The organism is Streptomyces sp. NPDC001093 (assembly GCF_040298985.1).
In the GTDB taxonomy this organism is placed as follows: Bacteria; Actinomycetota; Actinomycetes; order Streptomycetales; family Streptomycetaceae; genus Streptomyces.
The window spans coordinates 1-40428 of the sequence record NZ_JBEPBF010000092.1 but is presented as its reverse complement, the minus strand read 5'-3'; the positions used below and the strand labels follow the sequence as shown (position 1 = coordinate 40428).

34 protein-coding genes and 4 pseudogenes are annotated in these 40428 nt (G+C 68.9%); 21 read left to right on the top strand and 17 right to left on the bottom strand.

Annotation, left to right across the window (positions count from 1 at the left end; genetic code table 11):
* Nucleotides 1-795 (top strand): helicase associated domain-containing protein (locus ABT288_RS34125; RefSeq protein ID WP_351616211.1); only part of this gene is annotated, 795 nt, incomplete at its 5' end.
* 32 nt (nucleotides 796-827) lie between these two features.
* Here ABT288_RS34125 and ABT288_RS34120 read toward each other — a convergent pair.
* The 7 genes from ABT288_RS34120 to ABT288_RS34085 form a co-directional block, all read right to left on the bottom strand.
* Nucleotides 828-1388 carry a hypothetical protein gene (locus ABT288_RS34120; protein ID WP_351616208.1) on the bottom strand — a complete coding sequence of 187 codons (561 nt, stop codon included), beginning with the start codon at nucleotides 1386-1388 and terminating at the stop codon, nucleotides 828-830.
* Nucleotides 1385-3682, bottom strand: coding sequence for a tyrosine-type recombinase/integrase (locus ABT288_RS34115; RefSeq protein ID WP_351616206.1), 2298 nt, complete (start codon nucleotides 3680-3682; stop codon nucleotides 1385-1387). Before ABT288_RS34115 ends, ABT288_RS34120 begins: the two co-directional genes overlap by 4 nt.
* A 194-nt stretch (nucleotides 3683-3876) precedes the next feature.
* Nucleotides 3877-4470: a tyrosine-type recombinase/integrase gene (locus ABT288_RS34110; RefSeq protein WP_351616203.1), complete on the bottom strand. Its 594-nt coding sequence runs from the start codon at nucleotides 4468-4470 to the stop codon at nucleotides 3877-3879.
* Nucleotides 4471-4479: 9 nt separating this feature from the next.
* On the bottom strand, nucleotides 4480-5037 hold the full coding sequence (locus ABT288_RS34105) for a site-specific integrase (protein WP_351616200.1): 558 nt from the start codon (nucleotides 5035-5037) through the stop codon (nucleotides 4480-4482).
* 468 nt (nucleotides 5038-5505) lie between these two features.
* Nucleotides 5506-6900: a serine/threonine-protein kinase gene (locus ABT288_RS34095; protein ID WP_351616197.1), complete on the bottom strand. Its 1395-nt coding sequence runs from the start codon at nucleotides 6898-6900 to the stop codon at nucleotides 5506-5508.
* Nucleotides 6901-6911: 11 nt separating this feature from the next.
* Nucleotides 6912-9032 (bottom strand): AIPR family protein, encoded by a 2121-nt coding sequence (locus ABT288_RS34090; RefSeq protein ID WP_351616194.1) that lies wholly within the window; start codon nucleotides 9030-9032, stop codon nucleotides 6912-6914.
* Nucleotides 8966-9577 (bottom strand): helix-turn-helix domain-containing protein, encoded by a 612-nt coding sequence (locus ABT288_RS34085; protein WP_351616191.1) that lies wholly within the window; start codon nucleotides 9575-9577, stop codon nucleotides 8966-8968. Before ABT288_RS34085 ends, ABT288_RS34090 begins: the two co-directional genes overlap by 67 nt.
* A gap of 114 nt (nucleotides 9578-9691) precedes the next feature.
* On the opposite strand from ABT288_RS34085, the gene ABT288_RS34080 reads away from it, so the two are divergent.
* Nucleotides 9692-9892: a hypothetical protein gene (locus tag ABT288_RS34080; RefSeq protein WP_351616188.1), complete on the top strand. Its 201-nt coding sequence runs from the start codon at nucleotides 9692-9694 to the stop codon at nucleotides 9890-9892.
* Nucleotides 9893-10358: 466 nt separating this feature from the next.
* Here ABT288_RS34080 and ABT288_RS34075 read toward each other — a convergent pair whose 3' ends face one another.
* The gene (locus ABT288_RS34075; RefSeq protein ID WP_351616185.1) at nucleotides 10359-10577 is read right to left on the bottom strand and encodes a hypothetical protein; all 219 of its coding nucleotides are present in this window, start codon (nucleotides 10575-10577) and stop codon (nucleotides 10359-10361) included.
* A gap of 236 nt (nucleotides 10578-10813) precedes the next feature.
* Here ABT288_RS34075 and ABT288_RS34070 point away from each other — a divergent pair, with 236 nt between their 5' ends.
* The 4 genes from ABT288_RS34070 to ABT288_RS34055 all read left to right on the top strand — a co-directional run bounded on the left by ABT288_RS34070 (nucleotide 10814) and on the right by ABT288_RS34055 (nucleotide 15749).
* On the top strand, nucleotides 10814-13795 hold the full coding sequence (locus ABT288_RS34070; protein ID WP_502972894.1) for an SCO1167/SCO6262 family helicase: 2982 nt from the start codon (nucleotides 10814-10816) through the stop codon (nucleotides 13793-13795).
* A complete protein-coding gene (locus tag ABT288_RS34065) occupies nucleotides 13792-15135 on the top strand; it encodes an SWIM zinc finger family protein (RefSeq protein ID WP_351616180.1) in 1344 nt (447 codons plus the stop codon). Before ABT288_RS34070 ends, ABT288_RS34065 begins: the two co-directional genes overlap by 4 nt.
* On the top strand, nucleotides 15132-15263 hold the full coding sequence (locus ABT288_RS34060) for a hypothetical protein (protein ID WP_351616177.1): 132 nt from the start codon (nucleotides 15132-15134) through the stop codon (nucleotides 15261-15263). The genes ABT288_RS34065 and ABT288_RS34060 overlap by 4 nt, the downstream gene beginning before the upstream one ends.
* Before the next feature lie 72 nt (nucleotides 15264-15335).
* Nucleotides 15336-15749, top strand: coding sequence for a DUF6233 domain-containing protein (locus ABT288_RS34055; RefSeq protein ID WP_351616214.1), 414 nt, complete (start codon nucleotides 15336-15338; stop codon nucleotides 15747-15749).
* A 251-nt stretch (nucleotides 15750-16000) separates the two neighbouring features.
* Here the strand turns inward: ABT288_RS34055 and ABT288_RS34050 are convergent, their stop codons facing one another.
* A complete protein-coding gene (locus ABT288_RS34050; protein WP_351616175.1) occupies nucleotides 16001-17353 on the bottom strand; it encodes an endonuclease domain-containing protein in 1353 nt (450 codons plus the stop codon).
* A 520-nt stretch (nucleotides 17354-17873) separates the two neighbouring features.
* On the opposite strand from ABT288_RS34050, the gene ABT288_RS34045 reads away from it, so the two are divergent.
* Both ABT288_RS34045 and ABT288_RS34040 read left to right on the top strand, forming a co-directional pair.
* The gene (locus ABT288_RS34045; RefSeq protein WP_351616172.1) at nucleotides 17874-18233 is read left to right on the top strand and encodes a hypothetical protein; all 360 of its coding nucleotides are present in this window, start codon (nucleotides 17874-17876) and stop codon (nucleotides 18231-18233) included.
* Between the two features lie 109 nt (nucleotides 18234-18342).
* Nucleotides 18343-19248 (top strand): helix-turn-helix transcriptional regulator, encoded by a 906-nt coding sequence (locus ABT288_RS34040; protein ID WP_351616170.1) that lies wholly within the window; start codon nucleotides 18343-18345, stop codon nucleotides 19246-19248.
* A 555-nt stretch (nucleotides 19249-19803) separates the two neighbouring features.
* On the opposite strand, the gene ABT288_RS34035 is transcribed toward ABT288_RS34040, so the two are convergent.
* On the bottom strand, nucleotides 19804-20334 hold the full coding sequence (locus ABT288_RS34035) for a hypothetical protein (RefSeq protein WP_351616169.1): 531 nt from the start codon (nucleotides 20332-20334) through the stop codon (nucleotides 19804-19806).
* 438 nt (nucleotides 20335-20772) lie between these two features.
* Here ABT288_RS34035 and ABT288_RS34025 point away from each other — a divergent pair.
* A pseudogene (locus tag ABT288_RS34025) lies at nucleotides 20773-21268 on the top strand (replication-relaxation family protein); the annotation flags it as partial.
* 241 nt (nucleotides 21269-21509) lie between these two features.
* Here ABT288_RS34025 and ABT288_RS34020 read toward each other — a convergent pair.
* Entirely contained in the window at nucleotides 21510-22859 is a 1350-nt protein-coding gene (locus tag ABT288_RS34020) for an NsdA family TPR-like regulatory protein (RefSeq protein ID WP_351616163.1), read from the bottom strand.
* Between the two features lie 210 nt (nucleotides 22860-23069).
* Between ABT288_RS34020 and ABT288_RS34015 the strand changes: the two genes are divergently transcribed.
* The 5 genes from ABT288_RS34015 to ABT288_RS33995 all read left to right on the top strand — a co-directional run bounded on the left by ABT288_RS34015 (nucleotide 23070) and on the right by ABT288_RS33995 (nucleotide 27429).
* Nucleotides 23070-23504 carry an ATP-binding protein gene (locus ABT288_RS34015; RefSeq protein ID WP_351616161.1) on the top strand — a complete coding sequence of 145 codons (435 nt, stop codon included), beginning with the start codon at nucleotides 23070-23072 and terminating at the stop codon, nucleotides 23502-23504.
* A complete protein-coding gene (locus ABT288_RS34010; protein WP_351616158.1) occupies nucleotides 23501-23848 on the top strand; it encodes a DUF6415 family natural product biosynthesis protein in 348 nt (115 codons plus the stop codon). Before ABT288_RS34015 ends, ABT288_RS34010 begins: the two co-directional genes overlap by 4 nt.
* A gap of 16 nt (nucleotides 23849-23864) precedes the next feature.
* Nucleotides 23865-24971, top strand: a complete 1107-nt coding sequence (locus ABT288_RS34005; RefSeq protein ID WP_351616155.1) for a radical SAM protein — start codon at nucleotides 23865-23867, stop codon at nucleotides 24969-24971.
* A 129-nt stretch (nucleotides 24972-25100) separates the two neighbouring features.
* Nucleotides 25101-26147 (top strand): hypothetical protein, encoded by a 1047-nt coding sequence (locus ABT288_RS34000; RefSeq protein WP_351616152.1) that lies wholly within the window; start codon nucleotides 25101-25103, stop codon nucleotides 26145-26147.
* Nucleotides 26148-26481: 334 nt separating this feature from the next.
* A complete protein-coding gene (locus ABT288_RS33995; RefSeq protein WP_351616150.1) occupies nucleotides 26482-27429 on the top strand; it encodes a hypothetical protein in 948 nt (315 codons plus the stop codon).
* A gap of 519 nt (nucleotides 27430-27948) precedes the next feature.
* On the opposite strand, the gene ABT288_RS33990 is transcribed toward ABT288_RS33995, so the two are convergent.
* From ABT288_RS33990 to ABT288_RS33980, 3 genes and pseudogenes are all read right to left on the bottom strand, one after another.
* Nucleotides 27949-29301, bottom strand: a complete 1353-nt coding sequence (locus tag ABT288_RS33990) for an AlbA family DNA-binding domain-containing protein (RefSeq protein WP_351616147.1) — start codon at nucleotides 29299-29301, stop codon at nucleotides 27949-27951.
* A 235-nt stretch (nucleotides 29302-29536) separates the two neighbouring features.
* Nucleotides 29537-30099, bottom strand: a pseudogene (gene tpg, locus ABT288_RS33985) (telomere-protecting terminal protein Tpg); the annotation flags it as partial.
* A 10-nt stretch (nucleotides 30100-30109) separates the two neighbouring features.
* Nucleotides 30110-30705, bottom strand: a pseudogene (locus ABT288_RS33980) (telomere-associated protein Tap); the annotation flags it as partial.
* A gap of 146 nt (nucleotides 30706-30851) precedes the next feature.
* Here ABT288_RS33980 and ABT288_RS33975 point away from each other — a divergent pair.
* Nucleotides 30852-30977 (top strand): hypothetical protein, encoded by a 126-nt coding sequence (locus tag ABT288_RS33975; protein WP_351616145.1) that lies wholly within the window; start codon nucleotides 30852-30854, stop codon nucleotides 30975-30977.
* Between the two features lie 120 nt (nucleotides 30978-31097).
* Here ABT288_RS33975 and ABT288_RS33970 read toward each other — a convergent pair whose 3' ends face one another.
* Complete coding sequence (locus ABT288_RS33970; protein WP_351616142.1) at nucleotides 31098-31934, bottom strand: hypothetical protein; 837 nt, start codon at nucleotides 31932-31934, stop codon at nucleotides 31098-31100.
* 139 nt (nucleotides 31935-32073) lie between these two features.
* Here ABT288_RS33970 and ABT288_RS33965 point away from each other — a divergent pair, with 139 nt between their 5' ends.
* Complete coding sequence (locus ABT288_RS33965) at nucleotides 32074-34239, top strand: P-loop NTPase fold protein (RefSeq protein ID WP_351616139.1); 2166 nt, start codon at nucleotides 32074-32076, stop codon at nucleotides 34237-34239.
* 285 nt (nucleotides 34240-34524) lie between these two features.
* On the opposite strand, the pseudogene ABT288_RS33960 reads toward ABT288_RS33965, so the two are convergent.
* Nucleotides 34525-34677, bottom strand: a pseudogene (locus tag ABT288_RS33960) (helicase); the annotation flags it as partial.
* Nucleotides 34678-34773: 96 nt separating this feature from the next.
* On the opposite strand from ABT288_RS33960, the gene ABT288_RS33955 reads away from it, so the two are divergent.
* The 5 genes from ABT288_RS33955 to ABT288_RS33935 all read left to right on the top strand — a co-directional run bounded on the left by ABT288_RS33955 (nucleotide 34774) and on the right by ABT288_RS33935 (nucleotide 39126).
* Nucleotides 34774-35313, top strand: coding sequence for a hypothetical protein (locus ABT288_RS33955; protein WP_351616136.1), 540 nt, complete (start codon nucleotides 34774-34776; stop codon nucleotides 35311-35313).
* A gap of 66 nt (nucleotides 35314-35379) precedes the next feature.
* Nucleotides 35380-36915 (top strand): ISKra4 family transposase, encoded by a 1536-nt coding sequence (locus ABT288_RS33950; RefSeq protein ID WP_351616133.1) that lies wholly within the window; start codon nucleotides 35380-35382, stop codon nucleotides 36913-36915.
* A 92-nt stretch (nucleotides 36916-37007) separates the two neighbouring features.
* Nucleotides 37008-37259: a DUF7660 family protein gene (locus tag ABT288_RS33945; protein ID WP_351616130.1), complete on the top strand. Its 252-nt coding sequence runs from the start codon at nucleotides 37008-37010 to the stop codon at nucleotides 37257-37259.
* 45 nt (nucleotides 37260-37304) lie between these two features.
* A complete protein-coding gene (locus ABT288_RS33940) occupies nucleotides 37305-37640 on the top strand; it encodes an effector-associated constant component EACC1 (RefSeq protein WP_351616213.1) in 336 nt (111 codons plus the stop codon).
* Entirely contained in the window at nucleotides 37624-39126 is a 1503-nt protein-coding gene (locus ABT288_RS33935; protein ID WP_351616212.1) for a caspase family protein, read from the top strand. The genes ABT288_RS33940 and ABT288_RS33935 overlap by 17 nt, the downstream gene beginning before the upstream one ends.
* A gap of 233 nt (nucleotides 39127-39359) precedes the next feature.
* On the opposite strand, the gene ABT288_RS33930 is transcribed toward ABT288_RS33935, so the two are convergent.
* Nucleotides 39360-40337, bottom strand: a complete 978-nt coding sequence (locus ABT288_RS33930; protein WP_351616127.1) for a sugar kinase — start codon at nucleotides 40335-40337, stop codon at nucleotides 39360-39362.
* Nucleotides 40338-40428 lie beyond the last annotated feature (91 nt).

The following is a 40428-nucleotide window of genomic DNA, read 5'->3' as shown; positions in this document are numbered from 1 at the left end:
TCGCCTTTCCCCGCCGCTATCTACCCGAGGAAAGCATGGACACGATCTACAAAGATCAGATCGACCTCGCTACACCACCACAGGGGACATGACCAGGGCCTCGCAGCGGCGCGCGGATGGGCAGCCGAGGCAGGCCACCTCCTGGCCCCGCTGGACGCCACCTACCAGGGCTACCGGGTAGGCATCTGGCTGAAGAACCAGCGGGCCGCCGCCCGCAAGGCCGCCGAGATCGAGCAGCGCCGTGCCGAGGGACTGCCCGTGGAGTCGGCGGCCGGCGCCTTGTCGGAGGAACGGCGCGAACAGCTCGAGGATATCGACCCGTCGTGGTGCCCGGCCTGGCCCGTGGAATGGCAACGCTGCTTCCATCTGGTCCGGCTGCACCTGGAGACCGGCGGCGAACTGCCCATGTCGCCGGGCGAGGTCGTGCACCAGGGCGAAGACCTCGGACGGTGGGTACGCTCGGTCCGCCTCGGCTGGGACAAGCTCACAGGCGTCCAGCAGTGGATGTGCGAACACATCCTCGGAATCCAGCCCGCCACCGAGGACGAGAAACCACAGCCGCGCCGCAGCCAAGCCGACAAATGGGCCCTCAACCTCGTCGCCGCCAAGCAGTTCTACGAACGCGAAGGACACCTGCGGGTACCGCGCAAGCACATCGAACGGATCGTCGGCGAGGACCAGGAGCAGCACGAGCTCCGTCTCGGGGCATGGATCAACAACCAACGCTCACGAGCGGCGACGCTTTCCCCCGAACGCGTGGAACAGCTCTCCGCCATCGGCATGCGCTGGGCATGATTCAGTTCCCGTGCTGGCGATGCCGTGTTCGCTCACCGAAGGTTATCGTCACGGATCATCCTTCGGAGGCTGGTGCGGGCGGCGGTCAGGTCTTCCTCGAGGGCGGTGATGCGGGCGCGGCATGTGGCGTTCTCTGAGGAGGCCTCCTGTAGCTGGCGGGTGAGGTCCTGATTCAAGGTGGTCAGTTCATCTGCTCTGGTCGCTGCGTCAGGGGCGTGGATGGCATCGAGCTGGTGGCCGAGTTGGTGGCGCAGGGCTGTCTGGAGCCGGTCGCGTTCGTCGCGGAGGTCTTTGATTTCTTTCCGGGCGGTTTCGAGTTCGGTGCGCAGGCTGAGTGCGGAGGGCGGGCTTGCCGTAGCAGATGGTGGGGTGCTGTGGGCCTGGCGTAGTTGGGCTGCCTCGATGTGCTCCCGTACGCCGGGGGCATAGGTGAGCCAGGTGGAGACTCGGGCGGCGCGGGCGACTGCGGCGAAGGTGAGCGGCTTTCCCTGTTTCTCGAGTGTGGCGAGAACCGTGAGGACACGGGCTCGTTTGTCGAGGCTGTGACGGCGTCTGGCTTCGGCGAGGGGAGCGGGGTTGCCGCGGGGATTCATCGGTGGTCTTTCGGCCGGGCGGTGGTGAGGGGCAGGAGCGTGTGGTTGTCGCCTGCTCGTGCCTTTCGCAGCACAGTGCTGGCCTCTTCGATCTGGGCGCGTTCGGAAGCGGGGAGGGATGCCAGGTGTTTGTGCATGCGGTCGATGACGTGCTGGTAGGCAGTGATCTGTGCGGTGAGCGCCGTGGTGACGAACTCGGCTGCGCCCATGGCGAGTGCGGTTTCGCGGTCTGCTCGTAGTTCGTTGATGTGGTGCTCGATGGCAGGCAGGTAGGAGGGGTCGGGGCGGTAGAAGCCGCAGCCGGCGCACTGGAAGCGGATGGGGCACGCCTGGCCGCCGGCTTTCACGTTCGACGGCTCCGTGCAGCCGCCATAGGGAACGGCGACGGAGCGCATCTCGTAGGCAGTGCTCGAGCTGGGGCTGAGGTGACCGTGTTGGTCGAGGACATGTGCGCTGAGTTTGGCCACAGCTTCGCTCTTCCGCTTGAGGGAGACGGTGTAGTAGCGCTGCGTCATGGCGATGGATTTGTGGTCCATCAGTTCGCGCAGCACGTCGACGGGGGTACCGGCGTCCGCGTGGCGCTGGGCGTAGGAGTGGCGGAAGGCGTAGGGGTAGATCAGAGACCGGTCGAAGAGCAGGCGTTGTCCCCTCGAGTCCGTTCCCTCCGCGTGGAGCTGGGGCAGGGCGTCTGCCCAGAGCCTGAGGGCGTCGCTGAGGTAGTTGCTGGAGATGTAGGGGGCATCACTCAGTGGGGTGAGGGACGGAAAGAGGTACCGGTCTCCTTTGGCAGGAAGATGCAGTTGGTCGCGGCAGGCTTGCCAGGCTCGGATGGCGTCGGCAGTGGAGGTTGTGATCGGCAGACGTCGGCGGTGGCGTTTCCTCTTGTGGTTGTCCCAGATCAGGGTGGGCTGGCTGTTGTGGGTTTCCAGGCAGTCACGGGTCAGGGAGACGACCTCGAGCGGGCGGCGCCCGGTGTCGCGCAGGACGATGTACATCGTGCGGTACAGCAGCTGCCGGGCGTCTGGGGCGATGTCGCGGCAGCCGTAGGTGTTTCCTGTGCCCAGGGAGTCAAGGTGGGCATCCAGTTGCCGGATGACGGACTCGGGAATGGCCTTACCGATGAAGTCCTCATTCGGTTCCTCCACGGAGATGACGTGCTCGACGGGCACGCGGGTGAAGGTGCCGGCCAGGTCATCGAGGGTGCCGCAGCGGCGGCCGTAGGCGATGAGCTGGAAGAACATCCCCAACAGGCTGCGCCGGAAGGAGGAGGAGTAGGGGGTTCCGTCTCGTTTGCGTGCGGCACGGAAAGCGTCGACGGCCGAAGTGGCATCGACGAACGTCAGGGCGGCGGGATCGTCGCCGGCGTCGGCGCGCTGGGCGAGAGTCGTGGAGGCGATGGTCGTCGCGTGGAAAGTACGCTTGAAGTCTTCCGTGGTGGGGCGGGCGCTGGTCACCCAATGACGCAGCGCCTGGCGCAACCAGGGCTGACGGACTGTGCGGAGATCGACGCGGCCGGGCAGATGCCGGCGCTTGCCGGAGGCGCTGTGGCGCAGCCCGAGGACGCGCAGATCGATGACGTCCTGGTCGATGAGGGTGATCCCGGAGAACTCGCTGTATCCGGCGCGGGCGGCGGACTGCAGGTTCTCCAATGTACGGACGGCAGCCTGGTGCGGCTTGGTGAGCCGGGCCGCGTTGGTGGCATCCAGAAGGGTCTCGGCAGTGGTGAGATGGTTGATCACGCCGCGGATCCAGTGAGGTTCCAGGGCACGTACCCACTGGTCCATCTGTTGCACGGCGTAAAGCACTTCCCAGCGCAGCAACTCGGGCAACGGGGCGAGGTGGAACTGGTGCGCCAGCAGATAGAGCGGCTGCCCCGGCGCCCACTGGGCAACAGACAGGGGAGCGGTACTGGAGCGGCAGTCTGCCCTCCAGGCGCGCCAGTGATAGTTGCACAGCCCCCGGGAATTCATGGATGCGCCGGCGCAGTCGGTGACCATGCAGACAGGCACGTCAATGAAGGGAGTAGCGCGCTCACGGAGCCAGCGTTCGAACGTGCCTCTTGCCGTGTGGTACCTGCGGGAGTTGTGGTGGGCAGCGCACAGGCCTCCCGACACCTGGGGCCGTACGCAGCGCGCGCCGTTCCGGGTGAGCGTGCACGGCCCGACGACCGTCAATGGCAGGGATCTGGAACGGGCGGGGGTGAAAGTGGCGGCGAACTCTTCCCGCGGCAAGCCGCTCTTTCTGCGCTGGTCCGAGCAGTAGGTACAGAACGTCTCCTGAGCGCGCACGATCATCTCGCAGCGGCGGGTGCGGCACTGGGAGGACGAGGTGCGCGAGTTGCCGAGGTCTCCGGTGAACAGCCACCTGGCGCTGTCCCACTCCCCCGGCCGCCACGCGGGATCGATGTGGGCACGCAGCCACATCTCCCACGACTTCTTCGTGGCCCTCGTCGGTGCGGCAAGTCCGACCGCAGGCGCCGTAGCCGTGCTCACTGGTTCTCCCGCCATGCCTGGGCCCGGTCGACAGCCGCCCGGGTCTCGGACTCATCGACGTGGCGGTAGCGGTCCATGGAGAGCGGCGAAGCGTGACCCAGCAGCTTTTGCACCACGTCCCGGTCCACTCCCTCACGCAGCCAGTGGGTGGCCGCAGCATGGCGCAGCATGTGCGGCCGCGCCGGATGCCCGGCACGGCGGGCCAGACGGTCGAAGACGCTCTTGGCGTTCGGATAGGTCATGGCCCGGCCCAGCGGCGGGCGGAAAAGGTTCACGAACACCATGCCTGTCTCGGCCGCAGCGGCCACCGGCGTCCGTTCGTACTGGTAGTCGGTGTAGAGGGAGACGATGTCGGGGGTGACGGGGAGGTAGCGGGGGTGTCTGGACTTGGCCAGGGCCCGGTTCGGGTTGTCGGTGCGGCGCCGCACATGAAGGTGCGGGCCCTGTACAGGGCAGCCCAGGGAGCGTGAAGAGGCCAGGAAATGCAGATCTTCCTGGCGCAGGCCCAGGGCCTCCCCGATCCGCAGGCCGGTCGCAGCGAGCAGCGCAATGAGGAAACGGTCCCGCGCTCTGGGCGTATCCGCGATCATGTGGCGGATCTACTCCGGGGACAGATCCTCGCATCCGGGTTCGCTGACCTGGAAACGAAAAGCCGACACCTGGACCTGGCGCCACTGGCCGCGCTCGCCGGCCTCGTAACCAGCCGGCAGGTACCGCAGGAACTTCGGCTCCGACAACAGGCCGGCCGTCTGGGCAGGAACCCAGCCGTGGAGTGCGCCGAAGCGCAGGAAGTCCGCCACCGCCGTCATCACCGCGTTCGCCGTACCCTGCGAACGGTAGCGGGGCGCAGCCGTGGTCGGGGAGCGACGGCTGCGGGCCGGCAGCGGCGTGGTGACCAGCCACTGCTGCAACCCGGACAGAGCCATGAAACTCGGACGCGACCACTCGATACCGCGCCCTGCGCAGTAGTTCAGATAAAGGGCGAGACGGCCTGCGTAGACCCGCTCCGTGTTCGGCGAGCGGCCCTTGCTACGCAACCCGGCCAGAAACGCACACGCCTCGGCATGCAGGTCGTAGGTGCGTGCATCGGCCACCACCCACCGCTCCACACCAGTCGACGCAGAGATCGAACGCTCAGCCACATAGCTCTGCTCCACCCACCAAACACAACCAAGCCCCGTCAGCCACCGAGGCGCGGACCGTCAGACGGCCATACGACCAGGTGACATCCCTGTCAAACACGTCACACGTGCCTGTGCGCTATGGATAATCTCCGCGAACGCAACGGCCTCCTCCACCCGCTGGTGGACGTCATGACCGTACGCAGGTTCCACCGGGCGGCGTGCTCCAGGAGCGCCGTCTGGGAGCAGAGCGAGGCGCCAGCCTCGCAGCGCCTCCTCGGACAGCCCGAGCGCGGGTGGAGGGGGCGCGGATCTCCAGGACGCCGATCTCCCTAGCCCGGCGAGGATGCCCCGCCAATTGCCTCGCTCGGCCAGCCGCGGCCCGGATGTCCCGTCCGGATTGTCGGCTATGCTCGCGGTCTCCAGCTCGCGTTCATCCTTGCTCTTGGCCAGGTCCCGCGGCGCGGGCTTCGTCTCCTCTCCTGGGTAGCGGCGCCCACGCGGTCATTCGCCTGGCCGCAGCTGTCGCCGCAGCCGGTTCAACGCTGCGCGTACACGATCGGTCTCCGGCGACTCCGCCCCCACTGTGCGGAGCAGGTCGGGGTAGAGGGCGACCAGCACATGGAAGGCGTCCGACAGCCGGCCGGCCGAGTGCAGCAGCAACCCGTGGCGGCGACGGGTGGTGAGAAGGAACGGATCGGTCGGCGAGAGGGTCCCTCCCGGCGCCTTCAGCACGGCTTCGAACGCTTCCAGTGCCTGCGCCACCTCGCCCAACTTCATCAGGCAGTAGGCGATCTGTCCACGGAGCTTCAGGCCCTCCACGCCGTTCTCCGCCCCCTGGGCGGCGAGCTCGGCCACGCGCTTCTGGTACAGCGCCAGTGCCCGCCCGTACTCCTCATCCTCGAACAGCGCGTCCGCCTCCCGGAGATCGTCAGCGTCCAGGACAGGGATCCCGCCACCCGCGGAGGACGCAATGAACCACGCGCGACCGGGATGTACGAGGGGGCTGAGCCCTTGCGGCCACCCTTCCGCACCCCCCGCGTCCACCGACCGGTGCCTCTGCTGCGGAAGGAACGGGACGAGTCGCTCGAAGACCTCCTGAGCGGACGCGGGCCGGTCCTCCGGGCGTTTGGCAAGCAGGTCCCGTACCAGGCGGTCCAGCTCGCGCCCGGCCTCCGGGCGCCGCTCCCACAACGGAACCGGAGGCTCGTACACATGGTGGTAGAGGAGGCTCGGCACGTTGTCCTGCGTGAACGGCGGCTGGCCAGTGAGGAGTTCGTACAGAACGCAGCCCAGCGCGTAGAGATCGCTGCGCGGTGTGACCTCGCCTGCCAGGGCCTGTTCGGGGGACATGTATCGGGGTGTGCCGACGGGACGGCCTGCCGGGGTCAGGGTGGTGTGGTCGCCGTCGAGCAGCGCGGCGATGCCGAAATCCAGCACCATCGCGAAACCGTCGTCCGTGACCATGATGTTGGCGGGCTTCAGATCGCGGTGGACAAGTGGCACGCTCCCGGTGTGGGCAAGCACCGAGCACAGGTGGACCCCCAGGCAAGCCGCCCACGAGACAGGCAGGCGGCCGAAGGTACCGCAGATGTCCTTGAGCGAGGAGCCGTACAGCCGCTGCATGACGATGTAGAGGCGCTCACCGCCCGCGGGATCGGGGACGATGTCGTAGACCTGCGGGACGCCCGGGTGGGCCAGCCGAGCCATGGTCTGGGCCTCGCGGCGGAAACGGGCGATCCTGGCTCCGGCCTCGGAGCGGGTCAAGCCCTCTCGCGGCTGGATGAGCTTGATGGCGACGTGTCGGCCCAGTTCTGGGTCGCGTCCCGCCCAGACCTGCCCCATCCCGCCCCTGCCGATGAGCTCTCCGAGTTCGTAGCGCCCCACGTGACGGAGCACGCCCGGCGCGCTCACTCGCCGGTGTCCCGGAGAGCCTTGGCGTCCCAGAGCGCTTCGGCGAGGTCCGCGAGGCTGCCTTCGCCCGGGATGATCCAATATCGAGGCCCCTGGACGGCGCTCCATGCCTCACGCCACTCGGCGCTCTGCCAGATGTGCCGGATCAGTCCGTTGACCGAGTACAGGCGTCCGTCGGCGGCCCAGCGCAGCGGATGCCGGGTGTCGTTGCTCCAGGTCGCGAGGTAACGACGGGGGTCCTCGTCGAGCCAGCGGCCGATGGCCCGTTCTTCAACGCGCCCTGGTTGGTACAGCACCTGCGTTCCGTCGGGAATCCGCCGGTGTTCGACGAGAAGACGGGCCGAACTGGGTCTCCGCGACCGTTGCGGAGGGGACGCGACCACGAGCTGCGGGGTCTGCTCCGCGTCCGTGAGGGTTCGTACGGCCGTCTCCGCGAGCAGGCGGCACCGCCCAGTCTCCCGGAAGATCGTCGCCACGAACGAGTTGCTGCCGAAGAGGTCGTCCACCAGCGGAATCAGCGCTGCCAGCACCTGGCGTACGCGGCCGGACACGTCGACCAGCGCGTGCTCCCACTCGGTGTCGGGATCGTCGATCCCCTCGGCTCCGTCGAGCCGGAACACCAGGTGGGCGACGAGCAGGCCTCCGCGCTCCGCGATGGCAGCCGCGCGCCCGGTCAGACCGGGCTTCAGCTCGTGGAGGGCCTCTCGGACGGCACGGAGCAGGAGGACGGAGCGCCAGATCTGCAGGGCGCTCGGCCGGCGGCCGAACAGGCGGGTGTACGTCCCCTCCGGCGTCGCCTCCCACAGATGCTCGGTTGAGGCATTGGCCAAGGCGCTGAGGGACGCGTCGGGGTGGCCGCAGGCGAGCGCCACAGCCGACTCCTCGAGCGAGCAGCCCGCCGCCGGCGTGGGAACCAACTCGCCCCGTCTGAAGACGTACTCCTTGTCAAGGGTGGCCCGAAAGTCTTCCCGGATGCGGCTCTGCACCTCGTCGAGGGCGATGAGGTCGCGGGAACCCATGCCGTGTTGGGTATGGGTAGCGGCGACGACGGACCGGGCGAAGCCCTCGGGTGCGTTCGCCACCGAGATGAATCGCACCGGGACAGCGGCCAGCGACACGTTCTCGGGATGCTTATCGTACGCGTAGTAGACGGAGGCGACGGTCTGGGCGCCGTTCACGACGGCGGCCCCTTTGAGCCGCAGTCGCACCGGGGCGCCTACGACGGGGCGGGAGAAGAATTCGGTCTCGACGGAGTCGCATAGCACCGTGATTCCGTTATGCAGGTACGAGAAGGTCTCGGGGGCAGTCCGCAGTGTCTCCACGAGACCGAGATTGAGTGCTGTCACGCCGAGGTTGCTCCGGAGGTTCCGGTCGAACAGACGGGCCCCGTGTTCCTGGTACCAGAGGGCGACCTCGTCGGCCCCGACCAGCCCACTGAACGTCCGGTGCGGGATGTCCTGCGTGTACCAACTGCTGAGCAGGGTGGCGACGAGTTCGACGTTTCGGGTCAGGGCACCTCGGTGGGCAGCGGCGTGGAAGTCAGGGAGCGCCAGGACGTGGCACTCGACCGCGGCGCCGAAGTCCGCGGCGGCCTGCTCGATCACCTGGCGGGCCTGGTCTTTCGACGCCTGTTCACCCATGACCGCCACGACGAGGTGCACCCGGCACTCCGGCGATTCGAGGATGTCGCGCACCCGATCGGCGTGCTGCCGCACCCGGCGGTTGAACCGGTCGAAGTCGCGGTTGTCCAGCTGCCGCAGACCATGCAGCAGTTTCAGGGCGCCTTCTACACCGAAGCGTGCCTTGCCCTGCTCGCTCCACTTGGCTTGGACGAGCCACAGTTCCGGCGCCGAGGGAGAGCAACCGATGGCGTCGATCCCCTGGTCGTCCCGGCCGTCGGTGACCCACGCCGCGGCCTCTGTCGGTGGGCAGCCGGTGAGCAGCTGGAGCGACATGGCTGCCAACGCACGGTTGGCGAAGATCAGTTCTATCTCGCTGGCGCTCCGCCCCTCCACGTCTCCGAGGTCGATGAGGCCGTCGTACTCCCGCCTCAGAGCGTCCCGGATGCTCCCGACCGCCTGGGCACGCGTCGCCTCCGCGCCCTCTCCCTCGCCCATGAATGCCCCCACATCGTCCGGTCGACCCATCGTACGTTCGCGGGAACCGGCCTCCAGGTCAGCATTCGACTGCGCCCCTCGGCCGCCTCACTCACCGCCTCGGCCAGGACCTCGTCATGGGCGCGACGCACGTAGCCGGGCAGCGCCCGCTGCGCCCGGGCGCCCACACCGGCTGCGGCGGTGGGGGTTCCGGCGGGATGGACTTCCAGGTCGTGAGGATCCCAGTGCTCGATCGGCTTGCCGAGCCCTTCATCCCGCACACACAGAGGACCGGCCGTCTCGCCTGCCGCGGCCCGGCGCAGCTCCAGCAGCTCCTGCTTCTGCTTGGCCGACAGGCCCAGCTCGCCGGCCAGCGCCGCCACCGTCGCGCCGGACGGAAGGTGCCCACCGTCTTTGAAGGCCTCCTGGACGGTCGTGCGCGATCGTCTCGCCCGGGCGGCGAGCTGAACCTTGGTCAGCCCCGCGTCAGCCAGGGCGTCTTCCAGCCGCTTGCGCAGCTCGGTGAGCGCCGCCTCACGCTTCTCGGAATCCTCGCCCACCTGCACCCCCGGCCCTGCGTGTGTTCAACGGTGTTCATCATTGTCCGGCCGGACCACGACGCACACCGTTTCCACGACCTTCGGTCACGTCAACAACCCATCTCTTACGGAGAGATTGCCGTGACCCACATCGCCATCGTCCTGCTCGCCGCCGCCCTGGTCATCGTGCTCGCGCTCCTGGCCGCCGCAGCCGCTGGCACACTCGCCCGCCTCGACGGCGCCACATACCCTGCCGCCCTCATGCGCGCCGCCACTACCTTCGCCGCATTCCTCACTCTCGCCGCCGCTGCCACCGGAGCACTCGCCCAGTTCCTGTCCTGAGCCTGCCGGCCCCACCGCACCATGCTGTAGGCGGCGCCATTCCCGGCTGGCCAACCTCCGCAAGTGCCCCGGCCACCGCACCCTGAATGGGCCTGCTCAGCAAGTGGAGGAGTTCGAGATCGAGTGCAGGCGGTGCTGGGAGACCAACTACATCCAGGGCCGCCCCAAAGGCTTCCGGACCACGACCCACTACCCGCTACCGGGCGAGTGGACATGCTTCCCGACCCGGCCACCGGACACACGGTGGCGTCAACAACAAGATGGACCCCGTCGAAGCCCAACTGCACACCGCGGTCTGCTCGGCAAGGTGACACTCGCCGCAGCGCGGAGGGCACTCGCCACCGACTGGACCACCGCCTTACAGAAGCCCGGCGTGAGCCGACAGCATCTCGCCGCACTCAGCCCGTCTGTCAGCTGTTCGGCACCCAGCTGCCTGCGGCTGACCGACCGTGATGCTCGCAGCCGGTCAGCGGATGGCACCGGTCCAGTCGAAATGCTCCGCATCACCGAGGCGCGGGTCATAAATGGCCCGACTGCCAGCGTCGAGCTGCCCCAGCTCGGTGGCCAGCGCGACACCGGTGCCGGCCTCCTCCCGCGTGAAGCCGGTGATGTCAAGCAACAGGCCGTCCAGCGGACCGTCGCCGGTCGGCCCGCGGGCGGCTGCGCCCAGCGCGGACGACGCCATCGACTGTGCAGGCGCGGCCGTGCAAGGTCGTCGTCCACTGCGCCGGTCGGCGTCACGCTGGGCACCGAGTCGCTCAAGGACTGGGTGCACGCACGCTCATACGTCCTTTGGCCAGGCCGCGGGCGCCCGTCAGGGGCCGATAGCATTTCGCCGTACAGCTTGTGGATGCGCGATGACAAGGCGTGACGGTGTCGCTTCAGCGCATACCCGGACCCCGGCTCGAAGGGCATACGATCATGGCGCGTATCCTCCAGGTCGTCGAACTGGATGGGCCTGCCGGGCAGAGGAAGCCGGGAGCGGTTGCGCCGGCTGCCTCAGCCGCGCTCAGCGCATGCGAAGCGGTCTTCCTGCCCGGAGATCCGGCCAGGGAAGGCCGTGTGGCGTTCTGGCGGGCGGACGGCGGCGAGCTGCCCGACTGCGGTGTGGAGCTGGGGGAGCTCACCGTCGTGCGGCCGCACGGGAACGGGATCCGGCGGCGGAGGGTGAGCGCGGTGCTGCTGCCGGTCGCGCAGGCGGTGCCCGTACTCACCCGCGCTCGCGCCATGGTGCCAAGCGGCAACGCCTCCGTTTCCGCTGCGTGGTGGGGAGCAGGGGTCCTGATCGCGCTTCAACTTGCTGCGCGGGGGCGGCTGCTGCCGGGGCTGAGCCCCACCGGGTTCGACGCCTGGCGGCTCGGTCCGCTGGACGGCGACGACGTGCGCCGGATACGCGATCTCGCGGCGGCGATGCCGCCGGAGGCGCGCGCGGTCCCGCTGCCGGGCTCGTCGCCCGTAGCGCTGCCCGCCGCCGAGCCGCTGCTGCGGGCCTTTGTGGATGCGGTCGCGGACGGCCTGCCGCGCTCCCCGGCAGCGCGCCATCTGATGGCCGGTCCGGCCTTCGCTGTTCGGATGCCGGTGTCTATCCCCGAGCAGCGTGAGTGGGCGGCCGAGGTGGCCGCCGGGATGGACGCGGGTGTGCGCGTCTCCCTGCGTCTGGAGGGAGACAGCGACGCGTGGGACGGCGGAGACTTCGGCGACAGCGGCGGCGCGGGGCCAAAGTTCCGGGCCGTGGTGCAGCTGCACAGCCTCGCCGACCCCACCCTGGTGGCAGATGCGGCCGAGCTGTGGGCCGGGGCTGCAGCCGCTCAGGAGCAGTTCGGCGCCCGTACCCGTGTCGACGCGCTGCTGGCGCTGCGCCGCGGCGCGAAGGCATGGCCGCCGCTGTCGCGCCTGCTCTCCTCGGCCGCGCCCGATGTGCTGCAGCTCGCCGACGACGAGCTGCTGGAACTGCTCGGCGAGGCTGCGGAGCGGCTGGCCGCCGCCGGAATCCAGGTCCACCTGCCAAAGGGCCTGACGAAGGAGCTGACCGCGACCGGCCTGCTGGAGCCGCCCCGGCGCAAAAAGACGCCCTCGGACCTGGAGACCTTCCTCTCCTCCGGTCAGCTCCTTGAATTCCGCTGGCAGTTGGCGCTGGGCGGGCAGTCGCTGACCGAGGAGGAGATGGACCGCCTCATCGAGGCGCACCGCCCGGTGGTGCGGCTGCGCGACCAGTGGGTGGTGGTCGACCAGGCGCTGGTCCGCAAGGTCCGCAAGCAGCGCGGCCGGGAGCTCACCGCGATCGACGCCCTGGGCGCGGCGCTGACCGGCGAGGTGGAGATCGACGGCACGTCCGTACCGGTCACCGCGGGCGGCGCTCTGGAGCAGTTGCGTGCGCGGATCGCGGAGCCGGAGGCGGGCCGAGACGCCGCATCGGCCGCCGCCGGCCAGCCCGCGATGCTCGCAGCCACCCTGCGCGGCTACCAGCTGCGGGGCCTGGCTTGGCTGGATCGGATGATCTCCCTCGGCCTGGGCTGCTGTCTCGCCGATGACATGGGCCTCGGTAAAACGATCACCTTGATCTCCCTCCACCTGCGCCGTCACGAGCGATCGGCCCACGGCCCCACCCTGGTGGTCTGTCCGACGTCCCTGCTCGGCAACTGGGAGCGCGAAGTGCAGCGCTTCGCACCCGGCATCCCCGTACGCCGCTTCCACGGCCCGGGCCGCACCCTGGACGACCTCACACCGAACGCCTTCGTCCTCACCACGTACGGCACACTGCGCCGCGACGCGGCGCTCCTGGCCGATACCGCTGTGCCGTGGGGCCTGCTCGTCGCGGACGAGGCGCAGCACGTCAAGAACCCGTACTCCGACACCGCGCGGGCGCTGCGCACCGTCCCCGCCGGCGGGCGCATCGCGCTGACCGGCACCCCGGTTGAGAACAACCTCTCCGAGCTATGGGCCCTGCTCGACTGGACGACACCCGGTCTGCTCGGCACGCTCACCGCCTTCCGCGACCGCTACGCCCGCGCGGTCGAGGCCGACGGCGACCAGGAGAGTGCTCACCGTCTCGCCCGCCTGGTCCGTCCCTTCCTCCTGCGCCGCCGCAAGTCCGACCCTGGCATTGCCCCCGAGCTACCGCCCAAGACCGAGACCGACCAGCCTGTCTCGCTGACGAAGGAGCAGGCGTCCCTGTACGAGGCGCTGGTGCGCGAGTCGCTGGCGGCGATCGGCGAGGCGGACGGAATGGCCCGGCGCGGCCTGGTGATGAAGCTGCTCACCGGCCTCAAGCAGGTCTGCAACCACCCGGCGCAGTACCTGAAGGAGAAGAACACCAAGCTCGCCGGCCGCTCCGGCAAACTGGAACTGCTCGACGAGCTGCTGGATGCGATCGTGGCCGAGGACGGCTCGGTACTCGTCTTCACCCAGTACGTCGAGATGGGCCGGCTGCTTCAGCAGCATCTCGCAGACCGTGGCATCGCGGCGCAGTTCCTGCACGGCAGGACGCCGGTGAAGCAGCGCGAGGAGATGGTCGACCGCTTCCAGCGCGGCGAACGGCAGGTCTTCCTGCTCTCCCTCAAGGCTGCCGGCACCGGCCTCAACCTGACCCGCGCCGGCCACGTCATCCACTTCGACCGCTGGTGGAACCCGGCGGTCGAAGACCAGGCCACCGACCGCGCGTACCGCATCGGCCAGACCCAGCCGGTGCAGGTGCACCGCCTGATCGCGGAGGGGACGGTCGAGGACCGGATCGCGCAGATGCTCAAGCAGAAGAAGGGGCTCGCGGACGCCGTGCTGAGCCATGGCGAGGCGGCACTCACCGAACTCTCCGACGCCGAACTGGCCGAACTGGTAACGATGCGCCACAACACCACGCCTTGGAGCACAGACCGTCAGCGCACCACGAGGGGAAGCCGCACGTGAGCCCGCGCCCGACGAAGCCCCAGCAGCGGGCCCAGGATCAGCTCGCCCGCACTTTCCCTCCCTTCCCGCCGGCTCCCGGCCGCCGGGGCGGTTTCGCCTCCACCTGGTGGGGCCAGGCATGGGTGTCGGCGCTGGAGGAGTGCTCACTCGATTCCGGCCGCCTCACCCGCGGTCGCACCTACGCGCGGCGCGGATCCGTGGGCGAGATGACCGTGTTCCCGGGCCGGATCAGCGCCCCGGTGCAGGGCAGCAGGCCGCGGCCCTACCGGGTGTCATTGGCGATCCCCGTCCTCAGCGACGCAGCATGGGACCGGCTCCTCGACGCGGTGGCGGCACGCGCCGGGCACATCGCCGCACTGCTGGACCGCGACATGCCCACCGAGCTGGTCAAGGACACACTTGAGGCCGGCGTACGGCTGCTACCGTCCGCCAACGATCTGGAGCCGTCCTGCTCCTGCCCCGACTGGGGCTATCCGTGCAAGCACGGCGCCGCGCTGTGCTACCAGGTCGCACGCCTGCTGGACGAAGACCCCTTCGTGCTGATGTTGATGCGCGGCCGCGGCGAACAGCAGCTGCTGGACGAGCTCGCCCGCCGCAACGCCGCCCGCGCGGCATCGCAGGCGGCAGCCTCGGCCTCGGCTTCAGCGTCGGTTCCGTCCCCGCGAACTCCCGCCCCACCCACAGGTACACCGGCCCGGGAGGCCTTCGCGGCGCGCGCCGACCTGCCACCGCTGCCCGGACCGCCGCCCCTGCCCGAACGCACCGGGTACCCGCCCGTCTTCGAGGCGTCCTCGCCCGCCGAACCAGGCATCGACCCCGAGGCGCTTCAAACCCTGGCCGCCGACGCAGCCGAGCGCGCCCGTCGCCAACTCGCCGCCGCGCTGGCGAACGACACACCACCCGATCCATCTGACCTGACGGAGTGGCAGGACGCTGTGCGCATCGCCGCCGAGCACCCACAGACAGTGGTCTTCGCCCGGATCTCCGAGAGCACCGGTCGCCCGCTGATCGAGCTCGCCCAGGCGGTACGGGCCTGGAGGTACGGCGGCACGGCCGCACTCTCTGTCCTGGAGGACCCCTGGACCCCGGACCCCTCGGTAATCAACCGCGCCCGCGCCTCGCTCGCCGAGGACTGGGCGGACGGACGGCCTCCCCAGCTGCGCGCGTGGCGCAACCGCTTCACCGTCGTCGGCCGCGACCGCCAACTGCGCTACGGCCGCGACGGCCGCTGGTATCCGTACGGCAAAGAGGACGGCGCCTGGTGGCCCATCGGCCAAAGCGACCCTGACCCCGCCACGGCCCTCGCAGCGCTACTCGAGCTCCAAGATCACCGCTCGTGACCATAACGTCACCTCAAGGGGCTCCGATCTTCGTCATACTCCCCGACGCCCAGGAAGTCCGCGGACGGCTGCACGCCCGCCGACAGGTGAAGGACGGCTGGCTCTACCAGGTAGGAATCCTGGTGTGACAGAACGGTACAAACGGCTCCGCCGAACCCGCCGAGCAGCGAGTCTGGGTAAGCCCCGCACACGCACGCCCCATACCCGGCGTCTCCTACGAGCACGTCCCGACCCACCGTCTGTCCCAAACAGACACCCCCTCCCACAAACGCCCGCCCGCATGGACACTCCAGTACCTCCCCCACCGCCCCGGACACCCGGGCGCCACACTCCTCCACGTCATCGGCTGCACCCCCAGCGACCGGACACTCACCCAGGAAGAGGCCCTCGCCGCGCTCCGCCAACCCCGCACAGCAGCCTGCATCGAGTGCGACGCAGCCCGATCCCTCACCCCGCAACAGCAGCCAACCGACCACAACCGCCAGACCCAACAACAGCGCGACGACGAATCTCCGCAGGACACGAACCCCAGCGAAACGCCCCCCCATAACCGCCCAGCCCGAAAGAGCGGCACGACGACGAACAGACAGAGGCACAGCCCCGACGGCAGCTGATCACCGCCGGCGCGGGCCCGCGCCAGCAACCCACCGCTGGTCACCCCCGCCAATACGAACAGTCCGAACAGGCGTTCCTTCTGCCGGGGGTCCAGGCCCTGGGCGCGGCGGGTCCCAAAGATGTCTGAGGTGTGGGGCTGCTTGTGGTGTTGGCGGAGGCACGCGGCGGGTTTCGTGGGCGTCCGGGTGGGCTGCGAACCGGCGCCGGGCGGGTGTGGGTTGCCGTGGGTGTCGGATCTGGTGCTGTTCACTCAGAACAGCGCCAGGCCCTCACCGCTGGTGTCCGCGATGACTGGCCGGAACCGGGCGGGCAGGCCGTCCAGGCGGTCGGGTCCCGCCGCGGCGGCCACGGCAGGGGCGGCCTCGGCCAACCAGGCGCCAAACCGCTCGACGGCTTCGCGGTAGGGGACTTGCGCCAGAACACGGTGCTCGCCGGAAGGGCAGAAGTCGACGGCGACAGTGAGCAAGCAGGAACCGGGCGCATTCTGACTGCCCGCCCAGGACACGCGCAGCACACCACAGGGTTTACGCGCGCGGGAACCGCGGACATCGCGGTGGGTCGGGCGCAGCGATCGGCAGGCCACGTGGGCGGTCCATGCGGCGAGGTGTGGAAGCGGCAGGGTGGTGCGGGCGCGACAGCCGGGGCAGCGGTGCCAGTGGTAGAGCCAGTCGGCGGCGTGGGTGACAAAGAGGCGTGTGTAGTGGTTGGCCACGCGAATGTCGTTGCTGTACAGGTGGTCGGGTCGTTCCTGTGTGTTGCAGGACTGGCAGACGGGAGCGCGGACGTAGCCGTGTTCGTGGCAGTGATCGAGTACCGTGGCGGGAGCGGTACGGCAGATGGCGCACGCCCACCCAGCCACCTTGCGGGAGGTGCCGGGTCTCCTGCTGAGTGCCGAGTACAGGTGGCCTTGCAGTTCCCCGTTGTACGGGCGCAGCGGGCCGGTTGAGCAGTCGTGGCTCGTCGTCTGCCGGCCGTCGGCGGTCCGGGCCTGCCAGCCGTGGCCGGGCGGCTCGGCGACGGCCGTGTTCCCCCGGCAGGTCCGCGCGGCTTGCAGCCATTGCGTTTCGGTGTGCTCGGCCACATCCAGCAGCCTGACCACGGCGCGCGGCAGCCACCATGTCCGCGCCGTCCGGTCGCGAGTTCGCTCCACGAGTAGCCGCCGCCAGTCGATCCCCGCCAGATGGGACGGCCCGCCGCCTTCACGTCGTGCTGCCCGCTCGGACTCGCCCAGATCCTGCAGTTCCCGGGTGATGCGCTGGCGCCAGCGCAGCAGCGTTGTCTCGTTGCACTCCTTCTTCGGCGCGCCACCAAACGGACCGATGCGGACCAGGTCCTGGCAGTCCATCTCCACCGCGTTCAGTTCCGCTGCCGCCCGGCGCACCTCAGTCTCCAAAACACTCCAGTGGCCGCCGCTTGCCTTCACCATCGCCACCACACGGCTGCCGAGCAAGACGTACCCCGCCCGGGCATGAGCAGGAGAACAGGTGAACGCCGCGGAAGCCGTCGGCACAGCGCTGCCGGTCGTCATGCCGGCCCACAGAGCGTCCGCAGCGCGCAAAGGGATCAGGCCGCCGCTGCGCCCCGGAATGACACGCTCACGCATACCGACAGGCTAACGGCCCACACCGACATGCTCACAGGGGCGGCCTTTGTGTGCACAACTTGCTGGCATTGGGCGATCAGGAAGACAAAGTGGACAACGGAGGTGCCGGTCTCAAGACCATCGGCGGTACGGAACAGCCGCCTGCGCACCGTCAGTCCGGGCTGTCGCTGCTCAGCCACACCGCGGCGCAGCCGGTTCACCCCGCCCGTATCCCAAGGTTGAGCAGGTACGGGGAACAGCTTCCGCGCACACTGGTACATCGCCGACGTGATCCGGCACGCCGAGCAGTGCGCTGCGCCCAACCCCGTCGTCGTCTGCCCAGGCAACCGGGGCCGGCGTTCACCGCCGTCAAGACCAGGTGCGGGCGGCGCTGGAGAAGGCGCCTCGCAAGGAACCGAACTGGCCCGCCGCGCCATCCGCGCACTCTGCGACGGCTGCACCGTTCACATCTGATGACCACCATCTGCCGCGCCAGGGAAAGCCGGCGGCGCGGCAGGCGCCCCTTACAGTGGATGAGGAGATGACCACGGAGACGAACCCCACCGCCCTGCTACTCGATCTCGCCGCCCAGGCCCGGAGCGTGAGCGACCCGGACACGCTGCACGGCTTGCTGTCTGCGGGCCACAAGGCCTGGTGCGAGGGCGTCGCCGACGTCCGGGCCGGTGTTGACCGGGAGACGGCGAGCCAGTCCGACGCCGAGCTCGCCGAGCGGTGCACCGCTGCGGGCGCGCCGTGGGAGGAGGGGATGACGCGCGGCGAGGCGGTCTCCGCTCTCGCGTTCGCGACCTGGGACACCGCGCCGGCCGCCATGGCCTACACGGAGCTGGAGGAGCGTGCGGCGCGCTTCGGGGTGTGCCTGCTACGGGAGGAAGTGCTGTAGGCCAATTCGGCGTCAGGCTGGACAACAAACCACCCATTTGGCATTATCGAACATGTCGCGCCTATTCGAGCGCCGGCATCGCCTTGCTGATCCTGCTGAAGGGGACCTGATGTCTTCCGCCGAGCGGCTCGTTGACACCGCGCAGATCGTGGCGGAGTTCGGCACGAGCAAGCCCCGGATCAGCGACTGGAGTAACAATCCGGACAGCGGCTTCCCCGCAGTCGCGCGCACAGAAGGCCGCAAGCGGTTCTGGCACCACGACGAGGTCGCCGCCTTCTTCGCGCAGCGTGCCCCGAAGAAACGCACGCTGCCAGCCGCGGTACTCGAGGCCGACCAGGACGAACTGCTGACCAAACAGGAAGTGGCCCAGCTTCTCGGCTACACCCGCACCTCCACCATCGACGCCTACTTCCGCGACCGGCCCGGCTACTTCCCCGAGCCCGACGAGGACATCGACAGCCCGATGTGGCGCCGAGGCACGATCGTGGCCTGGGTCGCCAGCCGCCCCGGCAAGGGCCGGCGCAGCTCCGCCCCGGCGCCAGCCCGGCCCGAGGTGCCGGCGGACGGCGACCCCGACGAGCTCCTCGGCACGGCCGAGGTCGCTGCCCTGCTCGGCTACGGCAGCCCGGCCTCCTTCTCCAGCGCCCTCTACCAGGGGCGCATCCCCGAACTGCCCGAACCGGACACCCTGCAGAAGGAAGAAGGCAGCCGCGGCCCGGGCCGCAAGAAGTGGCGCCGGGCCACCGTCGTCGCCGTAGCACGCAAGCGCGGTGTACTGCCGCCGGCCGACCAGGACGAAAACGAGGACCTGGTCGGCGCCGCCGAAGCAGCCCGCATCCTCGGATACAGCAACGCCGACAGCTTCATCAGCGCACTCGGGCACGGCCTCCTGCCCGACCTCGAACAGCCCGACGGATACGAGTACCGGCGCGGCAGCGGCGGACGCCCCCGCCAGCAACGCTGGAAACGCTCCCGCCTCGAGGACCTCGCAGCCCGCCGCTCCTCGACCTCCTGACCACGACGCAACCTACCGCGACCCAGTCGGGATACCGTAAGACCGCGACCTCTGGTTGAAGGGATCGACGAACTCCCGGCGGACCAGACGCCGCACGATGGCCGGTATGGAGAGGCCAGCCACCCCTCCCCCGCGAAGCCACACAGCCTCGCGGAACCGGCCATCGCGGCGCATCCCCTGCCACTTCTGCCCCAGCCACGGTCGCCCGGTCGAAAGTCGCTCGCCGGTTGCGGGTCAGCTTGAAGCCGGACTACCAGTGGCACAAGCCTGGCGGGAGGGCAGGACAGCGGCGCTAACCTCCGCGGACTCGTCGCCCACCTACACCATCGTCGAACACCACCTGCAGGGCCGAGACCGTACCCGCGCCGACCTGCCCGGCAGCTACCGGCTGCCCCCTTCATACCCGAGTGGCAGCAGGACGCCGGACCTGGTCGCGTAGGAACGAGGAAGCCCCGCCCGTGCGCCTCGGGGGTATGCGCGCGGGCGGAGCTGCATGTGGGCGGTCAAAGTCGCTGTGACCAGCTACCCCGCGACAGCGTCGCTGAGCCGTCCGGGTCAATTCTCACCTTCGCCCGTAGACCGGGAGAGCGCCACTGCGGTTGAGCCGGTTGCGGATGCGGTCCATCTCCGACCACAGTCGCTGAGGGCCAAACTCGTGCACCACTGGCGAGTCCAGGAACCCGCCGCGACCGTCGCCCGCGCCCACGAGCCGTCCGGGTGCAGCAGCCACACCGTCCGGCTCTCGCCGTCCTGGTCCTGGCGGTAGATGAGGCCGGGCCCCTGAAGCTCCAGCATCGACATCGCGTCCCAGGCGTCCTCGGGGTACAGCAGCGGGTACCGGCTGGTGAAAGTGTGTTCGCCCTCGCCGTCCGCCGCGCCCTTCCACATGTCCTCGTCCTGGCGCTCGTAGTCGTCGCCGTGCCGGGTGCGCATGAACCCCGCCCGGTCGCACTCGATTTGACCCACCGCGCCGTCCGCCTGCTTGTCGGCGGTGAGGGTCAGCCCGGTCCCAGCGATGGTTGTGACCAGCCGGCCGCCCGGGCGCAGTGCCTGAAGCCACGACACCGGGATGGGGCGTACGGACACGGTGGAGACGATCCGGTCGTACCGGCCGGGAAGGGGCCCGGTGATGCGCGGAGAAGGTCACGAGCATCGACATCGACGAGCACCTTGTGACGTCGGCGGCTTCGGTGTTCGCCGGGTTGCAGTCGCTGGAGTCGTCCGGCGGGCAGGCCGTAGCGCTGCCCGGTGGGATGCTGCCGACGGTGTCCTTCCCACTTCTGCCCGCCGAATACCGCCGCCAGGCCCTCGGACTTGGCGTTGCCCACCGGCAGGAACCGGCCCAGCACGCACGGGGTGACCGTGCCGTCCGTCATCACCGCCGCGCGCCCCTTCGCGCACCGCCCGCACAGATCCTTCGTGCTCGGCAGGTGCCGCTCGCCGCGGCCGACGCTGCGCACACGGTCCCTGGTCACCGTGCGCACGCCGAGGGCTAGCAGCTCCTCGCAGGCCTGGCTGACGCGCTGTCCCTGGGACTGGACCCCTGAGGTGTCCCACTCCATCGGCGAGGGCGAGCGGATCGTGGCCGACGCAGTCATGTACTACACCGTCGTCGAGAGCGAGCACCGCCGAAAGCTGCGCGCCTTCGAGGAAGTCGACCGCAGCACCATGAGCAGCGAGCGGCTGGCCGCGAAACTGATCGAGTACGCCCGCCTGTTCCAACACGAGGCCCACCCCGTCGGCCGCCGAAAGCCGCACGCCCCCTCGGGCCTGCCTGGCTCCGCTGGTATCCGGTCTTCCCGCGTGTCCTCTTCGTGCTCACCGGTGCCTCCCGGACCAGGCTGGAGAATCGGATGAGCGATATGCAAGCGATGGTTGCCCACCACCCGCTCGTAACAGGCCTCGCCCTCGAAGTCCGGCTGGAGCCGCCGTGCTGGCAGACCTGGAGCAACGCGGTCCCGCTCAGGCCGTGTGGATGCCTCTCACCAGGGGCGTGCCTCGCCCGTGGACAGATCTGTGACTCGCCGATGCGAGCGACAGCTGTTGATCAGCCGCCGCCCCAGGACACCGGTCCTGGGGCGGCAGGCGTTTTTCCGAAGCGTGGGGGCCGCTTGCTTAGCGTCCTGCAATGCGCGCGCCGTCGGGCTGTCGTACGTGCGGGTGCAGCAGGGAGGATGCGGCACGCCCCGCCTGCCGCCGGGGCCGTATCGTGGGAGGTGCCTCCGGGGTTTGCCGACAGCTCCCCGGAGGTGCCCACATTTTCAGGCCTTGGCCGCAGCCACCTGCCGGACTCGCCCAGCAAGCTCCTTCACCGCGCGCGTCTTCGCGTACGGCGCCAGGTCCGTGCGCATCGTGACGAAGTGGTCGTCGCCGCGGACGGATGAGACGTGCTCGTACTCATCCAGGAACCGGGTCCACGACTCGCATGCGGCCTCCACGTGCCCGTACCGCAGTTGGCGCTGCGCGAGGACCGCGTAGGCGTGGACGCGGCCCTGGCGCTCCTGCGCGGGCTGCACGCGGATCGACTGCTTCATCGCCTCGATGCTGCCCGGCAGGTCGCCTTCTTCCATCAGCACGTGTGAGACGTGGAAAAGGTAGGCGGTCTGGTCGTAACCGCCGATCGCATCGCGTCGGTTGTCGGCTTTCGCCAGCGCCGTCTCGGCCTGGCGCAGCCGTGCGTGGGCCTGACGCCGGTCGCCGACCATGGAGGCCGCGTGTGCCTGCTGTCCCCGCAGGAATGCCACCAGGCGGGGGCCGGCCGACGGTGCCGCCTCAGCCGCCGAGTCCGCCAACTGAAGTGCCATCCGGCCGTGCCGCAGGTTCGACGCCTGGAGGGACATGCCGCGCAGCGTGCGGCAGTAGGTGACGTGGTCCCCGGCCTCGTCGGCGAGCTTCAGCGCCGTCGCGTAGTACGTCTGCCCCAGGCCGTGTGCCCTCTCGTACATGGCCATCCAACCCGTCAGGTAGGTCAGGTCGGACGCGGCGGCGAGCATGTCCTGCTTCACCGGCTCGGAGGCCTGCGCCCGCAGCCACGGGCCGACGGTGTTGACGAGGAACGCCGCCGCCATGGGACGCGCGTGGCCGGCGCCGAACTCGTCCAGGATGTCGGCGATCCGCTCCGTCATCGAGCGCACCGAAGCGACCTGGGAGGCACCGATCCGGGTTGTGGCCTTGCCCGGGGTGACCGGGTCGTCGGCGGCCCGGGCGCTGCTGCTGAACGCGGGCACCGTCAGCGCGGCAGAGAACAAAGTCGCGGCCAGGACACCGCGACGGGATGGATCCATATCTGCCCTTCCGAGGTCGATCAGCTCCTCCACAGTGTCCGCTGGTTCGGAGCCGCCTGCGCGGCAGGCGGGCTGAAGCCCGGCTTCCGCGTGAGTGACCGGTCGCCCTAACCGGGCGGACAATGCCTCAAGGATCAAAGGCCTGACCTCGGGTTTCGGCGGCGTACCAGCGATCCAGTGCGCGACGGCCGTCCGGTCGTACGTCAGCTGCAGTCCGGCCTGCGGGCCGAGCCGGTTGACTTGCTGCGCCAACTGCGTGCGCGTCCAACGTGCCTGCTCAAGCAGCCTGTCCAAGGCTGGATTGGGCGTGCGCTTCCTCGTGGCCATGTCTCAACTCCCGACAGCTCCATGGCGTTCACGGTGTTCACGGTCGCACCTACCGCCCACGGTACCCGCAGACAGTGACCGCGCGATTACCTCTTACGAGGAAAGCGACTGATCTCGGCCTTGGGAGCAGCGGTGACGAGCGCACCACCCTTGAAAACTGGCTCGGCGACGCCAACAGGCGGCCCCTGCATAGAGCGTGGGCGCCCCCGCGTGGCCGAAGACCTGATGAGCGTGTGCTTCTGCGTCTCCCCCGGCAGCAACGGGTGCGACGTCGCCGAGCCGGACGCCCGCCGCGTGCAGATGGCCCGCCGGGTCACCGCGGCCTGGCTGCGCTACTGCGGCCTGCCGGACCTGGTCGACGACGCCACGCTCATCGTGTCCGAGCTGGTCACCAACGCCATCGTGCACAGCAGCGGATCACAGGTCACCCTCACCCTCGCAGTCCGCGACGGGTTCCTGCGGATCGCCGTACACGACGAGACGCCCGGCGAGATCGCTGCGCGCAATGCCGGCAGTGATGCCGAGTGCGGCCGCGGACTGTTCCTCGTGGACCACCTGGCCGCCGCTCACGGCGGCACGTGGGGAACGAGTGATGAGGGGGCCACCACCTGGTGCCGCCTCGCCCTTGCCGGAGCGCGCCAGTGAACACACACGCCGCTACCGACATCACCTCGGCGCCCCTCGACGCCGTCCTGATCCGCCAGAGCTACAACACAGTGCTCCTGGCCACCGGCCACCTGCCGCAGGAGCAGCGGGCCCATTTGGCGGGGCTGCTGCGCGGGCACGCCGGGCTGCTCCTGCCCGAGGTCGAGAACCAGATGCCGCACATGCGCCGCGAGTGGCGGCACACCGCGGAGCACGTCGTGCGCCGCACACACCACGCCCTCGACGTCACTGCCGCCGAGTTGTGGCGGGCTGAGCGCCTGCACGATCTGGCAGCCCTGACCCGTTCACTCCTCACCCTTCACCAACAGTTCGGCCCCGCCTGAAGATGGGAGACGTACGGTGCACAGTCTGATCACGAGTCCGTTCCTCGGACAGTACCTCGTACTGCGGCCCGGCCACGGCCGCGGCGTGGGCATACCCGAGTCCCGCTATGAAGAATTACGTGTCGCCGTCGCCGACGACCGGCCGGCCCCGTCCTGGCTGCACGAGGCGACCGCGCAGGCCTGGCAGATGCCCCTCCCCGACGGCGGCCTGCGGGAGACCGTCCTGGTTCGCGAGCGCTCCCCGTACGGGTACGCGAAGGCCTCGTGGGAAATCAATCTCGGCTGTGACCACGACTGCGGGTTCTGCTATCTCGGGGAGAAGCGGTTCGAGGGCCTGAACTGGGACGACAAGCTGCGCCTGCTCACCATGCTGCGGGATGCCGGCGTGCTGTGGCTCCAGATCACCGGCGGTGAGGCGCTGATCGACCGCGAGTTCGCCGCCGCGTACGAGTACGCCACCGGGCTCGGCATGATGATCCAGATTTCCACGAATGGCTCCCAGCTCCACAAGGTGCGGATGCAGGAGCTGTTCGCACGGCTGCGGCCGTACCGGCTCACGGTGAGCCTGTACGGGGCGACCGGGGCAACCTACGACGCCATCACCCGCAACCGCGGCGCCTTCGACCGGTTCACGCGCGGTCTGGATGCCTCCCGGGAGGCGGGCTTGCCCGTCCGGCTGAACGTCATCGTCGCCGAGGAGAACGCTCACGAGGTCGACGCCATGGTCAGCCTTGCCGAAGACCGGTGGGGCTTCCCCTACCAGGTGTTCACGAACATGTCCCCGACGATCCACGGGGAAGCCGAGCCCCTCGCCTCGCAGGCCCAGAAGTACGTCAAGACCCGCCGCCTCTTCACCGGCTGCAACACGGGCCACACCTTCTTCCACGTCAACCCGCACGGGATCGCGTCCGTCTGCAAGATCGGCCGCGACCCCAACGTGAACCTCATGACGGAGGGCCTGGAAGCCCTCCCCCGGCTCGGCGGCATCTCCGAGTCCCTACAGCTCCGCACCGGTGGATGCTCCGGCTGCTCCAAGGTCGGCACCTGCAGGACGTGCCGGCCGCGCCACCTCGTTCCGTACAGCGGCCAGCATCGTCGTTCGTCGTCTTCGAAAGCTCAGTGACAAGGGGCTGCGGGAGCAGACCGCGCGGTGGCTTCGGCCAGACGGACACGGCGGTCCCGCGCCTGCCCTCATGAGTGTCCTGGGCCCGGGCCCCCGCGTGTCGGCAACGTCTTGGGAGGGGTGATCGTCATGGAGCCGCTTCCCGGCATCCGGATCCGACGCCTGCGGCTGGCTGGGATCGACCGGTCCTATGACGTCGACTTCACGATCGAACAGCAGGTGCGGAGCCTGTCTGTGATCGCTGGGGCGTTCAGCTCGGGCAAGACCGCGGTGCTCGAGTTCATTGCGTACGGGCTCGGTGCCAAGCGGCACCCCCGTCATCAAGAGGTACTGCGAAGGGTCCGCTCCTGCCTCTTGGAGGTTGAGCTTTCCGGTGAACCGCATGTGATCGAGCGGTCGGTGGGCGAGCCCTCGAAGGTCGCCTTCGTGCGTCGCGGAACGCTGGACAGTCGGCCCGCGTCTAAGGGCGAGAGCAGGCCGATCGATCCGGCCGGGGCCTCAGAGAGCCTGTCGGCTCTCCTTCTGGGCCACTGCAAGCTTGAAGGTGTCCAGTTGCGGGAAGCCCCTACCAGTCGTGAGTCCCGCACGGTTCCGCTCAGCTTCCGTGACCTGATGTGGTTGGCGTTCCTGCCCAACGAACGCGTCGCGGACAAGAACTTCCTCTTCGAGAACGACTACATGCGCAAGCACAAGCTGCGGCAGGTAGTCGACGTCGTCTTCGGTGTCCATGACGACCGTGCTGTCGAGCTCGGCCAGCGGATCCGGGAACTTGGCGGCCGGCTCACCCAGGCCAGGTCCGAACTCGCAGCAGCGCGTTCCTTCGTTCAGGAACAAGCTCCCACCGCCGTCACCCACGGCGAGGCTGTCTCGTCGCCCCTCACGTACGAGCAGGAGCTGGCCGATATCACCTCCCAGCTCGAGGCCCTCGACCAAGCAGCTCAGGCAGGGACAGCTTTTGCTGCTCAACTACGTCGTGAGCATCAGCAGGCCGCACGCGATTCCCGCCGGGCGGCATCGGTGCTTCGGGACTGCGAGACACAGATCGCGCGCCTGATGCCGCTGCGAGCGCAGTACGCGGACGATCTGCTCAAGCTCGGCATGCTGGGCGAGGCCCAGCAACTCTTCGACCCCCTGAGCGTCACCACCTGCCCGATGGTGTCCCGCCAAGTGGTGTAGCAGCGATCAGCGCGAAGGCGCAGGTCGTGGGTCAGATGCAGACAATCCCCGAGCCAACAGTCCTGACGCCGCGTCCGTTTCTGGCGATCATGACGCAGCGCTGTCGGCCTGGGCACGGCCTTCCCCGAGGTCAGGACCATGGGCTCTTTGTCTGCCACCCCGGCCATGACGCCCGGGCCGCCAGTAGGCAGAGGCATCCTGCAGGCTGATTGGGCACGTGACCTGCAGCTTCCTCGTGATCGCTTCTACACCACATTGTGGGACATGACCCACCTGCCCTGCCTGTCTGAATCGCCTGCCGGCCCCACCGACCGCCGCGGACGGGCAGTGCAGCATGTGTAGCCACGACCTGCCCGATGCTGACGGGGCACTAACCCTGGGGGACGCGGACACCAGCAGCCAAGCCGAGGGCAACCGCGTCAATGTCGCGGCCGAGATCCGATCGACCAAGGCCCGTCTGAAAGAGATCACCAACTACATCGAGGACCTGGACGAGGCACTGGCCACGCTCAAACTACAGGCCGAAGAGGCGGCCGTTGTTGAGGAGCAGGCGGCCGCCGCGCTGGACGAGGCAACGTCGCCCTCGGTATCGCCATTCCTTGTCGCCCGCGACGACCTCCACCGTCGGCGAGAGCAGGTACTCCGCCTCATCGACCAGGCTGAAAGCACCGCAAGGCTCCAGGAAGGGCTCGCCAAGCGCGCGGCCGTCGTAGAGCGGCACGAGGCGCAAATTGCCCGCTTGAAGGAGGAACTCGAGCAGCTCGGTGACGCGACGTACGACCGTGACCGCATCATCGCCCAGGTGAGCAGCCGCTACGGCGACCTCCTGCGTGAGTGGCGCTACCCCAAGCTCAGCCAGCCCTTTATCAAGCCCGACCTCACACCGTTCGTCCGCGGGGAGCCCTACCAGGAGGCGTCCTCTGGCGCCCGCACGCTCCTGACCTTGGCCTGGCAGCTGGCTGTCTTCGAGATCGCCGTCGAAACCAGCGCCGCGCACCCTGGCTTCCTCATGATCGACAGCCCGCAGAAGAACCTCGGTCACGGCGTGGGCACCCTCGATGCGGTGATCGCCGATGCCGTCGCCATCGACGACTTCTACCACCACCTCTCCGTCTGGCTGGCAGACCGAGGCGCCAAGGCGCAGCTCATCATCGTCGACAACAGCCCGCCACTGCTCGCGGAAGGCAGCGTGGTAGCCCGCTACAGCCGCAACGAGGACCAGCCCCCCTACGGGCTGATCGAGGACGAGACCAGCGCAGAACCAGAAGGGGCCAGACAGTAGAACTCCACGACACTGCAGCATGGCCTTGGCCCCTCCGGACGCTCTATTCCGGCACAGACCAGGACGGCGCCTTTAGCTTGCAAACAGCCGTACTACTCGAGTGCAGACCGCGTGGTGCGGTCCAGCTGCCGCAGTGGGTCTGTGCCGCCTTCCCTGCGGTGATGAGGATTCTTCCATCCCCAACACCGCCGCCCCGGGCGGTAACACGACGGCCCGCCCCAGGACGGCAGCAGCGCGCTGGGTGTACCGGTCACCGAGCCGTTTCAGCTTGCGGCGGACCCGCTCGCCGAAGGCCTCCGGATCGGCGGCACCGGCCAACCGGGCCGCCTCCGTCCAGCTGTCCGCGTAGGGATGGGCCCAGGCCATCGCCAACCGTGCCCAGCGGCAGCGCGAAGCGCCGGGCAAGGCGAGGGAGTTGGTCGATGAGAACCGGGCGCGGCAGGGACAGCAGGCCGAAGCCGAGATCGCCGCCGGTTCACGCTGATGCAGGGCTGGGGCCTGCCGTAGCTCTCGACGCCGTCAGGCGCCGGTCCGCGCTGACCGAAAGCGTGTGAACCCACTGGAGGCGTCGCCCTCGGTGCGTCTCCTGCTGAGAACGGCTTCGCTCAGGTCGTTCGGCTGTGCGGGAAAGGTGCTGGCGCCGCGGCGGACGAAGTACTCGGGCTTGTCGCGTGTGTCGGGTGTGGACAGCCCGTAGGGCGGGTGTGTGCCCGGCGATACCTCAAGAACCAGGATCAGCTTGCCGTCGATCCTGTAGTCCCGGGCCTCCACGTGGGGCATCGGAAACACGGTGCCCCGTACCAGGTCGACCAGGTGGTCGCGCAGCTTGGTGGGCGGCTTGTCCTCGTTCACGCCAGTGACCGTGACCTCATCACGGTTGATGCCGAAGACCATGGTTCCGCCGTCCCCGTTGGCGAATGCCGCGACGGTCTTCAGGGTCCGCCGGCCCTGCTTGGTCGGAAGGCACTCCTTGAATTCGACCTGGGGTCCCTCACCGGAGGCGATCAGGGCCTCGATGCGGACCTGCGGCTCGACTGGCACCTCGATCTCCACCCCTGCCCGGTCCAGATCGCCCGTCCAGCCGGACCCGGGATCGATCGAGCGGTAGTCGAGCCACATGGTGCCTCGCTTCAGCCACAGCCACGCGTGCGCAGGCAGGCCGTGCACGAGCGGGAAGGTGACCTCGCCCGCCGCTTCGAGCCGACGGCTGCTGCGCTCGGACTCCCCGAACAGCTCGAGTTCCGCGCCGTTCACACGGCTGCCTTCCACGACGACGACCAGTTGCGTCGGAGTCACGTGCACTCGGCCGAGCCAGGCGCCTCCCTCGGCGAAACGCAGCCGGGCCAGGTCGTCGGGCGGGCCCTGCGCGCCGATGAGTGAGAAGTCGCCCTCGAAAAAGGCGCGCCAAGCGCTGTTGGGTTCCGGGAACGACGGAACGCCCTCGCCCACCAGGATCGTCTGCGGCACGTTGCGCGATCCCCGGTCTGCTGGCGCGATCATGACGTCCTCTGCCGGGACCGGCAGCGGAGCACGTTCATGCCGGGCGTAGCTGGGGTGCCGGTTTTTGTATGCGGGGCCAATCGCTGCCGGAACCGATACGGCAAGAGGGCCGAGAGCGAGAGCCGAGCCTGCCTCCAGTGAGCACAGGCCCGCCAGCACCGCCGCGGGCACACGGCACGCGACGAAGGCATGGTCCTGGTATTCCCACAGGGCTTCCGACCACTGGGGCGGCTCGGCCCCGATGAGCGCCCAACAGTGATAGAGCCCCCATCCCGTACCTGTTCGCACAGCCATCGCCCGCACGTACGCATCCTGCTCACTGGTCTCCAGGCCGCGGCGGAGAGTGTCGAGATCGATGCTGCGGGCGTTCATGCCGCGTATCCCCTTGCTCAGGTGCGAAGGCGAAACCGGCTCGACCTCGCCACGGGTGAAGAAATCTAGTGCGCAAGCCGCTGTCCGACGAACCGAATACTCTCCCCCCGACAGCCACTTGGCGCCCGTTGCCCGAGCTGCTGGGGCGGCGGCCCACCGACGCGCAACATCGGTGAGCCCGCCTGGTCCCCGGGACGCCCGCGTCGCCCATTCCGCCCAGGGCGCACGTCAAATGCAACCGGAAGTCGGAGCGTTCGTCGCCGCGGCCGGGGCAGAGATCGAACTGGCCGGCGCGGCGGCCACCGTCCTGGAAGTACACCTCCTTGAGCGCTTCGGCGGCGATCTGCTGGAGCTGCTGGTCGCTGGCACCCTGCTCCTGGGCCTCAAAGAGCTGGGCGGCGTACTGGGGTAGCAGCGCGACCGTCAGGTGCCGGAGCCGGTCCTCGTCCGTCGTGCCGATCGGCGCGGTGTAGCCGATCCGTGCGCGGGTGTCGATGACGATGCCGCCGGTGGTCGCCGCCTTCTGTCGCGCCTTGGCGCGGATCTGCGGCTGCCACCGCTTCTTCACCTCACGCTCCAGGCAGGCGGCGAGGTCCGGGCGGGGTTTCTTGATCTGGTCTTTCACGTACCGCTCCACGGTGCGCTGGGAGATCCGCAGCATCTGGGCGATCGCCTTACGAGTTGGTGCCCTTGAGCTGCTTGACCAGGTAGCGCATCTGCGCGCCCGCGCTCTTGGGCGCGGGGCGGGTGAACGCCTTCTGCACCGCGGCGTCCAGGCCGTCCCCCGAACAGGCTCATCGCGCTCTACCTACTCCCCGGTGTCCTGATCGGTGACGGTGCCGTCCTTGATGTACTGGGTGAGGTTGAGCTCCGGGGCGTTGAACTGCTCGCGCACGCCCTCACCCCACAGCCCGCTCTGGGTGCCCTCCCACTTCACCAGGCCCGGGTTGATGCCGAGCTTGAAGCCGCCGGGCAGCGGCTTGCCGTTCCGGTAGGGCAGGAAGTCCAGCGGCATCTCGCCGTCGACCGCGTACACAACGCAGTCGGACAGGATCGCCACCGGGTCTGCCCGGTGAACGCCGCATGCTTGACGATCTTCCGGTGGAAATTGATCCGCGTGCGGGAGATGATCGCCGCGCGGATGTCCGGCCGCCACGTCGGCCGGGACAGCGCCCGCCACGGCTCGCCCGGCCTCCAACCCTCGCCCCGGGGCCGCTCGCGCAGCTTGCCCAGCCCTCCCTTGACCGTCGCCTTGACCGCGTCCACGACGATCGCCAGCTACGGGCCGCGCCAGCCGTCCGTCGCGGCGAGGAGGTCGGCCGGCGGCGTATCGGCGTGCGCGCCGAGGTCGGCCATTGTGGCGAGGAAGGCGTCGCGCAGCCGGTTGTGCCAGCCGTCCGCATGGCCTACGCAGGCGGCCTGGTGAATCGCAACTCCCCCAACAATGGCGCAAGGACGAAATCGCCTCCGCTGTCGTGGACATCGAACTCCGGGCCGCCGACCGGCCCGCCCCAGCCCGGCCCACCGCAGACACCACGCATCCTGTTCCGGTGAAGCCACTGCCGCAGCGGAACCACCACGATGAGTGCGACAAGGAGTTGCACGAGGGCGGCACCTGCACCTGCGACCTCATCGAGCAGTACGGGCCGCCCTCCGAACGGGAGGACTCCTACTGAGACAGTCTCTGACTGCTCCCTCCCTGTCCCCGGTCCCCGCGCCTTTCGAGGCCCGGGGAAATGTGCTGCTTGCAGTGGGCTACCACTCGCAGCGGTGGGGCAGTTGACGGGCAGCATGGCCTACACCTGTCCACTCCACGAAGTCACTTCGAGAATCGACCATCCCGAGCGGGTCCATCTGAACACTGCCTGGTCGACGTGGAACGAGCCAAGCCAGATCGTGTGCACCTCTGCCGGAACATTCGGGCTGTCCGTGGGTACGAACCCGCGGGACAGCGACATGGTGATGTCCAGATGGGCGGGATCGGCCCACAGGAAGAGGTGCCCCTCCCGGTCGGGATGACGGGCCAGCTTCTTCACCTTGTTCTCGCCCTTCGAGGCGAGGAACGCGTCGACGTAGGGCGAGATGGTGTCAACGGTGCTGCTGGCCACGGCGAAGTTCAACTCGGTGGGAAGGATCCGGCCCGACGCCTTGTCGCTGCGGATCCGAAGCGCCCGCACGACCTGGAGCTGGGCGAGCTCTTGAAGGTCGGCCGCGTGCGGCGGGGTAGGCAACTGACCGTCCGGGGTGCTGTCGTCCCAGCCGTTCAGGCCGATCGTGTCCAGATTCGCCTGTTCCTGGCGCAGCAGGAGGGCCGCTAGGGGCCCCGAGATCTTCTTGAGCTGTGCCTGGGGGGTGAACTCAACGATCCAGTCGCCTTGCAGTCCCGGAACCGGGTGGTCGTACTGGCGGTCAAGGCCGGCCCACAGGTTCTGGCGGTCTGGGTCGATCGTGGAGGACACCTCCAGCGCGACCTTCGGCCCGGCTCCGTCGACGGCGGGCTCGAGGAGGAAGTCCACCATTCCGTTCTCGGTCTGGTCGTCGTGGCCGTCCCGCCAGGTTCCCAAGATCTCGTTGACGGCAGCCTCCGCCCGGAGCTCCTCCGGGGCCGGCGCGACTGGCTTCTTCCGCTTCACAGGACGACCGTACTCCGCAGCCCTTGCCGCTACGACGGGGTTTCCTATGCGGCTGACCGGACATGGACGTGGCACTGAGGCCGTTGCGCGTCGGTACGAGAGCGGGCTGCAGAGCGGCGGATACGCAATGATGTCCGGCATGCCTTCCCTGTCGTTGTTCAGCGATGACCCCGTCGACGGATCGCCCTCTGCTCCTGATCTGCTGGGCCGCCGAAGCTACGCGCGCGAGGCAGCAGCTCTTGTGCGCAGCGTCCGCACGCAGAGCGACTCAAGTGTGCTGGCACTGATCGGAGCATGGGGGTCTGGGAAGTCGTCCGTGCTGACGATGACGATGGACGCGCTGCGCGAGGAATCGGCTGAGACAGAGCGCTGGCTGATTGCAGAGATCAACCCGTGGTTGTACCCAGACCTGGAATCGCTAACGTCGGGGCTGTTCGCGGAGATCCGCGCCGCATTGCCTAAGGACAAGCGGTGGTCGACGGCGAGGGAGAACCTGGGGAAGTTCGCTCAGGAGGTATCCCCGCTGGGCAGCCTGACGGGTCTCCCGGGTGTGAACGCCTCGGGGGTTATGAAGGTAATAGGCAAGCGCATCGCGGGCGAGACCAGCGCGACGGCGACGAAGCGTAAAGTCGAGGCCGTGCTACGCGAGGCCGACACTCCCATCTTGGTCGTGATGGACGACCTGGACCGCCTCACCCCCGACGAGTTGCTCCTAGTCTTCAAGCTCGTGCGGCTGATCGGGCGCCTGCCCAATGTGCACTACCTGCTCAGCTACGACGAGCACACACTGCTCGATGTGCTCACCCGCAGCGACCTGGTTGGCGGCGAGGTCTCGCGAGCCCGGGAGTTCCTGGAGAAGATCGTGCAAGTCCGCCTCGACTTGCCAGCCTTTCGCGAGCAAGAGGCGCTCGCTCTGATGAATCTGTATGTCGCCGCGCTCCTTGAGCGCCATGATCGGCAGTTGACGCCGACGGACATGTCCCGACTCGGCGAGGCGTATGCGTCGTATCTGCAGCAGCGTCTGCAGACGCCACGGTCGATCAAGCGGTTCATGGGTCAGGCTGACGCGAGCCTCGGCTCAGTCGTTGGTGACGTGGACCTCGTCGACTTCATGCTGGTGACGTTCCTGCGAACCATGGAACCCGGCGTGTACGCGATGATCAAGCGGCACCGTGCGGAACTGACGGGCACCACCTACACGCCCAGGCACCACACTCAGCTTGATGGGCTGAAGCTCTGGCGAGACCGCGTCCAGCGCGCCGATGTCGCGGACCAGCACATCGACAGCGTAATCGGCCTGCTCGGAATGCTCTTCAGCCCGGTAGCCAACGTGCTGGAGAGTTGGCAGGCAACCGCGGCGGGCGACGCGGAACGGCGCCACGGCATCGGCAGCAGCGACTACTTCGATCGCTACACCTCCTTCCGTGTGCCGGACGACGACCTCCCGGAAGCCACGTTCGACCGCGCCGTCCAGCAGATCGTCAGCGGACAGACTTCAGACGAGGCAACTGCCCTGTTCGAGAGGCTGCGCACTGATACGCACCGCGTGATACGCCGCCTCGAACAGCGCCTCCCACTGGCTGCCACCGAATCCGAGGCGCTGCTGGCCCTGCTGGCGGACGAGTACGGCCACGTCCAGGGCCCAGCCGAGGCCTTCGGCCTGCTCCGGCCCGAATCAGCCGTCCAGCACCTCGCGCGGCGCGTCCTGGCCGACCTGCCAAGCGAGCAGCGCCCTGAGGCACTGGCCCGCATGGCCCAGACACCGGACGGCGGCGTACTCGCCGTCCAGACCCTCCGTAACACGGCCTACCCCACAGAGCAGCAGACTGGCGACCTCGCCACAGATGCGAACCTGGCCGCCTGGGCCCGCACAGCCCGCGACGTCCTAGCCACGCACCTTGCCCACCACCTGCTGCCCGCGGCACAACACGGCGCCGACCAACTCACACCCGTACAGCGCGAACTGCTTCTCGCCTGGACGATGCTTGCCCCGGACCAGGCAGGTGAATGGACTCGAGAGCGCCTGGACAATCAGGACTGGGAACTCCTCGCTCTGCTCGTCAGACTGACGCCCCGCCAGCTCATGAACGGGATGCCCCTCCTGAGCCCCGTGGACCTCGATCGGTTCAACGTCCTCATCGGGCTCGATCGCATCATGGCCCAACTCGCGCCCCAGATCGATGCCACCCCGCCCCAGCTACCGCTCTCCACCACCCTCGCAACCCCGGACCTGCACCAGCAGCACATCCTCAGTGCCCTCCGCCGATACCGCGACCAAAACCCGCAGCAGCCAACGACCCCCTGACCGGCGGGCGGCTTGTCCGTCCCGCATCGCGCGCGGCCCCGCCGTCGCGTGCAAGGAGCACCAGCGGCGCCCCGATCCCTCGCCCCTGCCCGGCGCCCTGTCCCTCCCACCCACTTCTCTGTTCTTCCTGCTGTGGGGCGTGGACTCGGGGCGTAGAGGGGATGTCGGCTTTCCGGACACCGGACCGGCACGCAGTTCCGGCGTGTTGACGGCGTTCGTCACGGCCGGAGCCTGATGCACAGCGCCCGCAGCCCGGCCGATGCGCACGCTGCGGACGCGTGCTGCTCATCTGCGTCGGCGGCCGGGCTGTGCCCGGGCGTGGATGGTGTGGTCGGCCAGGTGGGCGAGGACTGCGTGGTTGGCCTCCCAGCCGTCGGCGACCTTGGAGGCGGCTCCGGGGTATGCGGGGTCGTTGGAGGGGTGGGTGTCGAGGAGTTGGGTGCGGCTCGTTTCGAGGGATGGGCTGACCTGGGGAGACGTTGATTGGCGTCTGGGTGGGCAGGTCTTCTTCCTGAGGGGGAGGAGGCGGTGTCGATGGGCTCGTTGTTCGAGGCGATCGAGGCCGAGGAGGCCGAGGTCCGGGGGCGTGTGGTGCAACTCGAAGCCCGGATGGCCGAGTTGGCCGAGCGGCTGGAGGCTGAACGGGAGAGACTTTCACGGCTGGTGATCACTCGTGAGACGGCTGGTGAGCTCCTGGCGAGGATGACGGACAGCGGTGCCGTGGACGAGTCCGTGCACGAGACGCCGACGCCAGTGGAGGAGGGGTCTCCGTTTGAAGGGGCGGAGCGCCGGGTCGTGGGGATGCTGTCGGTGCCGAAGTGGCAGCCGGGTATGGAGGTGCGTGTGCTGCCGCGGGTCTACCAGGACATTCTCGAGGTCGTCGATGATGCGCCGGGGCCGGTGCGGGCCAAGCAGATCGTGCCCAGGATCGGTCTGCCGGTGGAGAACGGGAAGATCGAGGTTACGCGGTCGAAGCTGAAGCGCCTGGTGGTGCGGGGCTGGCTGGACGAGACCACTCCCGGCCTGTTCACCCCGTCTCGCATCAGAAAGACTCATTCGTCCAACTCGCCCTGAAAGAGGGGCTCTTCCTTCTAGATTCGTAGGTGCCAACCAGGACGAATCACCGAGAGAAGAGCCCGGATGGAACACTACGACACCCGGGGCACGCCTGAGGCGTTTGCGCGCTCGGTCGGTGCCTTCCACCTGCTGACGGCCACCCTGTCAGGCCAGGAGGCTGGAGAATGGACCCACGGTGAGCTGGAGGAACACCTCCAGGAGGCGGGACGCGCGCTGATGCGCCAACTGCTGCAGGACCACCTCGACCTGCGCGCGATACGCGAGGAGGAACACCTGGCTGTCCGTCCCGGTCTGCGGGTGACGGGCCCGGAGGGCCGGCCGCGTCCGTGGCGGGAGCGGGGGCATGAGCGGTGGCTGTCCACCGTCTTCGGTCACGTCCGGGTACGCCGCGTCGCGCATCGCGGGCCCGGGGCGGGCAACGTGCATCCCGCGGACGTGCTGCTGTCGCTGCCAGCGGGCCGGCACTCGGCCGGTCTGCGCCGCCTGGCCGTCGTCGAGGCCGTCCGTGGCTCCATCGACCAGGCCCTGGCTGCCGTCGGGCGGCAGTGCGGGCCTGTGCTGGGCAAACGCCGGCTGGAAGAACTGGTCGTCGAGGCCGCCGCGGACGTCGACGGCTTCTACCGGGCGAGGATTCCGCTGCCCTGCAGCCGAGACATGCCCCTGGTGATCCAAGCCGACGGCAAGGGCGTGGTCATGCGGCCCGAAGCCCTGCGCGAGGCCACCCGCCGCAAGGCGGCCCAGGCCGCCGCCGCTGGGCGGCGGGGTCGGCTAGCCCCGGGAGAGAAACCCAACCGGAAACGGATGGCCACCATCGCCTGCGTCTTCGACACCCGCCCCGCCCCGCGCCGCCCGCACGACGTGATCGGGCCGCCCGAGGGCCGCAGCGGACGCCGCACCCGCCGCCCGCGCCCGAGGGCGGAGAACAAGTGGCTGACCGCCTCCCTGGTCAAACCCCCCGAGGAGGTCATCGGCGAGGCGTTCGGCCAGGCCCAGGCCCGCGACCCACACCACCTGCGCGACTGGATCGTCCTGGTCGACGGCGCCCGTCACCAGCTCGACGTCATCCGGACCGAAGCCGCCCGCCGAGGCGTGACGATCCACGTCCTGATCGACTTCGTCCACGTCACCGAATACGTCTGGGCAGCCGCGCACGCCTTCCACAAGCCCGGCAGCCGCGAGGCCGAAGCCTTCACCGCCGACCGGCTCACCGCGATCCTCGCCGGTCACGCCGCCCGCGTGGCCGACGAACTCCTCGCCCTGGCGGACCAGGCCCACCTGGCGACCTCACCCCGCGAGGCGGTCATCACCTGCCACCGCTACCTCACCGGCCACCTGGACCAACTCCACTACGACACCGCCCTCGAAGCCGGCTGGCCCATCGCCACCGGCGCGATCGAGGGCGCCTGCCGGCACCTGATCGCCGACCGCCTCGACATCACCGGTGCCCGCTGGGGTCTCGCCGGCGCCGAAGCCGTTCTCAAACTCCGCGCCGTCACCAGCAACGGCGACCTCGACACCTACTGGACGTTCCACACCACCCGCGAACACGAACGCCTCTACCCCAACCCTGACCAGGCCACATACAGACTGACCGCCTGATCGGTTCCGATGCAGTCGGCCGCGTGGTTCCTGCGGTCCGCCGGGACACGGCCCCAGGACACGTAGGTGCTTACTGCGGATACGGTGCTGCCATGTTGCTGTCCCCCGATGAGGAACTCCGCGACCGTGATGAACTGGTCGCTTTCCTTCGTGACCTGCACCGCGACTTCCAGCAGCGAGGTCACGAGTGGGAGAACCCGACGCTCGATCGCTTCCTGGAGGCCCTTGCGGCATGGGTTGAAGGCTCAGAGAACTGGTACCGGAACTTCGGCAAAGAACTGCCGGCCGAGGGTGACTGGGCGTACTTCGCCCGAGCCCTCACGGCGGCGACCGTCTACGAGTAATCGGGCGCACCTGCTCGCGACCGTCCCTCGAAAAGAACCGCACCCATCAGAGATGGCGACGAGATCGGGGAACTGGCCGCGCTTGCCAGATGGCTCCGCGCGGAACGTGAGCTGGAGGGCACAGTCCAGGTCGTACGCGGAGACATAGCAGCGACGGAGCTCGGCAGCGGGCTTGACGTGATCAGCGTCGCCGTAGGATCCGGCGGCGTCGGTGTGGCACTGGCTCAGTCACTGTCCGCGTGGCTGCGCACCCGGCGTGCGGACATCAAGATGACTTTCACCGCCAACGGCCACACGATCGAGATCGACGCCCAGCGCGTCAAGGATCCCGCCAGTCTGATCACCCAGGTGTTGAGCAGTGCTGATGACACCAGGAACTGACCGAATCGACCGGTCCGGATCCCTCGCCGTTCTGATTGGTGTCTCCGACTACCAGGATCACTCCTTCCCGTCCGTGCCCGCGGCGAAAAACAGCCTGTCAGGCATGCACCGAATGCTCGTCGCCAAGGATCTTGGCGGCTGGCCCCGCGATCAGGTCATTCCCATGCGCAATCCAGTCGACTGCCGTCGCGTGATGAGTGACCTACGTCGCCATGCTCAGGGCGCCACCGGTGTGCTGCTGCTGTACTTCGTCGGCCACGGCACCGTCACCGCGAACGGAGATCTCGTCCTGGCCGTGGGTGACACCGTTGCCGATGAACCCGACGTCACTGGGCTGGAGTACTCCAAGATCCGGGGCGTGCTGCTAGGGAGCCCAGCCAAGGTCAAAGCCGTCGTCCTGGACTGCTGCTACTCCGGGCGTGCCATCGATGTGCTCGCCGGGGATCGGCAAGTCCTGGCCGACATCACCGACATCCGCGGCACCTACACCCTCACCGCCGCCGACCGCGCCGCCCACGCCGGGGAAGCCGACACCAGCACCGCCTTCACCGGAGAACTCCTCGATGTGATCAGCACCGGGATCGCCGGCGGCCCGCCCATCCTGACCTTTGCCGAGTTGTACCCTCATCTGCGCCAGAGGCTGATCGCCCGCAATCTGCCGCATCCCAACCAGCGTGGCACGGACACCGCCGACAGATGCCCGGTTGCCAGGAACGTAACCGATAGTCCTTCGCCGACAAGCCATGGCCGCGACTCCCAAGCTGTATCAGCCGCCCGGCAGGAGGCGAAAACCGCTCCGACCCCGCCGACCACGATGGAGCAGCCGTCATCGCCGCACACAAAGACCTCCGAGGTCACCCAGAAACCACCCAAACCGGATGCCTCCTTCACCATCTCGTGGACGGGAAAGGATCCCCTGTCCGCCTACACCGATTCCTCGCACAAGGGTTGTCTGGTCGGCCTGGCGAAGGTGTTGCTGCCGGTGACTGCGCCGGGCGTGTTGATACCGCTGCTGCTGCACCGCATCAAGGTCGGGACCGGGCAGGCAGACGGCTGGATGGCGTGGTTCGTGCTGTCAACCGTCTTCGGACTGTTCGCGCTCGGATTCCTTCTCGTGCTTCCTGTGCTGACGTACCTGCACCGGACGCGCAAAGGCTGGTCCCTGTCTGTCGGACCGGAGTACATCGAGACGACCAGCCACTTCGGCACGCGCAAGTACCTGTGGCGCCAGGTGCTTGAGTGCACCATCGAGGGGATCGTCACCAACTTCTGGGTCCTCCATGAGTTCACCGGCCTCCACCTCAAGTTCACGAAGGATGTGGATCGCAAGCGTGGCACCGATCCGGCGGGGTGGCCCCAGAACTGCCCAGGGCAGAGGACCATCCGCGGGGACGGAGTCTGGCCTATCTGCGTCCTCGGGCCAATGACCGACAAGCAGCGCTCGGAACTCAACGAAGCCATCGCCCGGTACGGCCCTCCGCGATGAGGAGGCGGGACCAGCACGGCGACCCAGGCCCGTGCCCTGGGCAGCCACTTGTCGGTATCGCGCCAGGCGAGATGCCGGCGCGGCCCGGCCACGGGCCTGTAGCGGAGCAGGCTCATGCGCTCTCCACGGCGAGCGGAGGAAACACAGTGAAAGTTCCCGGCAGGCATCCTTTCACCGGATCGCGAGGACTACGTGTCTCCCACAACGTCAGTCGGGCGCAGCGTTGCACACAATCAGTCGATCACGGCGGCCCGCCAGGTCTCCGCGTCGGCGTCCAGGAGCGCCGTGACGAGTGCGGGGTCCGGCAGCGGTCCGTGGTCCGCGGCGACCCTCAGGGCCGAGGCCGCGGTCAGATGGCCGAGGCGCAGGGCGCGGTCCACAGGCAGGCGCCGCAGCAGGCCGCAGAGGAATCCGCCGGCGAAGGCGTCGCCCGCGCCCACGGGTTCGGCGACGCGCACCTTCAGAGCGGGCACACGGTGGGCGGCGGCCCCTACGAATGCGGTGGCAGCGCGGTCCCCGTCCTTCACCACGAGGACCTGCGGACCGGACAGGAGGTCACGAACCCCTTCGGCGTCGGTGATCCCGTCCCCCCACAGGGCTTGGGCCTCGTCGAGGCCGACGAGGGCGATGTCGGCCAGATCCGCGAACCGACGCAGCACGTCGGCGGCGCAGCGGCCGGCCCACAGGGCGGGGCGGTGGTTGACGTCGAAGCTGACGGGCCACGGGCGGTCGGGGCGCAGCGCGCGTTCGACGAGGGCGCGGCAGCCGGGCGACAGGGCGGGGGTGACTCCGCTGAGGTGGACGAGTGCGGCGCCCGTGAGCGCCGGGTCGTCGAGTACGTCGGGGGTGAGGGCGGAGGCGGCGGATCCGGCGCGGTGGTAGTGGACCCGGGTGCCGTGCGCGCCCGGGTCCTTGAGCAGGAGCCCGGTGGGCCGTTCCGGGTCGGTGCGGACGCCGCTCACGTCGACGCCGCCCGCGGCGATCCGGGCGCGGACGCGACGGCCGAAGGGATCGTCGCCCACCGCGGAGACCCAGCGGGCGGGGACTCCGTGGTCGGCAAGGCAGAGGGCGACGTTCGACTCGGCGCCCGCGATGTCGACGCGCAGCAGGTCGGCGCCGTCCAGCGGCCCGAGGGGGTCGGGGGCGAGGGCGGCCATGGTCTCGCCGACGCAGACCACGGGGCCGTGACGCAGTGGCCGATGGGTGCTCATGGTGGGTTTCCTAGGGTGTGTCGGCGCGGTCCGACGGGGCGGGGGTGGAGGGAAGCGCCGGGCGGTACGGGGCGGCGGGGGCGCCGGGGAC

Bases quoted from the DNA above. Each gene is read 5' to 3' on its own strand.
- ABT288_RS33965 (WP_351616139.1), top strand. From the start codon at position 32,074: ATGCCTTCCCTGTCGTTGTTCAGCGATGACCCCGTCGACGGATCGCCC.
- ABT288_RS34050 (WP_351616175.1), bottom strand. From the start codon at position 17,353: ATGCGTGAGCGTGTCATTCCGGGGCGCAGCGGCGGCCTGATCCCTTTG.
- ABT288_RS34000 (WP_351616152.1), top strand. From the start codon at position 25,101: ATGGAGCCGCTTCCCGGCATCCGGATCCGACGCCTGCGGCTGGCTGGG.
- ABT288_RS33990 (WP_351616147.1), bottom strand. From the start codon at position 29,301: ATGAACGCCCGCAGCATCGATCTCGACACTCTCCGCCGCGGCCTGGAG.
- ABT288_RS34115 (WP_351616206.1), bottom strand. From the start codon at position 3,682: ATGATCGTGCGCGCTCAGGAGACGTTCTGTACCTACTGCTCGGACCAG.
- ABT288_RS34120 (WP_351616208.1), bottom strand. From the start codon at position 1,388: ATGAATCCCCGCGGCAACCCCGCTCCCCTCGCCGAAGCCAGACGCCGT.
- ABT288_RS34020 (WP_351616163.1), bottom strand. From the start codon at position 22,859: ATGGCCACGAGGAAGCGCACGCCCAATCCAGCCTTGGACAGGCTGCTT.
- ABT288_RS34110 (WP_351616203.1), bottom strand. From the start codon at position 4,470: ATGATCGCGGATACGCCCAGAGCGCGGGACCGTTTCCTCATTGCGCTG.
- ABT288_RS34070 (WP_502972894.1), top strand. From the start codon at position 10,814: ATGGCGCGTATCCTCCAGGTCGTCGAACTGGATGGGCCTGCCGGGCAG.
- ABT288_RS33935 (WP_351616212.1), top strand. From the start codon at position 37,624: ATGACACCAGGAACTGACCGAATCGACCGGTCCGGATCCCTCGCCGTT.
- ABT288_RS33950 (WP_351616133.1), top strand. From the start codon at position 35,380: ATGGAACACTACGACACCCGGGGCACGCCTGAGGCGTTTGCGCGCTCG.
- ABT288_RS33930 (WP_351616127.1), bottom strand. From the start codon at position 40,337: ATGAGCACCCATCGGCCACTGCGTCACGGCCCCGTGGTCTGCGTCGGC.
- ABT288_RS34045 (WP_351616172.1), top strand. From the start codon at position 17,874: ATGACCACGGAGACGAACCCCACCGCCCTGCTACTCGATCTCGCCGCC.
- ABT288_RS34090 (WP_351616194.1), bottom strand. From the start codon at position 9,032: ATGGGCGAGGGAGAGGGCGCGGAGGCGACGCGTGCCCAGGCGGTCGGG.
- ABT288_RS34075 (WP_351616185.1), bottom strand. From the start codon at position 10,577: ATGGCGTCGTCCGCGCTGGGCGCAGCCGCCCGCGGGCCGACCGGCGAC.
- ABT288_RS33955 (WP_351616136.1), top strand. From the start codon at position 34,774: ATGGGCTCGTTGTTCGAGGCGATCGAGGCCGAGGAGGCCGAGGTCCGG.
- ABT288_RS34040 (WP_351616170.1), top strand. From the start codon at position 18,343: ATGTCTTCCGCCGAGCGGCTCGTTGACACCGCGCAGATCGTGGCGGAG.
- ABT288_RS33945 (WP_351616130.1), top strand. From the start codon at position 37,008: ATGTTGCTGTCCCCCGATGAGGAACTCCGCGACCGTGATGAACTGGTC.
- ABT288_RS33995 (WP_351616150.1), top strand. From the start codon at position 26,482: ATGTGTAGCCACGACCTGCCCGATGCTGACGGGGCACTAACCCTGGGG.